The organism is Rhizobium redzepovicii, from assembly GCF_019793435.1.
GTDB classification, from domain to species: domain Bacteria; phylum Pseudomonadota; class Alphaproteobacteria; order Rhizobiales; family Rhizobiaceae; genus Rhizobium; species Rhizobium redzepovicii.
In genome coordinates this window covers 170,374-228,044 of record NZ_JAILYH010000002.1, presented here as the reverse complement: position 1 = coordinate 228,044, position 57,671 = coordinate 170,374, and the positions used below count along the sequence as shown (strand labels likewise).

The window sequence follows — 57,671 nt, the reverse complement described above, 5'->3', positions numbered from 1 at the left end:
CTTGGACTGATGGCGGGCATCGCCGGGCTCATGCAGGCGCATTACGCACAGGAGGTGGTGCCGAACGCACTTTATGGTCGCGAGCTCGATGTCCTGGCTGCCGTGGTGCTCGGCGGCGCGCGGCTGGGCGGCGGCAAGGGCTCCGTGCTCGGTTGCGTGCTGGGCGTGCTGCTCGTTTCGATCACCCAGAACGGCCTCAACCTGATGGGCGTCTCGCCCTTCGCCTTCAAGATGATCGTCGGGGCGATCATCCTCGTTGCGATCACGTTGTCGAGCGCCCGCATCGGCGCGCTGGCGCCAGTCTTTGGGGGCCGCATGTCGACCGACGGCCAACCTGCGGCAAGCGGAGAAAAGCGATGAACACCCTCGCAGCCCGCTTCAACGCCATCTTCGGGGCTGATATGGCCGGTCCGCTGGCCGCGCTGGCGACCGTGCTGATAGTCTTCGGTTTCGCCTCGCCACATTTCCTGACGGGCGCAACCTTCGGATCCGTCGCCTTTCAGCTTCCCGAGCTCGGCATCCTAACGCTTGCCATGCTGATGCCGATCCTCACCGGCGGCCTGAATCTGGCGATCACCTTCACTGCCAACATGGCGGGCCTGACGCTTGCCTGGACGCTGCAAGCCAAAGGCGGGATCGATGCCGGCCCGATCGCCTTCCTGCTCGGCTCGCTGCTGGCACTTGTCGTCGGCGCGGCAAGCGGCCTGGTCATGGGCCTCGTCATCGCCTTTACCCGCGCCCATCCGATCCTCGTTTCGCTTTCGATGATGATCTTCCTGCGTGGCCTCGGCGAGTTCCTGACGCGCGGCGGCGATATTTCGGGTTTCCCAACCTTCATCGCTCCCATCGGCCACGGCAGCATTCTCGGCATTCCTATACCGTTGTTGATCCTGATCGCCTGCGTGATCGCCAGCCACATCCTGCTCGCGCGATCCAAGCTCGGTTTTTCCACCTATATGATCGGCTCCAATATCGAGTCCGCCCGCTATTCAGGCATCAATACCCGCAAGGTCCTGGTGCTTGTCTACATGCTCTCCGGCGTGATGGCTGCCGTGGCCGGCATCATCATGCTTGCGCGCTTCAATTCGGTACGCGTCGGCCATGGAGAGTCCTATCTGCTGATCACCGTACTCGCCTGCTTCCTCGGCGGCATCAATCCGTTCGGCGGCTTCGGCCGCGTCCTGCCCGTCTTCGTGGCGCTCATCGTGCTGCAGCTTCTCTCTTCGGGGCTCAATTTGCTCGGCGCCAACCAGCATCTCACCACTGCCGTCTGGGGCATCCTGCTCATCGTCGTGATGGTGCTGCGATGGTTCTCGGCCAAGTTCATCACAATCGCGAAATAGGAGATATGACCATGCAGGGTTTCGGCGTCCACACTAGCATGTGGACCATGAACTGGGATCGCGCAGGCGCCGAGAAGGCAATTGCCGGAGCGGTGCAGTATAAAATGGACTTCATCGAGATTGCGCTGCTCAATGCGCCGGCTGTCGATGCCAGACACACCCGGGAGCTGCTTGGGAAGAGCAAGCTGCGCGCGGTCTGCTCGCTCGGCCTGCCGGAGCATGCCTGGGCATCCGTCCGCCCCGATGCGGCGATTGAGCACCTGAAGATTGCGATCGAAAAGACCGCTGAGATGAGCGCCGAGGCGCTGTCCGGCGTCATCTTCGGCGGCATTGGCGAGCGGACCGGCATACCGCCGACGCAAGGCGAATACGACAATATTGCCAAGGTGCTCGACGCTGCCGCAAAGCACGCGAAGAAGTACGGCATCCAACTCGGCGTCGAGGCCGTGAATCGTTATGAGAACCACCTGATCAATTCGGCCCAGCAGGCCGTCGACATGGTGGAGCGTGTCGGCGCCGATAACATCTTCGTTCACCTCGACACCTACCACATGAACATCGAGGAGAAGGGCGCAGCAAACGGCATCCTGGTTGCCCGCGATCACCTGAAATATATCCATCTTTCCGAAAGCGACCGCGGCACGCCAGGCTATGGCAACATTCCCTGGGATGCGATCTACGCCGCGCTCGCCGCAATCGGCTTCAACGGCGGACTTGCCATGGAAAGCTTCATCAACATGCCGCCGGAAGTGGCCTATGGCCTGGCCGTCTGGCGCCCCGTTGCACGCGATATGGAAGAGGTCATGGGAAGGGGGCTGCCGTTCCTGCGCAACAAGGCGGAACAATACGGCCTGATCTGACCCGGTTACCGCTATTGCTCATTGTTGCGGCCGAGCCCAGCTTCTCGGCCACTCCTTTTTTGTGCGCCGGCGTTGTTTCCTGCAACGCCATTGCCTTTCGGCCAACCTGCGGCTTACGGCTGTCTTTCAATTTCGCAGTAGACAACGCTCCGATTCGTGCCCGGCCAGACAGACACTTTCAGATCCGCCCCAGCCGCGCTTTCACTGGCGATCAAGCCCATTTCATGTTCCGAGCGCAACAGCAGCGCCCAGTTCATAAATGTCTCCATATAGCCGTCGACATCCGTGGCCGGGGAGAAGTTGGCGAACAGGAATGTGCCGCCAGGCTTAAGCATGCTGACACATTTCTTCGTCAGCTTTATAGCGACAGCGTCCGGGAGATAATCATAAAGACCGGCCGCATAAACAAAATCGAACATGCCCAGCGCATGCCTCCCAGCAAGCAGGGATTTGACCGACCCGTTGAGCGCCTCGACCGACGTGCCGGCGAAATCGCGGGCGACTGTTCCAACACTCATCGGGTCCTGATCCAAAGCGACCCAGCGTTTGATTGCGCCGGCGCCGAGCGCGTGCGACAAAGGCCCCTCACGAAGATGCCCCGACGCGATGGCCAGGACTTCGGTGGAACCGGGCCGCGCCGAAGCGATTTCGTCGACGCGCCGCGCCAGAATGTCTCGACGCTCTCTTACTGCGACGGATGACGAAGCATTTCGAGTGTAGGCGTAGATCGAACGTCCCAACGTGCTCGATGATGCGACATCGTCCTCGATCTCAGGCCTGCCGTAGATAAAGTCGAGAAGACGTGCGTCGCCGGAATAGCCGCGCGGCTTTTCAAACGACCAGCGGGTCAATGGATCCTGGTGCAGATAGTGAGCAACTGGATGAGATTGCGCGATCGGAACGATGACGTCCCACACCTCCGGATGAAAGCGGCGCCGTAATTGATGCAAGGCTTCGCTAAGCCGCTCGATGATCGCACGAGGCTCGACGCCGGATCTGAACTGACGGATCGACAGATCGAGGCTGACGGCAAGCTCGGCTTTCGCGACGATAACGTCGCTGGGATTTGTCGCAGCAAACCTCCTTGCTGCCCGCCGAATTTCACCCGGCGCAACAAGACTTTCACCGTCCAAGACAAGACTTCGTGCCATTTCGAGACTCCCTTGACATAGCGTTAAGCATAATCAACCTCGAAATGGGATGCGACTAGAATCTGCACGGGATAAGGGTAATTCTACTATTGCGGGTCGGAACCTGCGCCTCTACGAATGTTAAGTAATAAGACAAACCGGTTGCAGGTTGCCGAACGTAATTTTGGAGGGCGCCCGAAGCATGGCTTACTTTTTAACTTCTTTAGATTGTAGTCAGGCTGGTATCGTTGCATGAGCGCGGCTGACGCTCCTGTGCAGCGCGACGAATCAACCGACAGCTTTTCGTTCGCCGAGGCCCGCAAGTCTCTGGAAACTGAAAATGATGCTGTCCGGAGGCGAAGCTCACGGCACGGTCTTTGGATCGCAGTCGCCGTCTATGTGGCCTTCGCACTTCCCGACCGATGGCTTATCCCCGATGTTGCGCCTGCGACGATCGCCGCGCGATTCGTCGTCGCAACGATTGCGCTGCTGGCTTTCGAAGCCTTGCGACTGGCCAAAGCAAAAACCGTCTGGCTGGACATCACATGCGCCTCCGCACTGCTTGCCGGCTATTTGGGCTGGCTTTACCCGGCGATTGGCACCAGCGACGTCACCGCCATGTCGTACTACATGATATTTGGCGCCATCTTCATGATGGGCGCCAACCTGTTTTTCAGTTTCCCGTTTCGGCTTTCGGTGATCACTTCCAGCTTCGTGCTCGGCGCATTTTTCGTTACGATCGAGGCGTTTTTTCCTTCAAGCCAAACCTACAAGCTTGCCTTCGGGATGTTCTACATTTCGTGCTTCGTCTTCACGTCTTTCGTTAATTGGCGATTGAACGTGGAGCGTCGAAACGTGTTGCTGAATGCGGCGGAGGCCCGATATCAGCACTGGGAAGCGTCCGAGCGTGGACGATCACTGCTTGAGCTTTCAAACACCGACTACCTGACGGGCATAAGCAACCGGCGCGCCCTGGATCGGCGGCTCGACGAATGCTGGGCCGCCTGGAAAGACGAACGCCGCGACTTCGTCGTGTTGCTTATCGACGTCGATTTTTTCAAACGCTTCAATGATCGCTACGGGCATCAAGAAGGAGACCGATGCCTGACTGTCATCGCCAAAGTGCTGAAGGCCGTCGTAGAGTCGTCCGGTGGCATGATAGGCAGGTATGGTGGTGAAGAGTTTATCGTGGTCTTGCCGGTCGAAACTCCCAAGATCGCGATGAGCCTGGCCGAAAAGATCAGAATGGAAGTCGAGTTTCTTGCGATTGAGCACGACGGGCGACCGGATGACAGCCCAATCGTAACCGTCAGCATTGGCGTCGCCTTCACCCGCGACAAAGTTGGAGAGAAGGTCGAACGAATAGTGCGTGAGGCCGATCTTGCTCTCTACCATGCCAAAGCAAGCGGCCGAAACTGCATTCGCAGGTTTGATCCGCTGTTGCCTCGCCCGGACGATAATGCCGGTAAACTCGTCCCGCTGCTGACGGCCGCCATTGATCGCAAACTGGTCTCGCTCGTTTATCAACCGATCTTCGAGTTGACGAATGAGAAAGCAAGAGCTGTCGAGGCTTTGATGCGGCTTCGGATGCCGGACGGCACCGCGGTTTCGCCGAAAACATTCATTCCGGTTGCAGAGCGAACGGGTGCTATCCTCGAATTGGGCAAGTGGGCGATCGAGACGGCATGCCGTGACATTCTGATGACCGATCGCATGGCGACCGTCAGCGTCAACGTGTCGCCCATACAGCTGCGTTCCCCCGGCTTTGCTGCGAATGTCGCTGACATTCTTATTCGCTGCGGGGTCAGCGGATCGCGGCTGGCCTTGGAAGTCACCGAGGGCCTGGATATGGATATGCAGTCGGAGGTGCTTAAGTGCATTGCAGATCTGCGGACTCTCGGCGTCGAAATCTGGCTTGACGACTTCGGCTCCGGCTTCGCGGGCCTCTCCTGGCTGAGGGCGATCGAGTTTCAGACGGTGAAGGTCGATCGGACATTCCTGCACGACTGCTCCAACCCGCGCGGGTTGACGATGCTTCAGGACATGGTCGCTCTTATCCGCAATCGCGGGAATACGATCCTGGTGGAAGGCGTCGAAACGGCAGCACAATTGTCCCTGCTCAAGGATCTTCGCATCGACCGCGTCCAGGGCTATCATATGGGAATGCCGGTTAGCGCTGAACTTCTGAACGCGGCATAACCCGATCTCCAGGTTTCCAGAAGACCGTTCATCGCAGACGCGACGTTGTCCGCGATCTTTGGGTCCGAACCGGTCCAAGACGCTGAAGGACTTTCGTGCCCAACCCTGGGGACGTAAAGCCGGTGGGCAAAGGCGTGAGTGAACTCCGCGTCAACAATGGCCGCCGCTATCGGGTCCATTTTGTCTACGAAGCAGTAAGCGATCGCAGAAAAACTTTTGCGAGTTCAATAGCAAATCAGGCAAAGATTCGCATTCGTGCTTTAAGTTCTGGTACGTGGAACGATTAGGGTCGGATGGGGTTTCGTGATCACGGATCTGAGAGGTTCGCCACGAGAGGAAATTCCCATGAACAAGTTCATTCTAGCCGCAGCGCTTCTGGGCGCTTCGGCATTGTCAGCCATGGCCCAGACGGCACCCGCAACGACAAGTGACGGCAAGACTCCGGCCATTGCAACGCCTGGGTCGAACAATGCGACCGCCCCGGTCGAAGGTGCCAACAGCTTCACCGAAGGGCAGGCCAAGGACCGCATCGAAAAGGCCGGCTATACCGACGTCAAAGACCTCAAGAAGGATGACAAGGGCATCTGGATGGCATCGGGGATGAAGGACGGCAAGGCCGTCATGATCGCACTCGACTACCAGGGCAACATCGTCGCCAAGTGACCCCAACAAATCCTTCAGGAGAAATGACTATGAGAACCGTAACTGGACTTTTCGACGATTATACCGACGCAAGCTCCGCGGTCAGCGCGCTTGAATCCGCCGGTATCCCTTCCAGCGACATCAGCATCGTTTCCAACAATGCCGACAGTCGCCAAGGTGAACATTCGAATGCAGGTGAAGGCGCCGGTACAGGTGCCGGCATCGGTGCAGTCGTCGGCGGCGCCGGCGGCCTTCTCACAGGCCTCGGTCTGATGGCCATCCCGGGCGTCGGCCCTGTCGTCGCAGCCGGCTGGCTGGCCGCCACCGCCGCAGGCGCCGCCGCTGGGGCAGTCGCTGGCGGTGCGACAGGAGGCATTATCGGTGCGATGACGAGTTCCGGCGTCTCTGACGAGGACGCGAATGTATATGCCGAAGGCGTTCGCCGGGGTGGCTCGTTGGTCACAGCCAGGGTTCAAGACGCACTTGTCCCGGAGGCGGAAGCGATCCTCAAGCAATCCAACTGGGTCGACCCGGTCGAGCGCCGAGCCGCCTACACCAAAGAGGGATGGACCAGGTTCGATGACGCGCTCGACCCCTATAGTCCAGAACAGGTCGCAAAAGAACGCAGCCGTTATCGCCTCTAGTCGCTATGGATGCGCGCGCCAACCGATGGGCGCGCGTTTCATGCAATAGACCGGCGAAGTGCGACAGCGGCTTCCGATCTGGTTGCTGGCAAACGCCGCGGCGATGCAAGCGCGCAACGAAGCGATTTGGTCCCACCCGGCTGGGCAGACGCGCCCAGCCGGGGAGCCTGGGACTTTATTTGCCCATCATCTGCTTGGCGTTTTCGGGCGTGATGGCTGTAGTATCGACTGTTACTGTCGGCTCAACAGACGATGCGCAGTCCAGCAATATCGACTTTGCCATGTCGATCGCCTCCTTCGCGCCGGTAGGATAGGTAAAGGTCGCGGACCAATCGCCCTTTGCGACTGCTTCAATTCCCCCGGCAGGCCCAGGCAAGCCATCGGTGCCGATGATCTTCACGCTTTTGCCGGCACCTTTGGCGGCAAGCAGAGCACCCGCCGCCATCATGTCATTGCTGGCATAGACCATCTTGATATCCGGATGAGCCTGCAGCATGGCTGCGAACGCCGTTTGTGCTTTATCCGGCAGCCAGTCTGCCGCCTGTTCTGCGACGATCTGGATTTTCGAATTGGCCTTCACGCCGTCTTTGAAGCCGTTGAGCCGCTCGACTGCGGGCGTCGAACTCGGCAGGCCCTCCAGCACGGCGGCCTCGCCGCCATCTGGAAGAAGTGTCTTGCTGGTATATTCGCCGGCTGCCAGCGCAATCTTGTAATTATCGCCTCCGATGAAAGCTGTGTAATCCTTGCCTGCTTCACCGTTCGTCTTGCGATCGAGTTCGATGACCGGGATACCCGCGTCCATTGCCCGCTTGACGGCGGGCGTCAGCGGAGCCGCCTCGAAAGGCGAGATCAACAGAAGATCGACCTTTTGGGTAATGAAATTGTCGACCTGTGACGTCTGAGTGTTGACGTTGCCCGCCCCGTCGGCGATCTGCAGTGTGAACTGCGGGACCGCCTTGGCGGCGGCTTCCAGTTCATCGTTGACGTGCTGGCGGTAGGGCTCCGCGTTGTTTGCCTGCGAGAAGCCGACAACGAATTCGCCGTCTTTGGCGCAAGCCTTCACAAGCGGATCGGCAGCCTGGGCCACGCCGGCAATACAAAGGCACGAACCGGCGAGAAGTGCCATGCGCCCGGCATTCGAAAATCGAAGTGCATTCTGTGTCATTACTTTCTCCTCCACATTGGTTCCGGATCCACCTTCCGGGAGATGCCGCCACACTATCTGCCCAATCCTTCGCGGCGACGAACGAGGGATTGAAGGACTGCCGCCAGAACGATGATTGCCGCTGTGGCGAGCAACTGCATGGCTGGGGTGATATTGTTGAGCTGAAGAATATTGGCGAGGGCGCCAAGCATGATCGTGCCGGCGATCGTTCCGACCATGGAACCCGACCCGCCAAACAGGCTGGTTCCGCCAATGACGACAGCCGCGATGGCCGTCAATTCATAACCGGTGCCATCATTGGCGCTTCCGAAATTGAATTGCCCGGCATGGACGATGCCGGCCAGCGCGGATGCAAAACCGGTGATGGCGTAAACGGCGATCTTGATTGCCGAGACCGGAACACCGGAGATGCGAGCGGCGCGCTCGTTGCCGCCAACGGCATAGACGTAGCGGCCGAACCTCGTCGTGTTCAGCACCAGCGTTGCGATACAGGCAAAGATCAGGAAGACGATCGTGGCCACAGGAACGACGTTGCCGAACAATCGACCGCCGAGAACCGCAAAGATGGGAGGCGCCAGCCCGGGGCCATCGCCATAGGAAATATTGATGTACTGATTGCCCGAAACTACGAGCGCCAGCCCGCGAGCTGCCTGTAAACCGGCAAGAGTGACGATAAATGCTTCAAGCCGAAACTTGCTTGAGATCGCTCCCTGGATCAAGCCGAAACAGGTGCCCATCAGCAGCACCGCCAGCACCGTTGTAATCAGCCCAAAGCCGCCCGAGACCATCAATGTTGCTGTGACGACGCTCGCAAGACCAAGGGTCGCCCCAACCGAGAGATCGATCCCGGCGGTTATGATCACGAAGGTCATCCCGATCGCGATGATGCCGGTCTCGGACACCGCACGGACGATGTTGGCGATATTGTCGGGTTGAATGAACAGGATGACCCCATGCCGACGCGGCGAGAAGATGATGCCGCCGGCAAAGACCAGCACAAGGCCGATCAGGCTTTGGAAGCGGACGATGACCGCAAGCGGATCGATGCGCTTTGCGGGTTGAATCGGAGAACTCGACGTAATTTGTTGTTCGGACATCATCCCTCCCTCCCGTTGGCGGCGGCCAGAACGTCGTGTTCGCTCACCCCGCCGGAAAATTCGGCAACGCTGCAGCCATTGCGCAGAACCACTATTCGATCGCATAGGCCGATCAGCTCGGGCATCTCGCTTGAAGCGACAAGGATGCCCAATCCATCCGAGGCAAATTTGCGCAAGCGAGCGTAAATCTCCCCCTTGGCTCCGACGTCCACACCGCGGGTCGGCTCGTCGAGAAGCAACAGGCTCGGATTGCCCAGCACTTCCTTGGCAAGCACGACCTTTTGCTGGTTGCCGCCGGACAGGGCACCCACTGCGATCTCCGGATTCTTGGGACGGATGTCGAAATTCCCGAACGAGCTCTTGATCGCATCATCCTGTCGACGTGCAGACAACAAGCCGTTTGGGGAAATTCGGCGAATGATCGACATGACGAGATTGAGGCCAACGGACATACGCAGCATCAGTCCGGCGCCGCGCCGGTCGTCGGTGACGAATGCGAGACCAGCCCTGCGCGCGGCGGCGATGGATCGAAGCCTTGCCGGTTTGCCGCCAATGGTAACCTCACCCTGCCACCTGCCCGGCACGCCTGTCCCGTAAAGAGCGCTCAGAAGCTCGGTTCGCCCTGCACCCATCACGCCGGCCAAGCCGACAATTTCACCGCGGTGAACATCGAGGTCGATCTTTGATGGCGCCTGCCACCCGGGTGACGCACGGTGCGGCCGGAAGGAGGCCTGACGCATCCTCAGCAACACGTCTCCGACGCGATCCGATCGAGGCGGGTAAAGTTCGTTCAACGGACGACCGACAAGAAGCTGCACCAGTTGGGCTTGCGGCGCGTTCGGCTCGGTAACGCCGGCGACCTTGCCGTCGCGCATCACTGTCACGCGATGGGCAATCTGCGGCACTTCCTCGAGGCGATGCGAAATATAGACGATACCGACGCCTGACGATGCGAGCCCGCGCATAATATCGAACAATCGATCGACTTCGCCGACCGTCAATGCCGCTGTCGGCTCATCCATGATCAGAGCGCGGGATGCATAGGACAGCGCCTTGACAATGGCGACGACCTGGCGCTGGCCGATAGAAAGCTCGCCTACAAGCTGGGAGGGATCGATCGATCGGTCGATTGCCTCCAGTCTTTTGCGCGCTTCGCGCAGCATCGCCTTTCCGTCGAGCATGCCATGTGGATGGACAAGCTCACGCCCAAGAAAGAGATTGGCCGCGACGCTCAAACTCGAGACGAGATCCAATTCCTGGAAAATCGTTGCAATTCCTGCCGCTTGTGCATCCCGCGGGCTGTGAAATCGGGCGGGTTTGCCATCGATGAAGATCTCTCCCTGGTCCGGCGTGTGCACGCCGGACATCAGGTTCATCAACGTCGATTTGCCCGCACCATTCTCTCCAAGCAGGGCATGGATTTCACCCACTTTAAGATCGAAGTCCACGCCACGCAGCGCTTGAACGCCGCCGAAATGCTTGGTGATACCTTTCGCCGAAAGAACAACCTGGTTCATGCTGCTTCTCCACACGATTCACGCACCCGCAAAACCGGCGACAGTCGAACGGTCTCGCGCGGGCGGTGCTTGCTGCCGATCCGCGCAATCAGCAAGTCCGCCGCCTTCCTGCCGATCTCATCGCAAGGCTGGGCCATCAGCGTCAGGCGCGGTTCGAAGTAATCTGCCCATTCGAAATCATCGATTCCGAGCACTGAAATATCCGCGGGAACGCGTAGCCCCCGTTCCCGAATGGCTCTCATCGCGCCGATCATCGCAAGATTGTTTGAGGCAAGGATTGCTGTGGGTGGCTCCGTCAACTCCAGCAAGCGGTGTGTCGAAGCGGTGGCGTCAGCCGTGCTGCGGTTGCCATTGCTGATGAAGGCATGCGGGACCTCTATTCCCTTCTCCGCCATAGCCGCGCGGAAAGCCTCAGTGCGCTCGACGGTCGTTGAAAATCCCGGCTGGCCGAGGATGATCCCAACCCGTTGGTGATGGAGCGTGACGAGATGATCGACCAGCATGCGGATTGCCGCCGTGTTGTCGGTTCCGACCTGATCGAAACGATCATCGGAGAGCCTGTCGACGAGCACACAGGGAACATCGCATTCAAATAGATAGTCCAGCGACTTTTTAGGAGCGCCTGAAGCGGCAAGGATAATGCCGTCGACACGACGCTGATGCAGATGCCGGATGAGCTCCAGTTCCCGATCTGGATCGTCCTGTGTATCACATAGGAAGACGATCAAGCCTCGCTTGGAACACTCGGCTTCAATCGCGCAAATGATGTCGCTGAAGTAAGGGTTCGAAATGGCGGAAATGACCAGGCCGACCGTGCCCGTCGACGATAATTTGAGAGAGCGCGCAACCGCGTTCGGGATATATCCGATCTCGTCCACCGCCTCCATGACGAGCTTCGCCTTCTCGGGCGAAACGTAGCGCGTCTTGTTGAGAACATGGGAAACCGTGGAGACCGAAACTCCGGCCGCCTTTGCAACTTCGGAAATCGTCGTCATGAGCGCGCTCCGGCGTTTGCCGGCAGCACAACAACAAAGCGTCTCAAATTTTCCTCCCAGGCGGATTTCCAACCTTTAAACAGGCTCTCCAAGGATCCGCGAATTTGATCACGCTAACGCCATCGAAACGTTTGCGCAATCGTTTTTTTGCGGATACGATCCAACTGGTGATCATCTCTTGGGAGGGAAATGACATGCTGAAAGGCGTCCCGCAGTTCGTCACGGCCGACTTGTTGTGGGTTATGGCCTCCATGGGTCATGGCGACGAATTGGCCATCGTCGATCGAAACTTCTCAGGCTTTCGGGTGGCGACCCAAACCACAAGCGGAAAGCTTCTCATCTTGGAGGGGGTCGATGCACCGACTGCAGTTCGCGGGATCCTTAAAATGATGCCCTTGGACACATTCGGCGACACGCCGCTGATGCATATGGAGGCCGTCGACGCGCCAGGCGAGTTGCTCGAAGTGCACAGGGAGGTCATCGCCGTTTGCAGTGAGGCAGAAGTGCGTTCGATCGCCAGCCAACCTGTCGAGAGGTTCGCTTACTATCCGATCGCCATGCGATCGTTTGCGATCATTCAGACGGCTGAATCGCGCCCCTATGGAAACTTCATCTTGAGGAAGGGCGTGCTCTGAGGCCGGATGGTGAGGCATTCCTCGGGCGGCATGAAGGAACAGATCAGGCCTTAACGTAGACCCATGCTTTGGTTCGCGACGCCAACACCGTTTCGATACGCTTGTAGTCGGAGACTTCGTAGCATCGGCTGCCGCCAGTTCTTCGGCAGTGATCCGGAAAACCGTGCCTGCGATCGAATCCGCCGGATAGTTGGACGGCACGACGAGAACATTATGAAAATCAGCGCCCGCAATCGCCTGAAAGGCAAGATTATCGAGGTGACCAAAGGCGCGACGACCGCCCATGTCCGCATTGACATCGGCAATGGCGTCATCGTTAACGAAGCCGTGGACGAACTCGGTCTCACCGTCGGTGGAAATGCCTATGCCGTCGTCAAGGCTTCCGACGTGATGGTCGCAGTCGACTGATCCGTTGGAACGGTCATCTAAAATCGCTCTAGAGAACGCTCGCGGCGACATAGATTGCGGCGAGCGCCTCGAACCCGGCCTGATCCTCGGCATTGAAACGATGAGGCGTGGGGCTGTCGAGATCGAGCACGCCGACAATTCCGCCGTCCTTGACCAGCGGGATCACCAGCTCCGATCGGGAAGCGGCGTCACAGGCGATGTGTCCGGGAAATTCGTGGACATCCGGAACCAGCACGGAACGCGCTTCCGCAACCGCTGTACCGCAGACTCCCTTGCCGACGGCAATGCGCACACAAGCGACCCTGCCCTGGAACGGGCCGAGGACCAGCTCGTTTTCGGATCTCAGGAAATAGAAGCCCACCCAGTTCAGATCGGCAACGAGCTCGAAGACAAGCGCCGAGAGGTTTGCGGCATTGGCAACGGCGTCGCGTTCGCCTTTAAGCAGCCCCTGAAGTTGGCCTGCGAGTTCGCGATAGAAGGTGCGCTTGTCGCCCTGCCCTATGTTCCTCGTGGCGTACATCACAATTACCTCAGTGGTCGTTCGGGAGCTTCGGCGGCTATCCCTTTTTGCAAACACGCGCCGTTTCGCTTCCAACCTGAAAGTCTCCGGGCTGCGGCGGCGCGATCGGCTTGAACATGGTGCGATCGGGCTTGATGTCGAGGAGCGGCGTTCCAATACAGACCAGATTGATCCGGCCCTCTAAAGTGCATTCCTGATCGGAAACATGTCTTCGCCATAATGGTGCAGCCTCGTGTGGTGGCGTCGGCATAACCACCGCACCCTTAAGGGCTCGTCGTATTGATCATGATGGGCATCGACCGCTTCGACCCCGCAGACCTCGCAGGTTTGCTTTTCCAGCTCGCCTGCCTTGATTGCTCGCTGCACGGCGAGGTGAGCATCATATTTGCCTGGATTGGCACGGCGCCAATTCGCTTGGCGGGTATCGGTTTTCAGCATCGCTGCCTCCTTACCTGTATCACGACCACGCGTGCCTGGCTCCGGGGCGAAAATCCCGACACCTGCGAATCGACCTTGGCTGGCGCAAGATTATCACAATGATGATCTGTTCGGACTGTAGCCGGCTGGACGAGTTGAAGCATGGCCTACGATCAGCGCAGTTTCGCCAAAGGCATAAGCGCAGCCTTCACGGTGGCAACGCCGGCTCAGCTTCCCACCACATGGGCGAGCTTTTCCGGATTCCGCACGAGATAGACCGCCGCAACCCGCCCCTCGGTATCGAGGTCGATGGCCATCACCGTGTCAAGGCCGACCTCGGAACTGATCAGCATACCGGCGCCGCCATTCACCTGGGCGGGTCCGAAACGCCATCCGCCATCCGGCTGCTTGCGGGCGATGTGCATGAGGAAGTTTGCGACTTCCATGGGGCCATGAAGAACCCTGAGCGCCGCGATCACCTTGCCGCCGCCGTCCGAGATCAACTCGATATCCTCGGCCAGTGCGGCGGCAAGAGCGTCGACGGAATCGCTTTGCACAGCAGCGCTGATCGCCATCAACAGCCGCTCCACGTCGGCAGGTCGCGCCGCAAAGCGTGGCCGCCCCTCCTTCACTGCCTGCCGGGCCCGCGAGGCGAGCTTACGGACAGCGGCGGGCGAGCGGTCGAGCGTCTCGCCCACCGTGTCGAAATCCATGCCGAACAGGTCATGCAGGAAGAAGGCCGCGCGTTCGAGCGGCGACAATGTCTCGAGCGTGCGCATGACGGCGAAGGAAATGTCGAGCTCGCGATCGCTCGGGCTCTCCGTCTCGACCACCGGTTCCGGCAGCCAGGGCCCGATATAGGTCTCCCGCCGCGCCTTAAGCTGCCTCAGCCGATCAAGCGCGGCATTGGTGACGACGCGGGCAAGCCACGCCTCGCGGTCGCGGACACCTTCGCTGGCAAGGAGCTTGATGGAGGCTTCCTGTACGACGTCCTCAGCGTCGCTCACCGAACCGAGATAGCGATAGGCGAGCCGGACCAGCCGGCGGCGCAGCGCCTCCGGCATCGGCCCGACATCCCTCCCCATAGGCGCTCTCATGCGACCTCCCGAAACTCAGCCGGCAGCAAGTCGCAGCTCAGCGCCGCGCCGACGCCCCGCTTTAAGGTGGGGTAGAATTGGCCGGCGGCGACGGCTGAAGCAAGGCCCCAGAGGCCTTTTTCCCCGAAGCGGTACCGCGCCGTCTCAATCATGTCAGCAAGGTCGAACGAGTTCGCGAGAACGGCTGTCGCATAGTCGGCGGCAAGCCGCATGTCGGCATCCGCCGAACCCGGCCGGGCGATCGAGGCGAGCTGCTGTGCGCTGACGCCGGCTTCCTCCGCCATGCGAACCACCAGCATGGTGCAGGGCCCACATCCGGCCGTGCGCGCCGCGATGAATTTCGCAGCATAATAAGGTGCAGCCGGTACGCCGAAACGCTCCTGCGTGAAGGGTGTGAGCAAGGCGAGCTTGGCGAATCCGCCCGGGCTCAACTCGGCGAGATCTTCCATATAGCCGACATCATAATCATAGCGCGCGCCGAATTTGCGCGCGGCATTCCGAAAGAGCCGCCTAAACATGGGAGGTCCTCCGCTTGAACACGGCAAGCGGCATCAAGGCCGGCACGACGATCAGCGTGATATCCCGCATCGCATGGGCTGGACCGGTTCCATGCAGCCCCATTTCGGCGAGATGCAGCAGCGCATGGCCGAGCAGGAAGACGCTGGCAACAGCCACCAGAGGCCGTGCAATCGCCGCATACCAGCTCGCCATGCCCAGCGCGCAGCCGGCGCTCAGAAAGCCAAGGCCGATATCTCGAATGAAATGGGAATTGAACGGGCCAGTCTCCGTGACACCGGGTATGACGCTATACCAGAGCGGTGGTGCAGCCAGCATCAGCACCCCGTTGAAAAGCTGGAGGACGGAAAGGGCAAGAAGCAGCGGTCGCATTGAAATCTCCTTTCGCTCACAAGGACGAAGGGAGTGGAAAAATGTGACATGTCCGACGCCGGAAATTAGCCCTGCGCTCCTGCCGCAAGAGCGAGTTTTTACGGGTCACTCCACATCCAAGTGCCGACTTATAAACCACGTCAAACATTGAGCGCGTTGCGGTTCTCGGCTTGCTGCAACCGGCTCTTGTCTTGATCGAGGATAGTTCATATTGACTAGTGTGCCGGCCACTCAAAAAACGAGTTATCCATGGCTTTCATCTCTCGCCTGCGTTTGCTTGTTGCCCTCAGTGGTTGTCTTTTCCCAGCGGCCTCCCATGCGCAATCCTTTGATTGCGGCAAAGCGCAGTCCGCCATTGAAAAGGCGATTTGTGCCTCCCCTGCCTTGATTGCCCAGGACACCGCCTTGGCAGCCTCCTATCGGCAGGCATTGGCGGATCTCAACGGCGACCCGACAAGGCTGAACGATCTACGCCAGCAGCAGCGCCGCTGGTTGGCGGACCGCAACAAATCCTGCGTAGACACCGATCCGGGCCGGCTGACGGCATGCCTGGCAACAAGCTACCAGACGCGCCTTGAGGCGCTTGTGGCAGCGGGCGCTTCTCCCAGCCGCAAGCCGCCAGAATCTGCCGTCGAGCTTGCACCATCAACAGCACCGACGACACAGCCGGCGGCGGCACAAGATACATCGGCGCCGGCGGCCGTCGCAGCGCCTCAACCCGCGCCCTTAAAAGCGCCGCCCCGGCTCGTGTCGCAGCCGCATTTGGCCCCGGATCAACTGCCTGCGGATCAGGATGGCAGCACCTTGCTGACCGTCGACACTTCAGGCCATATCACCATCCGCACGCAGAGCACTTCCGGTGTGGCGCTGCAGCTTGTCGACATGATCGCCGGCCCCGGCGACCGCATGGGCGCAGCCGGAGTCAGCGACGGCCGGATCGATGCCCTGCTCGACAAAGGCACCTACAAGGTCCGTGTGTTCGGTGCCAAGGGAGCCGCCGGCGACGTCAAGCTCACCGCGCAAGCCTATCAGGAGCTTGAACAGCCCGACGCCGCCTTGACCTCGCTCACCCCCATCCATGCCGATCTCAGCGATCTGCAGCAAAGATCCTATTGGATCGACATTCCCGATTCCGGGCGCGTCGATATCGAGGCGGTCGGACGCTCGCTGCAGGATCTGCGCTTGTGGCGGAACGGCACCGATATTGCCGATCTCTCGCCGAAAATGTCGATCTTCGAATTGAAGCCGGGCCTCCCCATGAGCCGGGCGACGCTGACGGGAACGGTCGAGGCCGGCCGCTATCTCGTGACGGCCTATGGCGGTCAGAAGCTTGTCTGGACTAGCGCGGACGCCGCAGAGCCATTCCATATTCGCACCGGCGCGCAGCTTTCGCTGGCCGGAGGGATAGCCGAAAATGTCATCGGACCCTTCGGCTCGATCCGTTTCGAGGCGCCGGCAGATCTCGATACCTTCCGTCTGGAGCTGCCGCAATCGGCGCCGGCGGTGCTCCGGGCCGGTCGGACTTCCCAAACGGCGACGGCTTTTCAGAGTGCCGTGATCGATAAGGCCAGCCGCGAACCGACAGCCACGCTTTCGCTTTCAACAGACGGCCAGCCGAGCATTGTCGAAGTCTCGGGCTATGAAGGCCAGCCTTTCCAGCTTCGGGGGCTTCGATTCGGCACCGAGACCCAATTTAAAGGCTCAGTGGCCAATCTCATCAGTCTCGACATTGCCGGCGAAGGCGGCGATGAAATTCCGGCCACGGCCCTGCTGTTGCGCCAGGACCGTGGGGGCAAAGCCACGATCGTCGCGTCCGACCTGCCTCATCTCGGCCCGGGCCAGGCTTGGCGGCGGCGCTTCAATTTACGCGGGCCGACGTCGCTGCTGTTCGAGATGACGCAAGCTGGCCAGATCGCGGTCCGCACCTCAGGCGTTGCCCTGCATGCCGACATCAGCCCGGTTCTTGTCGGCAATGCTCCGCGCGTCGACGGCCGCAATCCTGATCGTTTCGATCTGGACGCCGGCTATTATCTGCTGCGCCTGCTGCCCGATAACAATGCCGTCGGCATCGTCGACCTCACCTTCGGCACGCCGGGCCTCGTCCCACCGGTCCAACCCGCCGCTCCGGCGCGCACCACCATTTCCTTTGGCATCCGGGAAGCCGAAAAGGCCACGCGCTACCAGATCATCGCCAATGCCGCGCCCGGTCTGCTGACGGGACCTCGTGCCGTGGCCTTGCCCGCCGATCTGCAGTTGCGGCCACTGGCGCTCTGGCAGCCCGCCGATGCGGCGGCACAGCCGCAACCTCTGCCGGATCAGCCAATGTCCAATATGCCGGCGCCCGTGCCGCAGGCCAAAGGTGCTGCGAATGACGATGCGAACGTCCTGTCGCGGCCGGCGTCACCAGCGGATCTGCAGATCGACGTCCACGTACCTCCAGGCGGGACCATCGCCGCTATCGACATGCACAATACATCGGTCGCATTTGCGACCAGCAACGAGCGCGTCGACACAAAAGGCCGGACCTTGACCCTGCGCTTCCCGGTTCCCTCCGCTGCCCGGTCGATCGTCGTCAGTTGGCAGCCTGATGCTGCCGCAGCGCGCCAGATCGCACCCCCGCCCCCCGCATCCCCATTGATTGCCGGCCAACCCCAGTTTCTCGATCTCGCCGAGAACGCGGAGAAATCCTACCGGCTCGAGGTGGCGGAAGGGGGGCTTTACCGCATCGAAACCCTTGGCCGTTTGCAGACATCGCTGCGCCTTGGCACGTCATTCCTGCCGGGGCTGGGGGAAGCGTCGGACAATGGCGATGGCCACAATGCGCTGCTGCAAACCTATCTGCGCGCGGGAACCTATCAGGTCGGCCTCTCCGTGCAGAATTCCTCCGGCCATCTTGGCGTCGCCGTTACGCCGGCCTCGCTTCCGACGGCGGCAACCCTGGTCGCCGATGGCACCAGCCGAGGCATTCTCTCCGGCGGGCGCGGCGCCGTCGTGCCGATCGAGATAACACGTGCGGGATCTTATCAGCTTGATCTCTACTCCCTCGGCGAAGACCTTACTGCTCGCCTCGAGGATGCCGAGGGATGGCCGCTCACAGTGCCGGGGCCACTTTCCAGTCTCAGTCAGGATTTCACGCCGGGGCATTACCGCCTCGTGATCCTGCCGCGCGACGTCGACACGCGGTTTGTCGCACGGCTAAGACCCGTCATCGACGCGCCGCAGCTGCAGGGCCACGGACCGCATCCGCTGGCCTTCAATCAGAGCCAGGCATTTCAGTGGCGCGAGCCTCAGGGCAAGGGCGACGCGCGTGTTGCCGACGGCTGGACGTTTGATCTCTTGGCCGATGCGGATATCAGCATCGATCTGACCGAAGGCATGATCGGCACGCTGTTTCGTGACGACAAGGAGCAGATCGCCCGATTTGTCGCCGCGCCCCAATTTACCGGCAAATTGAAGGCCGGGCACTATCGCATCGACCTCACGAGCCTCGCCCATGATGACCGGCTGGATTACCAGGTTACCCTGAACACCAGGGATCTGCAGCCGGGCGAGGCGCGCTTCGTCAACCTGCCGGCCGAGCTTTCCTTCAATGTCGAGACGGACCGTGTCGTCAGCCTCGGCACTTTCGGCCGCACCGAAATCAAGGGCGTGCTGAAGGACGAACATGGCGCCGTCCTCGAACGCCTGACGGGGCGCAGCGATGATTGGAACATCGCGCTGTCCACCCGCCTGCCGGCCGGATCCTATACACTGGCGCTTGATCAGGCGGCAGCATCCGGCACGGCCGGCAGCCAAGCGGATGATAATCCCGACGATCAAGAAGCCGACGGCGATGATCAGGGGGAAGGCGACGACCAGGCCGATCTCGGGGATATCGAGGTTCAGTTCGCCCTGCCGCAGGAGCAAGCGCAGCCGGCGCTTGCAGAGAGCGGCAGTGCCTCCGTCAACGGCGCCTCCGTCTTTATTTTCCCTCTGCCGGGTCCCTTGCCGGCCAATGTAAAGGATCGGCTCACGCTGGTTGCGGCGCAGTCCACCAGCGACCTGGTTCTCTCCGTCGAAAAACGAGATGCCGATGGCGGCTGGAAGCCGCAAACCCTTGCCCGTGGCCGCACACCCTTTATCGCTTGGCCCGCTTCCGAGGGGGATGCACAATGGCGCGCATCGGTCTGGACCCTCGACGGTGGGGCAGCACCCATCAAGATCGCCGCGCGCAGCATCGTTGGCGATATGCGGGAGCCCGGCGATATCGCCTCGGAGCCCGTGGCCATCGATGGCCTCGATCTCTCTCTCAACGTTGCTCTCGCGCATGCGCCGTCGGCCGGCCTCATGGACCTCGGCGCCAGCGCCGATCTGCTTGCGGGCGCAAGTGCCGATCGTCCGCTCACGGCAGCCGCATCGGGACTTTTTGCTCCGCAATCGGATCGTTTATGGCTGGTCTCCCGTGGCGCCGGCCATGTGCGGGTGAGCCCCGCGCAACCCGATGCAGAGATCGCGCTGACGCTTTCGCCGGGAGATCAGGCGGTTATTCCAGCCATCCCTGCCTTGCCGGGTAAGGTTCGATTGTGGCGTGCGGATTCGGCCTTCGGCCAGCCGGGCCTCACGGCCGGACGCGGCATGGGTGTCGGCCTCAACAGCGCGGTCGCCCTCTCCGATAATCAGGATCTGCACATCTGGAACGCCGCAAGCGATGAAAGCCTGCAGATGCGGCTGAGGCCGATCGATGCGGCCGAACTCGAGGCGGTGCAGCTGAACGGCCCCTTGACGACGACCGTTCCAGCCTTCAGCGCGCAGCCGGTAAAGCTGGCGACTGGGGTGAAACGGCTGACGCTCGACCTGGCGCCCGGGATCGCCGTCGTCTCCGCCACCTCAACCTCTCAGCTGTTGAACGTCTGGTCGGCCGCAGCTCCCCTGTCGCGCAGCATCGCGACGTCGACTGAGGAGATCTGGCTCGTCAATCTGACGGGTGATGCCGGCTCGGCGCGCGTCAGCCTGTCACCGGGACAAGCAATTGCGCTCGGCAACGATCAGATCAAGCGCCGGTTTTTCGGGACGGTCGGATCGGAAGAAATCGTGGTTGATGCCATGAAGGGAGATGTCCTGAACGTTTCCGGCGGCGCGGCGACGTTTATCGGGGCCGACGGTCGGGTCTTGCGCGGGGAAAGTATTTCCGTCTCCGGACCCGGTCAGCTGATCGTCGATCACGGCGCCGGCCTTGTGGCGCTGTGGCTGGAACGTGGCGGCCAGTCGCCCTGGCCGAAGCCCGAACCAAAATCGATGACGCTGCCGCAGAGCGTAAAGCTCGAGGGTGAAGCCATGGCTTTCCGTCTTAACCCGGCCCAGCCGATGGTGCTCGACGTCAGCACCGACGCACCTGTCATTGTCGGCCTGGAGCAGGATGGTCACCGCGACATGCAACTCTTTCCGACGGGAGCGGAGTTCCACCGCTGTCTTGCAGCAGGTGAGGCGGTCCTGACACTCTATTCCACGCATGAAGGCCCCTTGTCGGGCAGCCTGGACATGACGGCGACACCGGTCGTGCCGGTCAATGACGGCATCGGAGCCCCGGTCGTGCTTGCACCGGGCGCGACCGCCCTGTTCGGCTTCGAGGTTAGGAATAGCGGCAATATCGGCGTCGGCCTGCGTTCCGATCCTGACCTTGCCATCGGCCGGCTACTGGATGCCAAGGGCCAGGCGCTCGGCGAAGGCGTCAATCAGCTCAAGCAACTTGCGGCAGGCTATTACCTCCTGGAAGCACGCGCACCGGCCAACGCGCCGACACTCATCGTCAGGCCTTCGGTGGTTGGATTGTCGCCACCGCCGGCGGGCCCGCCGCCCGAAATTATCAATGATTATCTGCAGCGTGCCGGTCTGAAGCCCATGGGATCGAAGTGAAACCAATGAAAAAGATCGCATTTCTCATTGCCCTCGCCCTTGCGTCTTCAACGCTGATCTCAAGCGGTCACGCGCAGCAAGGCGCTCCCTCGCCGGCACTGGATGTTCTGCAGCGCGCCGACGGCGTCAAAATCGTGCCGGAGAGGTTTTTGCGCGCCTATGATCCCGTGACGATTTTCTTTGCCACGGATACCGGCCCCGCAACCGGCGGCGCGGAAGATTCGCCCGAGCGTTTCGTGACGATGGAACCGGCTGTTTCAGGTGCCTGGCAGTGGCTCGGCCCGCGCGCTCTGCAATTCAGGCCCGCCGACAAGTGGCAGCCCCTTGCCCGCGTCAAGGTCAAGATGCTGGATCATGACAAGGGCGCCGGCGGTGAGACGGAACTGATACCGCTGCTGCCGGTGCCGGTATCGACGGCTCCGGCTGCAACCGATGATCCCGTCAGCGAGCTTGACCAGATCACCTTGACCTTTGCCGAACCCGTCGATGTCGCGGCGCTGAGCCGGCTGCTGTCGATCGAGCTGCGTCCGGCGCCCGGCATTGGCGACGAAGGCGGTCTGATGTTGGGGGCGCAAGATTTCGATATCCAGCCGCTTGAACGCAACAGCCGCGGCGATCAGCAATCCTACGTGGTGAAGTTGCATCAGAGCGTACCCGATGGCCGCGTCGCCATCCTGCGGCTGAAGCTTGCCGATACGCCGGATTTCAGCGATCAGACCTTTGAATTGCGCGTGCGCACCGCCGTGCCCTTCACCATGACCAGTTCCGATTGCGGGCGGGGCTTCGACGCCACCACGAGCGATGGCATCATGCGCTGCACCTCCAACGCGACCGTCAGCGATTACAGCGCCGCGGTCGATGATGACGGCAACGCCGCCGACAATGCCGATGCAGCGCCGGCCACTCGCCAGGGTCGCGGCATGATCTTCCGGTTTTCGAGCAATCCGGTGGTTGGGGAACAGTTCTCGGTCCGGGACGCCTTGCGCATTTCTCCGCCGGTGGACGATCTGACGGCGGAAGCAAGCGATGGGCGTCTCTATGTCAATGGCCGCTTTCTCACCGACAAGGTCTACACGCTCGATGTCGCTGCCGGCGCCTTGACGGATGACCGCGGCAGACCGCTGGCTGACGGCTTCGGCCAGAAATTCGCCTTCGCGCCGGAACAGTCTTCGCTCATCTGGGATGCGTCGCAGGGTGTGGTCGAGCGTTTTGGCCCACAACTCGTGCCGTTGCGCGGGCGCGGTTATGACAGGGCCGATGTGCGCATCCACGCGATCGATCCGCTGTCGCGCGATTTTTGGCCTTTCCCGCAATCCGACCTCGATACGGATGACGACGAAGCACCGCCTCTGCCCGGCAAGGAGCCGCAGAAATGGGCCGACAACGACGAGATTTCAGCCGATGCGATCCAGGCGCGCGTCAAGGCCCTGGGTTCGCCCGCCATATCCCAGTTCGTCGACCTGCCGATTCACAAGGGCGGCGTCGACACCAAATTCGGCCTGGACCTGAAATCGCTTTTTGCCCGGATTGCCGGTGCCGACCAGCCCGGCAGCTATCTCGTCGGCCTGCGCGCGGTGGACAGCCAAACCCGGCGTTGGCTTCGTGTACAGGTCACCGACCTGACCTTGAGCGCGGTGGAGGAGCCGGACCGGGTCCGCTTTGCCGTCACCTCGCTTGCCAGCGGCAAGCCGATGGATGGGGCGCAAATTCGCCTCGACGGTTTGCGCGACGGCAAATTCGTCACGCTTGCGGCAGGAACGACAGACGCGCAGGGCTTCTTTTCCTGGGAGCTGCAGAAGCGCGCCGACGCGAAGATCCGGCGCGTCATCGTGACGAAGGGGCTGGATACTCTGGTCGTCGATCCCGATCATGCCCCGGCCCAATATGCTGAAGACAACTGGACCAAACCCTCCGCCGCCTGGCTGGATTGGACCACCAATCCCGCGGAAAGCCGCACCGAGCAGAGCCGCACCCTCTGCCACGTCTTCACCGAGCGGCCGATCTATCGCCCGGAGGAGCCGGTGCATATCAAGGGATATGTCCGAAGCTACCTCGGAGGCCACCTGACGCTGCCGGCGCAAGGCGGCCAGATCGTCATCACCGGCCCCGATCAGCAGGAGTGGCGCGTACCGGTGCGGCTGGACGCGTTCGGCGGCTTTTATCACAAATTCGACTCGGAGACGCCGGCGACCGGCGATTACGAAGTTCACTTCGAGCCGGGCGACACCGCGCAGGCTACGGACCAGACTCAACCGGCGCAGACCTCCGGTGAGGACGAGAACGCCGACGGTCCGAGCGACGGCAATACCGATGAGGCGCAGCCAGGCGACAGCCAGGCCGATACTGCCGAGACCGCCGAGAGCGACGGCAGTCAAAGCAGCGCGGCCGACAACAGGGTCCAATGCGGCAGCATCTCCTTCAAGAAGGAGGCTTATCGCCTGCCGACTTTCGAAGTGGTCCTCAACAATCCGCAGACCGTGCCTCTCGATTCCTCCTTCAACGTGGACCTGGTCGCGCGCTATTTCGCCGGCGGCCTGCTGGCGGATCGTCCCATTCGCTGGCGCGCCGTGCAGTATCCCTACAATTGGACGCCGCCTGGCCACGAAGGCTTCCTTTTTTCGACGGATTCCCGGTACTCCGGCGGCAACGAGTTCAAATCCTCGCCCGCGCTGGAACGAGACGGCAGCACCGACGCCGGCGGCGCCTCGCGCATCAGCTTCGACACGACGATCGAGCCGACGGCGCAACCCCGCCGCTACATGGTCGAGGCGACCGTTACCGGCGACGACGATCTGCAGGTGCGCAGCATTACTACCGTCTATGCCGTCCCGCCTTTCGTGCTTGGCCTGAAGGTGCCGCGCTACGTGCCGACGCCCGGCGCCATCGAGCCTGAGATCCTGGCTGTCGACGGCAATGGCGATCCCGTCGCCGGGCTGGAGATGACGGCGCGGCTGATCCATCGCAACTGGACGTCGACGCTGCAGGCGAGCGACTTCAGCCAGGGTTCGGCGAAGTACGTCACGCAGGTCATGGACGAGACCGTTCTGGAGCGCAAGATTACCAGCACCAGCGATATCCAGACCCTGGCGCTCGAGGCAAAGGATGCGGGCGTCTACGTCATTCAACTCGAGGCCAGCGACCGGATCGGCCGCCGACAGCAGGTGAGCGTCGACTTCTTCGTCGGCGGCACCACGCCGGTCACCTGGGCACAGCCGCCCGCTCGCACCGCGGTCGTGACCACGGACAAGGACAGCTACATCCCCGGAGAAACCGCCAATCTGCTGATCCAATCGCCCTTCCAGACAGCCCGTGCGCTGGCCGTCGTCGAAGAGCCCGAGGGAACGTTCCGTTATGATTGGGTCGATATCGCCGATGGATACGGTCATTATGCTGTGCCGGTCCGCAAGGAGTATACGCCTGAAATTCCCGTGCACTTCCTCATCATGCGCGGCCGGCTGGAGACCAGCATCCCCTCGCCGAACGCGCCCTTCGACCAGGGCAAGCCTGTCACGATCGCCGCGACGAAGACGGTGACGGTAAAACCGGTGAAGAACATCGTCGCCGTTGCCTTGGATTACCCGAAGAAGGCCCGCCCCGGCGATGAAGTGGAGGTCACGCTGCATCTCGCCGACGATACCGGTCAGCCGATCGCGGGCGAGGCCACCTTCTGGATGATCGACCAGGCCGTGCTGTCGCTCGCAACGGAACAGCCGCTGGATCCGCTGCCGAATTTTATCGTCAAGCGCCAATCCACCATGGCGCTGCGCGACACCCGCAACATGGCCTTCGGCATCATTCCTCTGGACGAGGTGCCGGGTGGCGACGAGCGGGAGGAATGGGGCACGGACAACAATATCTCCGTCCGCAAGAATTTCACGCCGGTGCCGATCTATCTTCCCGACGTCAAGGTCGGCGCCGACGGCATTGCCAAGATCAAGGTGAAGCTTCCGGACTCGCTGACCGTCTTCAAGCTGCGTGCCAAGGCCGTCAGCGGTCCTGACCGCTTCGGCTACGGCACCGGCGAAATGCTGATCCGACAGGAAATCGTCGCTCAACCCGCCCTGCCTCGCTTCCTGCGTTTTGGCGACCAATTCGAGGCCGGCATCATTGCCCGTGTCGTTGAGGGTGGCGCCGGCGCCGGCGCTGCATCCATTGCTTCCGACGGATTGACGCTGGAGGGCAGCAAGGATCTTTCCTTTGCCTGGGAAGAGAACAAGCCGGCTCATATCGGCATTCTCGCCCAGGTGCCCGAGCCAAAGCCCGGCAAGGACGACGTGCGGCTGCGTTTCGGGGTCGAGCGCCTGGCCGACCACGCCAGCGACGCCGTGGAAATCACGCTGCCGTTGAAACCAGACCGCATCCCGACCAAACATTACCAGATCGTCGAAATCCCGGCGGGCGGCTCGAAAACGCTGCCCGCAACTGAGGGAGATGTGCGCCCCGGATCGTTCCAGCGTGCGATGACGCTGACCTCCGATCCGACATTGGTGAAGCTCGTTGCCGGCCTCAACACTTTGGTGGAATCTCCCTACGGCTCCACCGAGCAGCGGATATCGCTGGCCTCCTCCGGCGTCGCGTTCAAGAGTTTCGCTCCCATCCTGGCAGCGGCGAAGCTTGAAAAGCGCATAGACGGCGATGTGCACAACACCGTGCTGGCAATCGGCCAGGCGGTCGATGCCGACGGCCTTGTCGGCTTCTGGCCGCACAGCAAGGGCAATGTCTCGCTGACGGCCTGGGCCTATTCTTTCCTGGTCGCGGCCGGCAAAGCGGGCGAACCCACCGACAAGGCTTTGACGGATCGTCTTGCGAGCGTGCTGAAACTGTCGCTACGCTCGGATTATCCGCATCTGCTCAGTGGTGACGAGGTTCGCGAACGGGTCGAGGCTCTGACGGCGCTGGCCGAAGGCGGCGGGCTCGACCCCGCCTATATGGCCGAACTCGCCCGTTCGGCTGCCTTGATGCCGAATGTCAGCGTTGCCAGAATGACGGCGGCCGCAGCTGGTGCGCCTGATGCCGACCAACGTCTTGTCGGTGGTCTCGCCGACACGATGTGGTCGCGCGTGCGCATCCTCTCTCGCAATGGCCAGCTGGTTTATGACGGCCAGGCTGAGGATGGAGGCAGCCCGATCATCCTGCCTTCGGAAGCCCGCAGCCTTGCCGAAATGGTGCGCGCGGCGGCTCTGACCTCTGAAACGGATCCGCGTTATCCCGCCTTGACAAACGCCTTGCTGCAGCTCGGCGACAGCGATGGCTGGGGCTCGACCAATGCGACGTCGGCTGCGATCCGTGCGCTTGCGGTCGCCTGGCAGAGGCCGACGACGCCCTTGCCGCTGACGCTGACCCAGAGCGGCAATGTTCAAAATCTGGCGCTCGACGCCAATGACCCTGTTTTGCGACAGGTCACTCTGGATCCGAGCGCCGTTACCATCCAAAATACGGGAACGGCGCCCGCCCTCGCGCTGGTGGAGACCTCCTATCTCTCTGCTGAAGCCGGCTATAGCGCGCAAGCTGAGAGCCGGGGGTTTGCCCTGACCCGCACGCTCTACCGCGTCCCCGCCGGCAATGCGCCGCTGGAGAAACTGATCCCCGATGCCAAAGGTGCTATCCAGCTCAAGGTGGGCGATGTGTCAGAGGAAAGGGTCGAACTGGTCGTGTCCGAAGATCGGACCCATGTGGCGCTTACCCTGCCGCTGGCCGCGGGGCTGGATCCTCTCAACCCCAACATCGCCACCGCCCCGGCCGAGGCTACACCGGCAATCGCGCCGAGCCTGCCGACCGATTGGGTGTCCTACGGGGACGATCAGGTGTTTTGCGCGTCCGAGAGGCTTCCGAAGGGCAACTACACCTTCGCCTACCGGACGCGCGCCTTGATCCCCGGTTCGTATACACAGCCGCAGGCCTTCGCCGAAACCATGTACCAGAAGGGCGTGCAGGGAACGAGCGCTGCCGTGCAAATCGTCGTGGCCAAGTAGTCCACGCAGCCAGGGAAGATATCAGGCGAGGAGCCAGCCAGCCGAGCAATGACACTCTTGGGACGCCGCCGATCGAAGCTCGTTCTTTTCTCCTCGCTGGTTCTTGCAGCGGGCGCCTTGGTCTATGCCTATCTCATCCATCAGCGTGCGCAGCTGATCGCGCCGGCACCGACGCCGATCCTCTATGATCGCAGCGGCGCTTTCCTCGCGCAGATCGGCCATGCCGACGGCGCCGGCGGGCGCATCGATTACGGCTATTGGCCGCTGGAGCAATTGCCGGATCGCGTTGTGAAGGCAACGCTTGCCCTCGAAGACAGGCGGTTCTACGACCATATCGGCGTCGATCCCTATGCCATCGGCCGCGCGGCCTGGCAAAATTTCGGTGCCGTCAAGCGCCGCTCGGGCGCCTCGACCATTGCGATGCAAGTGGCGCGGATGCAGCAGCCGGAATCGCGCACCTTCGTGCACAAGATGCTCGAGGCCGGCACCGGCGTCTTGCTGACCCTGCGTTACGGGCGCGACGCCACACTGGCGCAATATTTGCGGCTGGCGCCTTACGGCAATGGCAGCCACGGCATCGCCCATGCGGCGCGCCTCTATTTCGACAAGCCGGTGGCGGATTTGTCCTGGGCCGAGATCGCGCTGCTGTCAGCCATCCCGCAATCGCCGACCCGGATGAACCCGCTGCGGCCGGAGGGCTTGCGCCGGGCCGTTCAGCGCGGTCATCACATCCTCGACGCGCTGGCAAAACAGAAGATCATTCAAGCTGACGAGGCGGAGATCGCCCACCGCCAGCTCGATGACATGCGGATGCCCGCCCTGCCCCGCCGCCCGGACGCCCTGCACCTGATATTGCGCTATCACGATCTCATCGAGAACGGCGAGATAGCGCCTGCCTCCGCGGTTGCGCCGCTGATCCACACGACGATCGACCTTGGCCTGCAGGCCGACGTGACCGCTCTCGCGCGAGACTATCTCGATGGCTGGCGCTCTGCGGGCGCGCAGCAAGTCGGGGTCATGGTGGTGTCGCGGCAAACCGGCGAGGTCCTCGCCCAGGTCGGTTCGAGCAATTATTACGGCAGGCATGCCGGCGCCTTCGACTATACGCGGACGCAGCGTTCGCCGGGCTCGACACTCAAACCTTTCATTTATGCGCTGGGGTTCGAGCGCGGCGTGCTGAAGCCGACCGACATGCTGCTCGATCTGCCGGAAGGCGCCTCAGGCATCGGCGACGCGGACCGCGAATTCCTCGGGCCCATGTTGCCCCGCCAGGCGCTGGCGAATTCGCGCAATGTGCCCGCGACCAATCTGCTGCGTAGCATCGGTCTTGAGACGACGTTCCGCTTCTTGCGCGATCTCGGTCTGCACGACCTCGAAACCCCGGCCGACTATTTCGGTCTGTCGATGGCGATCGGCTCATTGCCCACACGCCTGGACAGGCTGATGCGGGCCTATGGGGCGCTCGCCAACGACGGCCAATTGCAGGATCTGCGCTGGGCGCGCGAACAGCCGCAGCCGCAGCCCGTGCGGGTCATTTCGCTCGATACGGCCCGGTTGATTACATCATTCCTGTCTGATCCGCAGGCGCGGCTGCCAAGCTTCCACCGCTACGGGACGCTGGAATATCCATTCCCGGTCGCCATCAAGACCGGCACCTCGCAAGGTTACCGGGATGCCTGGGCCGTGGCCTATTCGGAAAAGGTCATCGTCGGCGTCTGGATCGGGAGGGGCGATGACGGCACCATGAGCCGGATGACCGGCGCCGGCACTGCCGCCCGACTTGTGCACGCCGTTATCGACCGGGTCCACGGCAACAAGCCTGGAGACATCGCCGATGCGCGTTTTCCGACGCCGCCGGACCGCAAACCGATGGAGGTATGCGTCGTCAACGGGCAGACGAATGACAATAGCTGCAGCCAGACGCTGGTGGAATGGCTGAAGCCCGATGAGATGCCGAAGGCGGCTGCGCTATCGCTTCGTTCGGACGCCAGCCTCAACCCTTTGCCGATCAGTGCAACAGCGGGGCGGAGCCAGAGCTATTCGCTCGCCAGTACCGACGCGTCCGATCCCAAGATCCATCTTGCCATCTCGACGCCGGCGCGCAACAGTCAGATCTGGCGCAATCCGGAACAGCCGGCCGCATTAGACCGGCTGCCTCTGAAGGCCGATGTCCACCCGCATGTGCCGCAAATCGTCTGGTATGTCGACGGCCAGCCCTTCGCCGTCACCGACCCCGACCGACCCGTCTTTTGGCCGATCCAGAGCGGTGAGCACCGCTTCCAAATCCGCCTGCCCTACCGCGACGAAACCTCCGCGATGGTACCGGTCTATGTGCAATGACAGCTTTCGACTGCGGAAAGCCTAGCCCACCGCATCAACGTGCGAGCGTTAGCCAATCGCCGATCGTTGTCCCAGAACGCCGCATGAAACGTGTCGCCGGGATGGCCGGGCGCTCCGTTGCTATGGTCTTTCTGACTTCACGCGGGCTGAGCCCGAATTCATGGCTGAACGCGCGCGTAAAATTAGCTGCAACGTCGAAGCCGGCGGTCTCGGCAATCTCCGAGATCGGCCTGTTGTCGGACGGGTTGGTTAGATCCGCATAGGCCTGTAGCAATCGACGTTTGCGAATGTAGTTGAAGACGCCCCCGCTCGTTTCGAACAATTGGTAGAGCCGCGTCCGCGAGATGCCCAGCGCCCGGCACATGACGTCAGGCGTCAAGCTGTCTGAATGAAGATTGAGGTGAATATAACGATGCGCCCGCTCCATCAGCCCCGTATTGGTCTGTTCCTGACCGCGGTCCAAACTTGCGGACGATGCAGCACATGCAACGACCATATCGCCGATCGTCCTGATGATCCGCGGCGCCTCCTCCACCGTCAAATTGCTGAGGTTCGCTTCCAGGCCGTCGATATAGCTGACGAGCAATTCGGCGAGGCTACCGGAGAGGGCGATGTTGTGGGCGTTCTGCAGAAGAGGCGCATCACGGGTCAGTAGTTCATAGGGTAGGAAGACGAGCACGGCGGCCCGCGGTACGGGTAACCAAGAGACCTGAAAAATATCTCGCCCGGGCCGGTCTCCGTGACATGGCGATTGGCCTCGGTCCAGGCCCGGCCGCTGCGAAGTACGCCGACATTCCAGTGATCGATTGGGCTCGACCGCAGCATGGCCTGATCGCGAATATAGCTGCATGCCTGCACGCGCTGCTGGACGATGAGGATATCGCCGAGATGCCAGCCGGTCTGTTCCGCGAGAAAACCGTCGTCCTCAGATTGTCCGTTCTGCAGGTGAACATCCACAAGCGGCGCCATATGTGATCGCCAGGACTGGAATTGTTCTTTCGGCGGCAGGTCTCGCGTCGAAAACCGCAACGGCACCAATGCAGGCGGAACGTCCACCCGATGTTCTTTCTGCGGGGACGGTTCGCGCGGCCAGCGCCGCCGCTCCAGGTGGGCCGGCCATTCCTTCCCAGCAGCGGGGTCATCCCCAGACTCCGTAACCATCGAATTTCTCCAGCGCATAAGCCGGCTGAAACGTCCGCGCAGCCCATCCGACAAACCGAATCGACTGAAGTCCTACGTGCATAAGCTACTTATCATATTCCTATACGAGCAGAAATGGACGGACCGATAATTTTCGGGATGCGGCGATAACGACAATTGCGTCCTGTTCCGGTATTTAAATGAGCACGGGCTAGTTCCGAAGGACGGTTGGAAAGCCCAAATACTCACTTGCCAGTGCAATGCAGTTTCAAAGCACTCTCAACGTGATCGACACTAAATCACAACAAAATATGCAAGCAGAGGAGGATAGGTCGTGAACTATCGGGGCAATATTCGTGCGCGCTTTGCGCGAGCAATGGCTTACGACAGCAATTCCTATTCGCATAACTGTCAGGCGCCAGGAAAAACTCCTATCGCCAATCGTGCGGGTTTCCTCTGCTCACCTTCTTGCGAGACGCTCCTGAGGCCGGACATCGGCAAATAAGGAGGCGAAGGGGTTGCGCGCAGGCTGAGGCCGTCTGTGTCGATGCGTAATAAGGCCGAGGCTTGCACGCAACCCTTACCCTATCCACCCATTGGCGAATTTTGTGACGCTGCCCATTGGCAGAATGGAGGCTAAGATGACGACCGCATGTGATGAGAAACAAATCGAATTGAAGCCGATTTCGAGCTGCAGACGAGAGGTCGAAGTCGCAATGGTGGAAATGCTCGTCAGTTTGCAGAAACATGGATGGTCGGCTGCGGAATTGGCATTGGAGCTCGCAGATGCCTCCGAAGATCTCGTCATGCTGATCGCGACCAAAAAACTTCGACCGAATTAGAAAAACGATCGCGTGGAATTATTCTGTTTTTGTCTTGATGAGGTGGCAGCATTGTCAGGCGCGGCGCAGTGATTTCCAATCACGTCAGTCGCCGCGCCTGAGATCGCTTGACCATTCCCTGCGCCAATCGACACGATGCCAGGCCTATGCCGGCGGCATTTGGTCCAGAGCCGAACTGTTTCTGCTGCAGGCTTGCGACCATCACTTGTCTAAAAATTTCAATGCGCTAAATTATGCAAGAATGGGTTGCATCCGGACCAGCTCGATTGGGACGGATGGCTGCAGAAGCGATACCTTCGGATGCCAACATGATCTGGAATCATCGCATCACACGCATCGTTGTCGGCCTGCTGCTGCTGACACTCGTGACCGTCGTTTCATTGCCGACGATTACCGGCTTTACGAGCCTTGATGGCACGGTCAATGCGCGGTTTGCTGTCGTTAATGCCCCAATCGACGGCACGATTGCGGAAGAACCCCTCAAGGTCGGCAGCCCGGTCAAAGCGGGACAAACCCTCGCAGAAATTAGAAATACGCGCGTCAATCGTGCAATCCTCGCCTCGCTCGAGGCAGATCGCAACACGGCGCTCGACCGCGTCGCGGCACTTAAAAAGGAACGCGAGGAGCTCTCCGCGCTTCGCGAGGAATTGTCTGGCAGATTGGAAGTCTACAAGCAGACCACCATTGCCAATCTCGAACGCGAAGTCGAAATCCTGCGGAAGAAAGTCGAGGTGTCGCAAGCTCAGGATCTGGTCGCCCAGGTCGATCTGAGCCGCCGGATGCAGCTCGAGTCAAAAGGCATTCTGACGCAGAAGCTGGTTGAGGCTGCGCGTGCGGCCGGTGCTGCGACCGGCGGCGAGGTCGAAATCAGCAATCTGACTGTCGATCAATTGCAACAAAGGCTCAATGCGGTCCGCCAGGGTATCTTTGTCTTCGGCGACGGACAGAATGACGTGCCTTATTCGCGACAGCGTGAAGACGAGGTTGTCGTTCGCATCAACGACTTGAACTCGCGCATTGCGGAAAACGAGACGCGAGCGACCGAAGTTCAAAAGCAGCTGGTTAAAGAGGCGAACCGCGTCAGCAGCCTTGAATCCGCAACCGCAATAGCGCCGTTCGACGGCGTTGTCTGGACCAGGAGTATCGTCAACGGTTCCAACGTCGTGCTGAACGACGAGTTGATGCGCCTCCTCGACTGTCGAGAGCTGTTTGTGGATATCCTTGTTCCCGAGGTCAACTATGACGAGATCTACCCGGAACTTGTTGCGCAGGTGCGCTTGTTCGGCCGCAGCGATGTCTTCAAGGGTACTGTCATTTCTGTCAGAGGCAGCTCGGCTTCGGTCGAGACCGATTCCTTTGCCGCCAGTTTGCCGCCGTCGACACAACGCAACGCCCGCATTCGGGTTCGCCTCGATCCATCCTTCATGAACGATGACTTTGCGAACTCCTGCCAGGTAGGGCGCACAGTGCAGGTACGGTTTTCCAAACACGGCATCGACGTGTCCAACTGGGTCAAAAGCCTGTGGTTCAGTATCTTCTAGCGCTGGTTCCGACCTTTCTCGTTATGGCCTTCTTTTTCCTGGGGCCGTTCAATTGGTCACGCCGTCACACCTGGACACGGGTGGTGACCTGCGCGTTTGTCGGTGCATTCGCATTGCGATACATGTTCTGGCGCTTGACGGAGACAGTGCTTCCCTATCCCGACGGCGGTCCGAGTTTCTACTGGGTCTGGATCCTCTTCATCGTCGAGATTCTGGCCTGCGTCGAAGTCATCCTCTTTCTGGTATTGATGAGCCGCTACGTCGACCGCAGCGCGGAAGCGGACAGGCTGGCACGCGTTTTCTTTGCGCGGGAGCAGCGTGAGCTGCCGACTGTCGATGTTTTCATTCCGACCTATAACGAGCCGCTCGACGTCCTCGAGCGAACCATCATCGGCGCCCGCTCGCTGGATTATCCTGCCGACAAATTGAATGTGTATGTGCTTGACGATCAACGCCGGGATTGGCTGAAGGCCTATTGCGAAGAAAAGAACGTCATCCACGTCACGCGCGGTGACAACAGCCATGCCAAAGCAGGCAACATGAACAACGGGCTGAAGGTCAGCTCGGGCGAGTTTATTGCGATCTTCGACGCCGATTTTGTGCCCTATCGGCATTTCCTTCGCCGGACGCTGCCCTTCTTTTCAGATGACAGCATCGGCATCGTCCAGACACCGCAACACTTCTTCAATGTCGATCCGGTGCAATCAAACCTTGGTCTGGAGAATATCTGGCCGGACGAGCAGCGCTTGTTCTTCGACGAGATCGCGCCCAGCCGAGACGCCTGGGATGTCAGTTTCTGCTGCGGGTCATGCTCGATTGCCCGCCGCGAGGCCGTCGACGCAATAGGCGGATTTCCGACGGAGTCGATCACCGAAGACCTGCTGACAACGCTTTCGATGCTCAACAAAGGCTACAAGACGCGCTATCTGAACGAGCGGCTATCGATGGGGCTGGCCGCCGAAAACCTGACCGGTTATTTCGTGCAGCGCGAACGGTGGTGTCAGGGGGGTATTCAAACCCTTTACCTCTATAATGGCCCGCTGCGCGGTCCGGGATTGACGCTCTTTCAACGGATCATGTTCCTGCCGGCGTCATGGCTGGTGCAGTATCTGGTCCGCTTCACGATATTGCTGGTCCCGATCGTCTATCTCTGGTTCGGCCTGCTCCCGCTCTATTTCACCGATATAGCCGATTATGTCTCTCATCAGGTGCCGCTGCTGGCGGCCTATTTTCTGCTGATGCTGTGGATCACGCCGACGCGCTATCTGCCTGTGATATCAAGCGCCGTCGGGACCTTTTCGACATTCCGCATGTTGCCGACCGTGGTCTCCAGCCTGGTGAGACCATTTGGCAAGCCGTTCAGGGTGACGCCAAAGGGCAGCGGCAACGAGGCGAACCAGTTTGACCGCTACAGCTTCGCCTGGATCGCAATCATGATCACGGTCACCGTCCTTGGACTTCTGGTCAACGTCGTACCGGAAACGTCGCATGTACAAGGCCAGTTTTCACCGGTCGCGGCGTGGTGGTCAGGCATCAATATCGTCGTCCTGCTCATCGCGTCGCTGATCTGCTTTGAGAAACCCCGGCGTTTGTTTCATGCGTTCAAGCTCGATGAACCCGCTGTCGTCGACGACGTCCCCGGCCAAATCGTCAGTCTGGCACTGGACAAAGCGGTCGTTGCGGTCCCCAGCATGGCCCGATTTCAATCCAAATCGGTCATGCTGAAACTCCCCGGCTTCGCCCCGTTCAAAGCGGAGCTCGGACAGGTCACTCAACGACGAAGCAGCATAAGTCGCGGCGGCGACAAGCAAGCCTATTACCTGCACCTGTATTTCGAACTCAGCGGCGCTGCGCGTGACAACATGATTGTCAAACTCTATACCGGTCAATATTCCCGCGATATTCGCGACATCGACAAGGTTGCCGTCTCCCTTAATCTGTTGCTGCGGTCATTCGGGCGAACGCGCACTTTGTAGCCGGGCTCATGCGAGAGTTCGCCGCATCTCTGACGACGTTGGCCTCGCTTGACCGCCTTGTGGAGTCGAACCGAGGGCACCTAAAATTACATGATATTTATGGAATCCAGGGGTTGATCACTTTCAACCCAGCGGCCTCAAAAGGGCTTGTGTCGCGAGTTGCGACGGCAAGGCCGTTCGCTACTGCAGTGGCTGCAATATATCCATCCGCCTTGCTGATCGCCTTCCCGGCTACTCGAGCGCGCGCCATCAGTTCCGAGTAGAATTGACTGGCGGCAAAATCGAAAGGCAGGATGCGTTCGGCAAAATGCGGAAGCACGTCGTCCTCCAGGCGATCGCGAAGGATAGTTTGCCGTTTGCCTGAGGGCATAGCGGCGATCCCGAAACGAAGTTCGGCAATTGTTATTGCGGAAAGGAAGAGAGTCTCGATGGTTTGGGCGTCCAACCAAGCGACCACTGCTGCATCAGGAACCGGTTTCCATGGCTCCGATATCACGTTGGTGTCCAACAAGATCATTCGAAAGTCATGGGTTCAGCGGGCGCCTTATCGCGATTTTGCTGCAGGGCTTCAACGTCGCTATTGGAAAGCTCAGCGTCACGACCAATGGCCGCGAGTAAAGAGCCGAGCTTCACGCGTTCAGATGGGCGAACGGCGGCCTCGATAATGTCCCGGATTTCGGCCTCTGTGCTTCGGCCATGATGAGCCGCTCGCACCCGCAGTGCGCGATGTGTTTCATCAGAAAGATTGCGAATGGTGACAGCCGGCATTGATATCAATCTAGCAAAAACGATGGCATTGATATCAATATATGCGCCCTGACGCCAGGTTTCAAGGAAATTGATGCGCGGACGAAATCGTATCTGCATAGTTCCCTCGCCTTGAAGGGATCCGAACCGGCGGCCTGTTGTTACGAAAGCCTTGTGTGCGCAAGAGCGCCGACAAGAGATATTGCGGTACAAATTTCGGCTGAACAGCAATCGACGAATGTCGGGAACTCTCGATCCCGATGCGTGGCCCGTTCCTCTTGATCCATTTCCCAACGCCGAGAAATCTGCCTCCAGGGAGTCAGCCGCGGCTGGCGGCGATCAGGGCGTGCGCCGCATCACGAAGCAAACCGGTGGCCTCGCCGGGCTCGAACACCTGCATGCTGACAAAGGCGCCGTTGATCAGCACCGCGAGTTGCCCGGCAAGCCGGTCGGGTGCCGCGACCGCCAGTCTCCCGGCGATGGTCCTCAGGCGCCGCCGCATCTCCCGCATGTGGGCTTCGGCGACTTTGCGCGCGGGGTGACCGGTCTCCGGAAACTCGGCCGCGGTGTTGATCTGCGGGCAGCCCCGGTAATTGTCCCGGCCGACCCGTTCGCCGATCCACTCGAAATGGGCGTCGAGTTCAGCCCCGGCGTCATCCGCGTGCTGTTCGGTTACCTGGTCCCAGGTGTTCCAGAAGTCCAGGTCCTCGCGTTTCAGGAAGGCCGCGATCAAATCGTCCTTCGTGCCGAAATGGCGGTAAAGGCTGGTTTTGGCGACACCGGATTTTTCAACCACCAGATCGACGCCGACGGCACGCACGCCGCGGCGGTAGAAGAGTTCCGATGCCATCTCGAGAATTCTGTCCCGCACGTCGTTCACGGCTGGGGCGGGTGCGTTCACTGTGCTTTTCGTCATTCGCGTATCTCCAATTCAGTCACCCTAGCAGAAAGTTGATTGACGCGCTACAGACCTGTATGTTTTATTGAGTACAGACAGGTCTGTAGCGATGGAGAGAGCAATGACCACGACCCAACAAGCCGACATCACCAGAACATCATCCGAGGCCGTGGCGGTCCTTGGCGCGAATGGCCATACCGGCCGTTTTGTCGTCGCCGAACTGTTGCGGCGCGGGCTCAAGCCGATCGCGATCGGACGGAGCGCCGAACGATTGGCGGAGGCGGGCTTTGCGGAACGCGGCGTCGAATGCCGCGAAGCAGCGATAGAGGATGACGCGGCGCTCGACCGGGCGCTTGCGGGAGCGGCGGCGGTCATCAACTGCGCCGGCCCGTTCATGGACACGGCCGACGCAGCCGTGCGTGCCGCGTTGCGGGCCGGCATCCATTATCTCGACGTCACGGCCGAACAGCCGAGCGTACAGGCGACGTTCGACCGGCATGAGGCTGCGGCCCGGAAAGCCGGCGTAGTCGTCATCCCGGCGATGGGATTTTACGGCGGACTGGCCGACCTGCTGGTGGCAGCCCTGATGGACGAATGGCAGCACGCCGACACCGTTGAAATCCGGGTTGCGCTCGACAGCTGGCTGCCCACGAAAGGCACGCGCGTGACAGGCGAGAAGAACAGGGCGCAGCGCCTGGCGGTCAGCGGTGGCCAGCTTGGCCCCGTGCACCAGACGCCGGCAGAGAAGGTGGCCGTCTTGCCGGCCCCGTTCGGCCGCCAGACATTCGTCGAGCTTCCATTTTCGGAGGTACCGCTGATCGCTGGCCACATCAGGACCAACGAGCTGCATACCTTTCTCAGCACGACAGCCCTGCGCGATGTTCGCGACCCCTCGACGCCCTCGCCCCAGGCCATCGACGAAACCGGGCGTTCGGCGCAGCGCTTCGCCGTCGAGGTGATCGTCACGCAAGGCGAGCTGTGCCGCCGGAGTCTCGCCCAGGGACAGGACATCTATGCTGTCACGGCGCCGATCATTTGCGAAGCGGTCCAGCGTATCCTGTCCGGGGAGATCCGCGAGACCGGCGCAAAGCCGCCGGCTGCCATTTTCCATGCCGCGAGTTTCCTGAGCGCGCTCGGCTCCGATCTGTCGGTTGAGGCATTAGAAACCTCAGATGTTCAGAAGGTCCATCCATAAATGGCATAACCAAAGCAGTCCCTCGCAAAAACTGGGCATTTTGCGAGGGGACTCTACGACACTCACAATCGGCGTGCCGGTCAAAACGCCCCATCTTAATTCAGGCGATTGCCGCCTGTTCCAAACAAATGCACCTTCGACAGGTCAGGGGCGATCGAGATTTGTTGTCCCGGCTCAAAGTCGACCCGTTCGCGCAGAAGCAGCGTGATATCTGCATTTCCGAGCCTGGCGTTGATGAGAGTTTCCGATCCGGTCGGCTCGACGACGACGATGGTGGCCCGCACCCCGTCCTCGCGGATCGACAGATGCTCGGGGCGGATGCCATAGGTGACGGCGTCCGCCGGTTGCCGGCCGGGCGGCAGAGGCAGGCTGGTTCTGTCCAAAACGAAGCTGCCGCCGCTGACCTTGCCTTCGAACAGGTTCATGGCGGGCGAGCCGATGAAAGAGGCGACGAAGGTGTTTGCCGGCCGGTCGAAGAGTTCGAGCGGCTTGCCGATCTGCTCCACGCGGCCGCTGCGCATCACGACGATTTTGTCGGCCATGGTCATGGCTTCGACCTGATCATGGGTGACATAGACGGTGGTGGTCTTCAGCCGCTGGTGAAGCTCCTTGATTTCCGCCCGCATCGTCACACGCAGCTTGGCGTCGAGGTTCGAGAGCGGCTCGTCGAAGAGAAACACCTGCGGGTGACGAATGATCGCCCGGCCCATGGCGACGCGCTGGCGCTGGCCGCCCGACAGCTGTTTGGGCAATCTGTCGAGGAGAGGCCCAAGCGCCAGAATGTCGGCCGCCTCCTTCACCTGCTTTTCGATCGTCGATTTGTTCCGCCCCTGAAGCTTCAGAGCGAAGCCCATATTCTCCGCGACGGTCATGTGCGGATAGAGCGCGTAACTCTGGAACACCATGGCGATATCCCGCTCTTTCGGCGCCACGTCGTTCACGATCCGGCCGCCGATGCGGATTTCGCCGTCGCTGATCTCCTCCAGCCCTGCGAGCATTCTGAGCAGGGTAGACTTGCCGCAGCCCGAGGGGCCGACGAGCGTGACGAATTCGCCGTCCTCAATATCGACGGAGACGCCGTGGATCACCGGAACGGCACCATAATGCTTGCGGGCTTCGTCTATTGTAACCGATGCCATGTCGTTTCATCCTCCAGCGATTAAAGACTGAGCTGCCAGATTTCGGCGGCGAGCACATTGCCCTCGGGCGCGGTCAGACGCACCGAGCTTACGCCCTTGAAGCCGGGCAACCGCTTGGTTCCCGTCCAGCGGCCATCGTCGGCAAAGACCTCGAGCGAGCCCGCATCGAGGAAGATCCGGATGGTCGACGGGCGTGCGCCGGCGGCGATATAGCGCGGTAATGCCTTGGCATTTGTCACTGAAAAGGGAATGCTCAGCCCATCCTCGTTCAACTGAACCGCAACAGTTGCTTCGGAATGATCGAATTCCAAACGGAAGGCGTTGCCGGCTTCCTTCAAGGTGAGCAGGATTTCGACGGAGCCGTTGCCGAGAGCGACGGTTTGGCCTTCCAGAAGGCCTCCGACATCCAGTCGGTGCCGCCGCAGGCTTTCCACAGCGGCGACCGGCGGCGTAATCAGCGCCCCGCTCTGCAATGCCAGCCGGCGCGGCAGGGTCATCGCCGTCGGCATGTCGATTTCTCTTGATATATCCGTCCAGTTCGCAAGCCATGCGATGCCGATCGGGCCGGCATGGTCGACGAAGGCCTGGAACGCGTAGGCATCGGTGCCGAAATCCAGTTCCTGTTCAAATTGCATGGAGAACTTTTGGCCGTCGAAACGGCCGACGCTCGCAAGCGTGATGTTGCGCCGGCCCGTTGTCGGGTCGCGGCTGGTCAGCAGACCGAAGATCATGGCCCAGCGCGTCATCGGGTCGTTGGCGGGACCGTCGAGGGGCACCATGCAGGGGCACTCCGCCGCCGTCATCCCGAAGCGGTTCTCGCGGTGAAGCATGCCGAGGAAGGTCCATCCCGTCGCCGCAGCCGGATCATCCGTTTCGTAGAGCAGGATGACGCCACCCTCGCGGTCCCGTGTGCCCACCAACATCTTCCATTTGCCGTCGGGCCCCGAAAAGACGTAAGGATCGCGGAAGTCGGTTGTCAGGCCGAGCCCGGCGGGACGCGCTGGCAGGATCAGGTTCGCCGGCTCGACATTGACAAGATCGGGGCTGGTGGCGGTGAACTGAACCTGTTCCTCCGGTTGCCGATCTTTCATGTGCTCGGTGAAGAAAATGCGAAGGCCGGCTTCATCGCCGGGAAGAGCGATCGCGGAGCCGGAAAATGCCCCGCCCCGCCCGTCGGCCTGCTGAGCGAGTTCATCGGAAGGGAAAAGAAAGATCGGGAGATGCTTCCAGTGAAGATAGTCCTCCGAAACCGCATGACCCCAATGCATGTTGTTCCATCGAGGGCTATGCGGATAATGCTGGTAGAACAGGTGCAGCTTGCCGCCGAACCTTCCGAACCCGTTGGGATCGTTCATCCAACCAGACAGCGGACGGAAGTGATAGCTGCCCGGGACCTCAGGTGTGGCGGCGCATTGTCGGACATGCAGCAGCCGGATGCCTTCTTCCAGGACGCGGGGCGGGAGAAAAGCATAGAGGACCGATATTTCGGTTGTAACCGGATTGTAGGAGAAAGCCGCCTCTCCGCCTCTTTCCAGCGTCAGCCGCCGAAACTCGAATTCATGCGGATTTGATGTTTCGACAGCACCGGCCGGCTCCCCGTCGACATATGCCGTCAGCCTGCCCGTGGCGCCGGCATGCGGCGCCCTGATCCAGGCGTGGATCGTGGCCCCCTCGGGCAGGACGGCGCTGATCGTCTCCGGCCCCACTTGATCGGACGGAGAAATCGCTTGGCTTGTCATCAATTCAACCTTTCACGGCGGAGCCAATAAAGGAGCTCACGAACCAGCGCTGGAACGCGAGGTAGAGCCCAAGGATCGGGATCATCATCAAAACGGAGGCAGCCATCGCACGATCCCAGTAGATGCTGTCCTGTCCGAAGAAGGTCGCGATGGCCACCGCGATCGGCCGGGCATAGTCGGTCTGCGTCACCAGGATCGGCCAGAGATACTGGTTCCAGGTCTCGATCCCCATGAGGATCGACACGGTGGCGAGTGCCGGCAGGCTGAGCGGCAGGAAGATGGAGCGATACGCCCGGAAAAAGGACGCGCCGTCGATCTCGGCGGCCTCCAGCAATTCCTTCGGCAGTTGCGCGAAGAATTGGTAGAACAGGAAGATATAAAGGGGGCTGGCGACCCAGGGAACGATCTGTACCGCGAAGGTGTCGGTCATTCCCGCCCGAGAAACCATGATCACGAGCGGCATGATGATGCTTTCCTGCGGGATCACATAGAGCGCGATCACGATCGACAGGATGACGGCGCGGCCCTTGAACGATCCCCAGGCCAGGACAAAGGCGGCCATCGAATTCACGATCAGGCCGGAACAGACCGTCGTGACCAGGATGATCAGCGAGTTGATGAGGTAGCGTCCGAAGGCGAGTTCACCCGAGAGGTGGCCGACCTCGGCATAGTTGGAAAGCGTCGGGTTCGAAACCCAGAAGGCGCGGAAGCTGCCCATATCGGCCAGAATCTGGAACCGGTCATCCTTGAGGCTTGCCACGACCAGGAGCAGCAATGGAGACACGATCACCAATGCGATGATGAAAATGCATGTCGTCTGGATGATGCGAAGAACCGTTGCGGGGGAACGGGGCCGCGCCGTGCGGGCCTGCGGGATCGAGAGTGCGATATCAGACATCGAAGCGCCTCAGGAGCTGGCGCTGGATCAGCGCGATGATGAGAACGATCACGAACAAGATGACCGAAACGGCAGAGGCGTAGCCCATCTTCTGCTCTTCGAAGCCGGAACGGACCATGTAGTGCACCACCGTTTCGGTGCTGCTCTTTGGACCGCCCTGCGTGAGGATGGCCACCTGGGTATACAGCTTGAACGCCTGGATGGTCGTGATCACCAGCACGAAGACATGGGTCGGCCGCAGGCCGGGCATGGTCACATGCCAGAAGCGCCGGAAAGCGTTCGCACCGTCGATCTTGGCGGCATCGTAGAGTTCGTCCGGAATTCCCTGAAGGCCGGCGAGGTAGACGATCATCTGGAAGCCGTAGGCCTGCCAGGCTGAGAGCAGGACGAGCGAGAACATCGCCCATTGCGGATCGCCGAGCCAATCGATCGGCTGGATCGCTCCGCCGGAGAGAAAGCCCAGGATCTGGTTGAACGGTCCCGTGGGATACTGGAACAGCGTGCCCCAGATGACGCAGACCACGACCATCGAGGTGATCGCCGGCAGGAAGAACATGCCGCGCAGCAGATTGCGGAACGGCAGCTTCTGATGCAGGAGCAGCGCCGTCGCGAAGGCGAGGCCGCACTGCGCCGGAATGATCCAGAAGGTGAAGCGCGAGACGTTCCAAAGGGCGGTCCAGAAAAGATCGTCCTGGAAGATACGGATGAAATTGTTGAACCAGACGAAGCGGACGGGCGTCGGCCGCGGCACCAGCGGCTGGTTGGTCATTGCCGTCCAGAAGGACAGGAGGAACGGCAGGATGAGAAAGAAGGTCAACAGGATCACCGCCGGCGCGAGCATGGCCGCTTCCTGCATCAGCCGTCCCCTGTCATGCCGGCGCGCCGGAGCCTTTCGGACGGATGTCGACGATATCGATTGTTGCATGACCATGTAGCTCCTCCTCTCCAACCCTTAATCCCGGTCCACCCTGCGATGCCTGCCGGAGACAACGCAGGGCTTCGACCTGTCGGCGGCGATGCTCTTATTGCCCGTCGCCGAACGGCGGATACCCGTCATTGTCCTCGATATCCTCGTCGATCTTCTTGGCGGCTGACGTCAGCGCCTCCTTGGGATCGCCGCCGTTGAACGCCTCATCGACGGCCTGCATGAAGGCCGAGGTGATTGTCGGATAGGCAGGATGCGGCGGGCGCGAGACGGCCGTCTTTGACGCCTGTTCGAAGGCGATCGCCATCGGGCCGCCGTTTGCATAGAGCGGAGATTCGGCCGCAAAGCTCTTCAGGCCGGGATAACCCGACTGGCTTGCGACGTAGGCCCGATACTCCTTGTCCTTCAGAAGGAAGCTGATGAACTTGGCGGCGATATCGGGATGTTTCGACGTCTTGGTGATCGCCCAGATCCAGGTGCCATTGGGGCTCGCACCCTTGGCGCCGAACTTCGGAAGCGGCAGGACGACGATGTTGTCCTTCATGGTCGCGGCGGCCTCGGCATAAACCCAGTGTCCGCCGAGCGCCAGCGCTGCCGGATTGCCTTCGGCGAAGAACTGGTTGGTTCCGGCCGATTGCGGCACGACCCAGCCGTTCTTGACCCACTTCTGCATCATGGCGAGAGCATCGACGCAGGCATCGCTGTCCAGCGTTCCCTCGGATTTCCAGGCCTTGCGGTCGATGAGATCGCAGCCGGCCGATTGCAGGATCGGACCATAGGCATAGGTGATCCATTCGGTCTTGATGCCGTAGCCGCGGAAAGTGTCGATCGGCCACTTCACCCCGTCGAGCTTAGACAGCTTCTCGAGATAGGTTTCGAACTCCTCCCTGGTCCAGGCATCGTCGACGGATTTCGGAATGCGGGCGCCGATTGCTTCCAGATATTTCTTGTTGCCGTAAAGAACCACCGACGAGTCGGTGAGGCCGATTGCATAGAGGTCCTTGTCGATCGGGTATGTGCCCTGGGCGACGTTGGACTCCGTCATGTCGTCGAGGAGGTCCTTGTCGATCAGCGGCTTGATCGGCTGAAGATAACCCGACCAGACGTAGTTGGCGAGGAACGGCGCATCGAGTTCCATGACGTCGGGCAGTTGCTTGGCCATGACGGCGGCGCTGAACTTCTCGTTATAGGCATCGTGCGGCGCATAGATGAACTGTATGTCGACATCGGGATTGGCGGCCTCGAACCGTTCGGCGACTTTGCCGTAGGCGGCGACAAAACCGGGATCGCCCTGATGCATGACCTGGATTGCGGTTTTCTCGGCTGCCTGCGCCCATGATGCTGATAGCACCGAGGACAGGACCAGAGACCAAAGTAATCGTTTACCCATTTGAATTCCTCCTCAATTGAATGGGACTTTCTCAATTTATACGGATGCCCGCTCCACCAGTTGGAACGGCAGTTTCTGCACTCCGACCGGAGCCCGGTCTTCGGCAAGCAGGATTTGTGCGGCCTGGCGGCCCATGGCGCGATGGGGCAGCGCCATGGTGGTCAGCGGCGGGTCGAGACGCGAGGCGATCTCGACCTGATTGTCGAAACTCGCAACGGCGACGTCATCGGGGATGGTTGCGCCTGTCCGGCGTAGCGCCGCATAGGCCTCCATCGCCACGCGGTCATTGCCGCATAGGATGGCATCGGGACGCCGTGGGCCGTTCATCAGCGCATGGACATGCGTGCCCACGAGGCTGTGCGCCCGGTCATTGTAGATCGCCTTGCTGACGGCAGGCAGGACGATGGCGCCGGCTCCGTCGATGCCGGCATGATCGAGCGCCTGCCGGAAACCGAGTTCGCGGAGGTCGCCAGCAAGCAGCCCCGGCAGATTGATGAAGGCAATGTTGCGCCGGCCGGCGTCGATCAGGTAGTTGGTAATCTCCAGCGCCGCCCCTGCTTCATCGGGCACCAGCGAGGTCACGCGGTCGTTGGCATCGCGGCAGTTGATCATGACGCCGACCGCATCGGCAAATTCGGGCGGCAGGTCGACGCTCTTGTGATACATGGCGGCATAGGCAATCGCCCGCGGGCGAAACCGCCGCATCTCGTCGAGGATCGACGCCACGCTGCGATGGCCGCCGAGTGTCATGGCGAAAACGGCCATGTCAGCGGCGCGCACAGCGCCGTCGAGCCCCCTGATAATCTCCGTCGCGAAAGGCGACGTGATCAAGTCGTCCGCGACCAGGCCGACGAGCGGCATCCACCCCTGCCGCATGCTGCGTGCGGCGAAGTTAGTGACATAGCCGAGCTCCTCGGCGATCTCCTTGATCCGCTGCCGGGTATCCTCCGACATGCGCGCCGACCCGCCATGCAAGGCGCCTGACACGGTCTTGACGGAAACGCCTGCACGGGCAGCTATGTCGTTGAGTGAAGTGGTCACGGGCGATGCTTTGGGTTATCGATTACCCAACTTGATACCAATCGCCTGTCGATGAGTCAAGGCTGGCTCGGGGATGCCGCCGATAAGGGCTGTGAGATGAGGCAAAAACCCCGCCGAAGCGGGGTTTTTGCCTGGGGAAGCCGATCAGTTGTTATGGGCTGCGCAGGCTTCGTCCATCGGCGTGGCATTGCTGGTGCCGCCCTGGGTCTGAAGTTTGGCCGAGTTGTTGACCGGGTTCGGGCACTTGGTCTTGTCCATTTTCATCGTGCCGCTGGTCGTGGAATTGGTCGTGGTGGAATCGGTCGCCATCGGCTTTTTGGTCTTCATGTCGCTGGCCGCGCCGCCACCCTGATCGGCCTGGTTCTTGTCAATCGTGGCGCCGGCCGGCGCTGGGTTGGACTGCGCGAAGGCCGATGTGGCCATGCCGATTGCGAAAAGCGAAGCTGCTACGAGTTTCATACGCATTTTCATATCCTCCTTGGGATTTTTGCCTGACGGGCCTATCCAAAACCTCGCCGGCACATCATTGTTCCCAAGCAGTCGCTAAACAAAAGCTCCCTACTTCGCGTAAAGCGCTCGCGAGCGTTCGAGGTGTTTGAGCAGCGCGGTTTCCGAGCCGTCGATGTCGTTGGCTTCCAGGCGGTCGACGATTTCGTCGTGTTCGGCGAGCGTGAACTTTTCCTTGCCGGTCCAGATCAGCATCTCGGTATGATATTCCTTCAGCCAGGCAAGCATGGCTTCGCTGACGGCAACATAGATCGGATTGCCGGAGATCTGGGCGATGCGGGTGTGGAATTCCATGTCGGCGTCAATGAACGCTTCGGCGCGCCCGAGCGACATGCGCTGACGCTCGATGATATCCCTGAGATCGGCGATGTCGGTTGCCGAGGCGCGCTGGGCGGCCTCGCGGGCCATGCCGCGCTCGAAGAAGATGCGGGCGCTCTTCAGATGTTCGAGCGAATCCGCCGATTGCGACAGCATGATCTTGGCGGTGAGATCGACCTGGCGGAAGATCGACTTTGCCGTCAGCCTGAGCACCTTGGCTCGTTCGCCGTGTGAAATGCTGACGAGGCCCTTGTTGGCGAGCGACTGCATGGCTTCGCGGATTGCCGGGCGGCCGACGCCGAAGCGCTCCATCAGCACCCGTTCGGAGGGCATTTCATCGCCGGGCTGGAGCTCGCCTGATGTGATCAATCGCTCAAGTCGATCAAACACTTCGTCGGATAGTTTGCGGCGGACGATCTGTTCGAGGGGCTGGGTCATGAGATCTCGCTGGCTCAAATGTCTCCTCCTAACAGTTTTCGAACCAAGGACAAAGCGCGCAACGAAAATTTGCGCGGCCGAAGATTCCGCTTTGCATCGATTGGAATACTCATTATACCAGATCACAAGTTGACGCCATGACAATCTGCGTAGGCCGAGAGGAGCAGCCGTCCGTTCATGATGATTACCCTGACCTACCGCATCGAAACGCCCGGCAGCGTCGAGGCGATGGCGGAGAAGATCGCCAGCGACCAGTCGACCGGGACCTTCGTGCCGGTTCCGGGCGAGACCGAGGAGCTGAAGGCGCGTGTCGCCGCCCGGGTGCTGGCGATCCGCCCGCTCGAGGACGGGCGTCATCCGACCTGGCCGGAGGCGGCTCCCGGCACGCGGCTGCACCGCGCCGATGTCGACATCGGCTTTCCGCTTGAGGCGATCGGCATCGATCTCTCCGCTCTGATGACCATCGCGATCGGCGGCGTCTATTCGATCAAGGGCATGACCGGCATCCGCATCGTCGACATGACGCTGCCGGAGGCTTTCAAGAGCGCCCATCCCGGGCCGCAATTCGGCATACCGGGCAGTCGGCGCCTCACCGGCGTCGAAGACCGGCCGATTATCGGCACGATCGTCAAGCCGGCACTTGGGCTGAGACCGCACGAGACGGCCGAGCTCGTCGGCGAGTTGATCGCATCGGGCGTCGACTTCATCAAGGACGATGAGAAACTGATGAGCCCGGCCTATTCGCCGCTCAAGGACCGCGTCGCGGCGATCATGCCGCGCATTCTCGATCATGAGCAGAAGACCGGCAAGAAGGTGATGTATGCCTTCGGCATCTCGCATGCCGACCCCGACCAGATGATGCGCAACCACGACATCGTCGCTGCGGCCGGCGGCAATTGTGCTGTCGTCAACATCAACTCGATCGGTTTCGGCGGCATGAGCTTTCTGCGCAAGCGCTCCAGCCTGGTGCTGCACGCGCATCGAAACGGCTGGGACGTGCTGACGCGCGATCCGGGCGCCGGCATGGACTTCAAGGTCTACCAGCAGTTCTGGCGGCTCTTGGGCGTCGACCAGTTCCAGATCAACGGCATCAGGGTGAAATATTGGGAGCCCGATGACAGCTTCGTCTCGTCTTTCAAGGCCATCAGCGCGCCGCTGTTCGACGCCGCCGACCGGCCGCTTCCGGTCGCAGGTTCCGGCCAGTGGGGCGGACAGGCGCCGGAGACCTATCAGCGCACCGGCCGCACCGTCGACCTCCTCTATCTCTGCGGCGGCGGCATCGTCAGTCATCCCGGCGGCCCGGCCGCCGGCGTTCGCGCCGTGCAGCAGGCCTGGCAGGCGGCGGTCGCCGACATTCCGCTGGAGGTCTACGCGAGAGATTATCCGGAGCTTGCCGCCTCGATTGCGAAATTCAGCGATGGCAAAGGCGCGTGAGCGATATGGACGGACGTCTCGTCAGCTATTACGGCGATGATTTTACCGGCTCGACCGACGTCATGGAGGCGCTTGCCTCGAACGGTGTCGAGACCGTGCTCTTCCTCGACCTTCCCTCGCCGGAATTCTTCGCCCGCTTCAAACACTGCCGCGCGATCGGCTTGGCGGGAACGAGCCGCAGCGAAACGCCGGCGTGGATGGAGGAACACCTTGCGCCGGCCTTCGACTGGCTGAGTTCGCTCGGTGCTTCGATCTGCCATTACAAGGTCTGCTCGACCTTCGATTCCAGCCCGGGGATCGGCAATATCGGCAAGGCGATCGAAGTCGGCCGCAGGCGTTTCGGACAGTCCATCGTGCCGGTTATCGTCGGCGCGCCGCAATTGAAGCGCTATACGGCCTTCGGCAATCTCTTCGCCGCCTATCAGGGCCGCGTCTTCCGCATCGACCGCCATCCTGTCATGAGCCGCCATCCCGTCACGCCAATGGACGAGGCGGATCTTGCGCTCCATCTGTCGAAGCAGACCTCCCTCCCCGTCCTGCTTGCCGATCTCGTTGCGATCACCGCGGCGGACGCCGACCAACGGATCGACGCGCTGACATCGAATGGCGAAGGGATACTGCTCCTCGATGTCGACTGCGCAGCAACACAGGCGGCCGCCGGCCGGCAGATGCTGCGGGTCACAGGCCGTTCGGGAGGTTTCGTCGCCGGCTCCTCTGGTGTCGAATATGCCCTGCTCAGCGCCTGGCGGCAGGCCGGCCTGATCTGTGAGATCGGCGCCGAATTTGCCGATATCGGCCCGGTCGATCGCCTCGCCGTCGTCTCCGGCAGCGTCTCGCCGACCACCGAGCGGCAGATTCGCACGGCTGCCGAGAACGGTTTCGAGAGCATTGCGCTCGACCCGCTCGCGCTGGTTTCCAATGGCGAAGCCGCCGTGGAAGCGGCCGTGCAGGCGGGTGTCAGCAAGCTGAAAGACGGCAAGAGCGTCATCCTCTATACGGCGCTCGGCCCATCCGCGGACCGCGGCGCCGATATCGACCGGCTGCCGGGCGCCCGCCACCGGCTCGGCAGTACCCTCGGCACGATCCTGCGACGGCTGATCGAAGCGGAAGGGCTGTCGCGCGCCGTCGTTGCCGGCGGCGACACGTCGAGCCATGCGCTCCGGCAATTGAAGATCGACGCGCTGACGACGCTTCTGCCGCTGCCCCAGACGCCGGGTTCGCCGCTATGCCTCGCCCATGGCGATTACCCGCCGACCAATGGCCTGCAGATCGCGCTGAAAGGCGGCCAGGTCGGAACGGACGGCTATTTCGCGCAGATCCGTCTGGGAAGGAAGAACTGATGGTCGTCTGGGTCGGCACCAGCTTCAAGATGAACAAGACGGTGGAGGACGCTCTGGCTTTCGCGCACCGCCTCGCAGCGACGGACGCGGAACGCGATACCCGCGTGCAGCGCTTCGTCATTCCCGCCTTTACCGCGGTGCGCGAGGTCAAGCGGCTGCTGGCCGAGACCTCGGTGAAGGTCGGCGCCCAGAACATGCACTGGGAGGATGCCGGCGCCTGGACCGGCGAGATTTCTCCTCTGATGCTGAAGGACTGCCAGCTCGACATCGTCGAGCTCGGCCATTCCGAGCGCCGCGAGCATTTCGGCGAGACCGACGAAACCGTCGGCCTCAAGGTTTCCGCCGCGATCCGCCATGGCTTGACGCCGCTGATCTGCATCGGCGAGACCCTGCAGGAGCGCCAGGAGGGCCGGGCCGATGCGGTTTTGCGGCGCCAGGTCGAGGCGGCGCTGCGCGGCGTCGACACGGAGGCCGACAAGGCTCCGATCCTGCTTGCCTATGAGCCTGTCTGGGCAATCGGCGCCAAGGGCATACCGGCGACCGCCGACTACGCGTCGGAGCGGCACGGCAAGATCGCCGAGGTGGCGAAATCCATTCTTGGCCGTGCGGTGCCGATTCTCTACGGCGGCAGCGTCAATCCGGAAAATTGTGAGGAACTGATCACCGAGGCGCATATCGACGGCCTGTTTATCGGCCGCTCCGCCTGGGGCGTCGACGGTTACCTCGACATTCTTCGTCGCGTCAGCGCGGCGATCGAAAGGTGATTTCCATGCCTGAGGGCGATGAAAGGAAACTGCTATGAAGATTGCAATTGGCGCCGACAGCGCCGGCAAACCGCTCCTCGATGTTATTGCCGCCCATCTCGCCGGCAAAGCGGATCTCGAAGTTCACGATCTCAGCCAGTCCGGCTTCTACGCCGATCTCTCCCAGCGCCTGGCGCAGACGATCGTCGACGGCGAACATCAGCGCGGCATCCTGTTCTGCGGCACCGGCATCGGTGTGTGCATTTCCGCAAACAAGGTGCCTGGTATTCGCGCCGCACTCACCCACGACACCTATTCGGCGGAACGCGCGGCGAAATCGAACAACGCCCAGATCATCACGATGGGCGCGCGCGTGATCGGCCCGGAACTGGCGAAGTCGATCGTAGACGTCTGGCTCGCTTCCGAATTCGATCCCGATGGCCCGTCGGCCGGCAACGTCGAGGCGATCGACCGGCTCGACGCCGAAAAACATGGGTCTTAAACGACCAAAGTAATGATATGGTGATTGACTCATCATACCAGTATATGATCCTATCCAGAACTGAAAAGGTGAGGAAAACATGACCAAGATTGCTCTCTTCGGCGCCGGCGGCAAAATGGGATACCGGCTTGCCAAAAATCTCAAAGGCTCGCGCTTTGAAGTGCACCATGTCGAGGTGAGCGACGCTGGCAAGGCGCGTTTGAAGAACGATCTCGGCCTTGATTGCGTGCCGGTCGATGCCGCGCTCGACGGCGCTGATGTGGTCATCCTCGCCGTGCCGGATACGGCGATCGGCAAGGTCGCGGCCGGCATCGTCGACAAGCTCACATCAGGCACGATGGTGGTGGCGCTGGATGCCGCCGCCCCATTCGCCGGCCATCTGCCGAAGCGCGACGACCTCACCTATTTCGTCACTCATCCCTGCCATCCGCCGATCTTCAACGATGAGACGGATATGCAGGCCAAGAAGGACCATTTCGGCGGTCTGTTTGCCAAACAGCATATCGTCTCGGCGCTGATGCAGGGGCCTGACAGCGCCTATACGCTCGGTGAGGAAATCGCCAAGCTCATCTGGGCGCCGGTCATGCGCTCGCACAGGGTTACGGTCGATCAGCTCGCCATGCTCGAACCCGGCCTTTCCGAAACGGTCTGCGCTTCGCTGCTCGTCGTCATGCGCCAGGCGATGGACGAATGCGTGGCGCGCGGCGTGCCGGCGGAGGCCGCCCGCGACTTTCTGCTCGGCCATATGAACGTGCTCGGCGCCGTCATCTTCAAGGAGGTCGACGGCGTGTTCTCGGATGCCTGCAACAAGGCAATCGAGTTCGGCATTCCGGCGCTGATGCGCGACGACTGGAAGAAAGTCTTCGAACCGCAGGAGATCGCCGAAAGCATCCGGCGCATCACCTGAACCGGCCCGGGGAGGCATGCCCTCCCCCTTAACCGCTCCGGGGAGACGGAGTAACCGCTCCGGAGACGGGGCTTCATTCACAACGGGAGGAAAAAATGAAACTGACGCGCAGACTGACACTTGCAGCCTTTGCCAGCGCGATGGCGCTCGGAACGGCCATGCCGGCCTTTGCGGCCGATCTCATCGCCATCATCACGCCGGCGCATGACAACCCCTTCTTCAAGGCCGAAGCCGTCGGCGCCGAAGCCAAGGCGAAGGAACTCGGCTACGAGACCCTCGTCATGACCCATGACGACGACGCCAACAAGCAGTCGGAAATGATCGATACGGCGATCGGGCGCGGCGCCAAGGCGATCATCCTCGACAATGCCGGCGCGGACGCTTCCGTCGCCGCCGTCAAGAAGGCCAAGGATGCCGGCATCCCCTCCTTCCTGATCGACCGCGAAATCAACGCCACCGGCGTTGCCGTCGCCCAGATCGTTTCGAACAACTATCAGGGCGCACAACTCGGGGCGCAGGAATTCGTCAAGTTGATGGGCGAGAAGGGCAATTACGTCGAGCTGGTAGGCAAGGAGTCCGACACCAATGCCGGCATCCGCTCGCAGGGCTATCACGACGTCATCGACGATTATCCGGAGCTGAAGTCCGTCGCCAAGCAGTCGGCCAACTGGAGCCAGACGGAAGCCTATTCGAAGATGGAAACCATCCTCCAGGCCAATCCCGATATCAAGGGCGTCATCTCAGGCAACGACACCATGGCCATGGGTGCGATCGCAGCCCTTCAGGCCGCCGGCCGCAAGGACGTGATCGTCGTCGGCTTTGACGGTTCCAATGACGTGCGCGACTCGATCAAGTCGGGCGGCATCAAAGCGACCGTGCTGCAGCCGGCCTATGCGCAGGCCCAGTTGGCGGTGGAACAGGCCGACGCCTACATCAAAAACAAGACGACGCCGAAGGAAGAGAAGCAGTTGATGGATTGCGTTCTCATCAACGCCGACAATTCGGGCAAGCTCGAGACCTTCGCCCTGACGAATTGATCAGCACCAATTGCGGAGGGTGCAGCGTTGCGCCCTCCGCAATGCATTTTGCAAGACGTCGAGGTTTACCCGCATGTTGAGAATGAAGGGCGCCCTGTTTGCCGCCGTCGTGGTGGCGGCCTTGCCCGGTTGCAAGATCATCAAGACGCCGACTGCGAAGGAGAAGGCGGCTGAAGCGGCCAAGACCGCTTTCGACCCGAATGCCAAGGTCGAGGCGATCTGGCAGCCTGAGGTCGTGCCCTATTTCGAAAAGCGCGCCGGCGAGCTGAAGGACGTCATGCAACTTGCCACCTCCAATCCGGATGCTGCCGGCGAGAAATACGGCAATCCGCGCAAGCAGAGCAGTTCGCCCTGGACCTATGCGGTGAAGATCACCGGCACGGTCGTCGCAGCCGATACGGCCTCGCGCGCGGCAACGCTCGATGTCGACGCCGATGGCGACGGCAAGGCCGATGCCAAGGTGCAGATCGGGCCGGCGCTGCGCGGCACCGCACTGCGCGATACGCTGGAATTTGTCAATTTCAACGAGTTCAAGAACCAGATCGAATGGGCGCAGTTCGGCAAGGCGTTCAACGAGAAGGCCAATACCGCTTTTCTCTCCGCCGTTCCGCGCGATGGTCTGACCGGCAAGACGGTGACGGTGATCGGCGCCTTTCCGTTGCCGAAAAGCGGGGAGCTTCCGTTCGTCACACCCTCGGAACTGAAGGTCGGCTCATGACGGCGGCAGAGGCACGAGAGGACGACATCATCCTGCGCCTCGACGACGTGTCGAAGGTCTATTCCGGTATCGTCGCCGTTAAGCGCGCCAATCTGGAGCTGCGCCGCGGCGCAGTGAACGTTCTGGTCGGCGAGAACGGCGCCGGCAAATCGACGCTGATGAAGATCATCGCCGGCGTCGAGCGCCCAACGCTCGGCCGCATCGTCCTGGACGGCAAACCTGTCTCCTTCGACAGTCCGGCCGACGCGCAGGCCAACGGCATCGGCATGATCTTCCAGGAGCTCAATCTCTTCGCCAACATGTCGGTGGCCGAAAACATTTTCGCGAGGCGAGAGATCACTCGCGGCCTGCTCGGCATCGATCACAAGGCGCAGGTCGAGAAAGCCAATGAATTTCTGCGGCGCCTCGATGCCGGCATCGAGGCCGATACGATGGTCGAGGATCTGCCGATCGGCCAGCAGCAGCTCGTCGAGATCGCCAAGGCGATGTCGCTTAATGCTCGCATCCTGATCATGGACGAGCCGACCTCCGCGCTGTCGGCGGCCGAAGTCGAGATCCTGTTCAAGGTGATCGCCGAGCTGAAGGCGCAGGGTGTGGCCATCGTCTATATCTCGCACCGGCTGGAAGAGCTGATGCGGATCGGCGACTACATCACGGTGCTGCGCGACGGCCAGATCACCGGGCACGCCATGGTCCGCGACATCGATACACGCTGGATAGTGCGCTCGATGATTGGCTCGGATGCCAAGGATTTTGCGAAATCCGTTACCCATTCCATCGGCAGCGAGATGTTCCGGGCCGAAAATATCAGCCTTCCCAGACCGACCGGCGGGCTTGCCGTCAACGATGTTTCCCTGTCGGTCAAGGCAGGCGAAATCCTCGGCATTTACGGCCTGATGGGTGCCGGGCGCAGCGAATTCTTCGAATGCGTGATCGGGCGCCATATGCATTCGAGTGGCAAGATCTTCATCGACGGCAGGGAAGTGCGGGCACGCGACACGACGCGGCGCATCCGCCGCGGCCTTGCGCTCATCCCGGAAGACCGGCAGCGGGAAGGACTGGTGCAGGTGCTTTCCATTGCCTCCAATCTGACGCTCGCAAGCCTTTCGCGTTTCACCCGGCTTTTCCATATCGACAGCGGCGCGGAGAAAAACGCCATTCAGGAGGCGATCCGCGATCTCTCGATCAAGGCGCCCAACCCGGATTTCGAGGTCACCTCCATGTCCGGCGGCAACCAGCAGAAGGTCGTCATCGGTAAGGCGCTGATGACCAATCCGAAGGTGCTGCTGATGGACGAGCCGAGCCGCGGCATCGATGTCGGCGCCAAGGCCGACGTCTTCCGCACCATGCGGCGGCTGGCGGCAAACGGGCTCGCCATTCTGTTTTCGACCTCCGACCTCGAAGAGGTCATGGCGCTATCCGATCGCATCGCGGTCTTGAGCAACGGCCAGTTGGTCGCTGTCTTCGACCGGGACGAGGCGACTGAGGAAGCGATCATCGCGGCTTCGGCCAAGGGACACGGACATCAAGGGAAACTCGCGTCATGATGGCGGCTACGTCTACCACTCTTGCGCCGAAAGGCGCCAACGGCTCCGCGCTTCTGACGCTGATGAAGCTCAGAACCTTCATCGCGCTTTTCGCCGTCATCATCTTCTTTGCGATCTTCGCGCCGAACTTCACCTCGACGGCGAACATGATCCTGATGTCGAAACATGTGGCGCTGAACGCCTTCCTGGCGATGGGCATGACCTTCGTCATCATCACTGGCGGTATCGACCTCTCCGTCGGTTCGATCGTCGGCCTGTGCGGCATGGTTGCCGGCGGGCTGATCCTCTACGGCATCGAACTGCCGATCGGCTACACCATCTATTTCAACCTCTTCGAGATCGTGCTGATCACGCTGTCGATCGGCCTTATCATCGGCCTCATCAACGGTCTGTTGATCACGAAGCTGAACGTCGCGCCGTTCATCGCCACGCTCGGCACGCTGTATGTCGCTCGTGGCCTGGCGCTGCTGTCGTCCGATGGCCAGACCTTTCCCAACCTCGTCGGCCGGCCGGAATATGCCACGACCGGCTTCGACTTCTTCGGCGCTGGCCGCATCCTCGGCCTGCCGGTGTCGATCTGGATCCTGATCGTGCTGGCGCTGGCGGCCGCTTATGTCGCCCGCTCGACGCCGATCGGACGCCACATCTTCGCCGTCGGCGGCAATGAACGGGCGGCGCGCATGTCCGGCATCCGCGTCGATGTCGTGAAGATCTTCGTCTACATGTTCTCCGGCCTTTGCGCAGCAATCGTCGGCGTCGTCATCTCCTCGGAACTGATGGCCGCCCATCCGGCCACCGGCGAAAGCTTCGAGCTCAATGCGATCGCGGCAGCCGTTCTCGGCGGCACCTCGATGTCGGGCGGCCGCGGCACGATCGGCGGCACGATCATCGGCGCCTTCGTCATCGGCATTCTCTCCGACGGGCTTGTCATGATGGGCGTCTCCTCCTTCTGGCAGATGGTCATCAAGGGCCTCGTCATCATCATCGCCGTGGTCGTCGACCAGGCGCAGCGCCGCCTGCAGCAGCGCGTCACCCTCATGCAGATGGCAAAGGCAGGTTGACATGACCGAATTGAGAGGTGCGTTGATCGGCTGCGGCTTCTTTGCGATCAACCAGATGCATGCCTGGAACAATGTTGAGGGCGCCAGGATCGTCGCGATCTGCGACCGCGACCCGGAGCGGCTTGACATCGTCGGCGGCCAGTTCGGCATCGAGCGTCGCTACAGCGATGCCGAGGCCTTGTTCGCTGATGGCGGCTTCGATTTCGTCGATATCGCCACCACCGTCCAGAGCCATCGCGCGCTGGTGGAAATGGCCGCTCGGAATAAGGTGCCGGCCATCTGCCAGAAGCCCTTCGCCAAGACGCTATCGGATGCGAAGGCGATGGTCGAGGCCTGTCGCGAGGCCGGCGTCGCCCTGATGGTGCACGAGAATTTTCGCTGGCAGACGCCGATCCAGGCGCTGCGCACCGCGCTCGATACCGGCGCCATCGGCACGCCCTTCTGGGGCCGCTTTTCCTTCCGCTCGGGCTACGACGTCTTCTCCGGCCAGCCCTATCTCGCCGAAGGCGAGCGCTTCATTATCGAAGATCTCGGCATCCATACGCTCGATATCGCCCGCTATATCCTCGGCGACGTCAGCTCGCTCACGGCCCGCACCAGGCGGGTCAATCCAAACATCAAGGGCGAGGATGTCGCGACCATTTTGCTCGATCACGAGAACGGCGCCACCTCGGTCGTCGACGTCAGCTACGCCACCAAGCTTTCCAAAGAGCCGTTCCCGGAGACCCTGATCGAGCTCGACGGCGCCGAAGGCACGATCCGCCTGAGGCAGGAGTATGGCCTCGAAATCACCAACGCCAAGGGCACTACGATAACGGATGTTTCGCCGAAGCTGCTGTCCTGGGCCTCGCGGCCCTGGCACAATATCCAGGAGAGCGTCTATGCGATCCAGCAGCATTGGGTCGATCAGCTCAAGCGCGGCGCGGAGCATTCGACCTCGGGCGCCGACAATCTGAAGACCTTCGCCCTCGTCGAAGCCGCCTATGACAGTGCTTCCAGGGGGCAGACGATCGATGTCGGGGCGATGCTGCGATGACGGCCGATGCCTTCCAGCTTTGCGGCACCCATGCTGTGGAAACGCCGCCGGTTCGCCTGACGGCCGGAAAGCTGACGGCCGATCTCGCCGATGGCAACCTTCGCTCCATCCGCTACCAGGGGATCGAGGTGCTGCGGGCGATTTCCTACCTCGTCCGCGACCGGGACTGGGGCACTTACAGTCCTGACATCGCCGATCTCAGGATCGAGCAGGGTGACGACCGTTTCGGCATCGCTTATCGGGCGCGTTGCGAGAGGCCGGATGGAACGAAGCTCGTCATCGACGTCCGCATCCGGGGATATCCGGACCGGCTCGATTTCGAGGCCGAAGCCACGAGCGACACCGGCTTTGAGACCAATCGCTGCGGCTTCTGCATCCTGCATCCGATCGTCGGCGTGGCCGGCTCATCGGCAACGGTTGAACATGTCGACGGCCGGATCGTCCAGACACGATTTCCCGATATCATCGAGCCCTGGCAGCCGTTCAAGGATATGCGCGCCATTTCCCATGAGGTCATGCCTGAGGTGACGGCGGAATGCCGGATGGAAGGCGACACCTTCGAAATGGAGGATCAGAGGAACTGGTCCGATGCCTCCTACAAGACCTATGTCAGGCCGCTTGCCCTGCCCTGGCCCTACAAAATTCCCGCCAACCAACCGGTTCGGCAGAAGACGTCGCTCACGATCAGGGACACCAGCCGCTCCGCAGCGCTTTCAGCCGCGACGTCGAGCGGTGTCATAAAGCTCGAACTCGGAACACGGGCCGGCACCATGCCCGATATCGGCGTGGTCGTTACGCCGGAGCAGGCCGATGCAACGCTCTCGGCCCGCTCTCTCCTGTCGGAGATCGCG

At 61.3% G+C, this 57,671-nt stretch carries 47 protein-coding genes and 2 pseudogenes (2 of these 49 only partly in view); 26 read left to right on the top strand and 23 right to left on the bottom strand.

The features are described 5' to 3' along the window. The 3 genes in view from K6N12_RS03435 to K6N12_RS03425 are tightly spaced (at most 11 nt apart) and all read left to right on the top strand, a layout consistent with a single transcriptional unit that may run on beyond the window. Positions 1 to 360, top strand: the end of a protein-coding gene (locus K6N12_RS03435) for an ABC transporter permease (RefSeq protein ID WP_131710548.1). 672 nt of this gene lie to the left of the window's left edge; only the last 360 of its 1,032 coding nucleotides appear in the window; the start codon falls outside the window, past its left edge; it ends in the stop codon at positions 358 to 360. Further along, a complete protein-coding gene (locus K6N12_RS03430; RefSeq protein WP_131710549.1) occupies positions 357 to 1,343 on the top strand; it encodes an ABC transporter permease in 987 nt (328 codons plus the stop codon). Before K6N12_RS03435 ends, K6N12_RS03430 begins: the two co-directional genes overlap by 4 nt. Before the next feature lie 11 nt (positions 1,344 to 1,354). After that, complete coding sequence (locus K6N12_RS03425; RefSeq protein ID WP_097629457.1) at positions 1,355 to 2,203, top strand: sugar phosphate isomerase/epimerase family protein; 849 nt, start codon at positions 1,355 to 1,357, stop codon at positions 2,201 to 2,203. 113 nt (positions 2,204 to 2,316) lie between these two features. On the opposite strand, the gene K6N12_RS03420 is transcribed toward K6N12_RS03425, so the two are convergent. Then, a complete protein-coding gene (locus tag K6N12_RS03420) occupies positions 2,317 to 3,354 on the bottom strand; it encodes a class I SAM-dependent methyltransferase (RefSeq protein ID WP_131710550.1) in 1,038 nt (345 codons plus the stop codon). Between the two features lie 231 nt (positions 3,355 to 3,585). Here K6N12_RS03420 and K6N12_RS03415 point away from each other — a divergent pair, with 231 nt between their 5' ends. The 3 genes from K6N12_RS03415 (at position 3,586) to K6N12_RS03405 (ending at position 6,818) form a co-directional block, all read left to right on the top strand. After that, positions 3,586 to 5,532, top strand: coding sequence for a putative bifunctional diguanylate cyclase/phosphodiesterase (locus tag K6N12_RS03415; RefSeq protein ID WP_131710551.1), 1,947 nt, complete (start codon positions 3,586 to 3,588; stop codon positions 5,530 to 5,532). Positions 5,533 to 5,877: 345 nt separating this feature from the next. Next, positions 5,878 to 6,195 (top strand): hypothetical protein, encoded by a 318-nt coding sequence (locus K6N12_RS03410; RefSeq protein ID WP_003591967.1) that lies wholly within the window; start codon positions 5,878 to 5,880, stop codon positions 6,193 to 6,195. A gap of 29 nt (positions 6,196 to 6,224) precedes the next feature. Next, complete coding sequence (locus K6N12_RS03405) at positions 6,225 to 6,818, top strand: general stress protein (protein WP_131710553.1); 594 nt, start codon at positions 6,225 to 6,227, stop codon at positions 6,816 to 6,818. A gap of 175 nt (positions 6,819 to 6,993) precedes the next feature. On the opposite strand, the gene K6N12_RS03400 is transcribed toward K6N12_RS03405, so the two are convergent. Genes K6N12_RS03400 through K6N12_RS03385 form a run of 4 tightly spaced genes read right to left on the bottom strand, consistent with a single transcriptional unit; the run spans position 6,994 to position 11,592 of the window. Next, positions 6,994 to 7,983, bottom strand: coding sequence for a substrate-binding domain-containing protein (locus K6N12_RS03400; protein WP_054185432.1), 990 nt, complete (start codon positions 7,981 to 7,983; stop codon positions 6,994 to 6,996). 53 nt (positions 7,984 to 8,036) lie between these two features. After that, a complete protein-coding gene (locus tag K6N12_RS03395) occupies positions 8,037 to 9,080 on the bottom strand; it encodes an ABC transporter permease (RefSeq protein WP_054185452.1) in 1,044 nt (347 codons plus the stop codon). Further along, positions 9,080 to 10,597, bottom strand: a complete 1,518-nt coding sequence (locus K6N12_RS03390; RefSeq protein ID WP_183854177.1) for a sugar ABC transporter ATP-binding protein — start codon at positions 10,595 to 10,597, stop codon at positions 9,080 to 9,082. The genes K6N12_RS03395 and K6N12_RS03390 overlap by 1 nt, the downstream gene beginning before the upstream one ends. Continuing rightward, on the bottom strand, positions 10,594 to 11,592 hold the full coding sequence (locus K6N12_RS03385; protein ID WP_097629442.1) for a LacI family DNA-binding transcriptional regulator: 999 nt from the start codon (positions 11,590 to 11,592) through the stop codon (positions 10,594 to 10,596). Before K6N12_RS03385 ends, K6N12_RS03390 begins: the two co-directional genes overlap by 4 nt. A 194-nt stretch (positions 11,593 to 11,786) precedes the next feature. Here K6N12_RS03385 and K6N12_RS03380 point away from each other — a divergent pair, with 194 nt between their 5' ends. Both K6N12_RS03380 and K6N12_RS03375 read left to right on the top strand, forming a co-directional pair. Beyond that, a complete protein-coding gene (locus K6N12_RS03380; protein ID WP_131710671.1) occupies positions 11,787 to 12,227 on the top strand; it encodes an RbsD/FucU family protein in 441 nt (146 codons plus the stop codon). Positions 12,228 to 12,440: 213 nt separating this feature from the next. Next, a complete protein-coding gene (locus tag K6N12_RS03375) occupies positions 12,441 to 12,635 on the top strand; it encodes a TOBE domain-containing protein (protein WP_131710555.1) in 195 nt (64 codons plus the stop codon). A gap of 28 nt (positions 12,636 to 12,663) precedes the next feature. Here the strand turns inward: K6N12_RS03375 and K6N12_RS03370 are convergent, their stop codons facing one another. From K6N12_RS03370 to K6N12_RS03350, 6 genes and pseudogenes are all read right to left on the bottom strand, one after another. Next, positions 12,664 to 13,155 (bottom strand): GAF domain-containing protein, encoded by a 492-nt coding sequence (locus tag K6N12_RS03370; RefSeq protein ID WP_131710556.1) that lies wholly within the window; start codon positions 13,153 to 13,155, stop codon positions 12,664 to 12,666. A 37-nt stretch (positions 13,156 to 13,192) separates the two neighbouring features. After that, positions 13,193 to 13,309 (bottom strand): annotated as a pseudogene (locus K6N12_RS33980) (tRNA (N6-threonylcarbamoyladenosine(37)-N6)-methyltransferase TrmO); the annotation flags it as partial. A 26-nt stretch (positions 13,310 to 13,335) separates the two neighbouring features. After that, on the bottom strand, positions 13,336 to 13,593 hold the full coding sequence (locus K6N12_RS03365; RefSeq protein WP_097629445.1) for a hypothetical protein: 258 nt from the start codon (positions 13,591 to 13,593) through the stop codon (positions 13,336 to 13,338). Between the two features lie 206 nt (positions 13,594 to 13,799). Further along, positions 13,800 to 14,669, bottom strand: coding sequence for an RNA polymerase sigma factor SigJ (gene sigJ / locus K6N12_RS03360; protein WP_206099922.1), 870 nt, complete (start codon positions 14,667 to 14,669; stop codon positions 13,800 to 13,802). Then, positions 14,666 to 15,187, bottom strand: coding sequence for a carboxymuconolactone decarboxylase family protein (locus K6N12_RS03355; protein WP_131710557.1), 522 nt, complete (start codon positions 15,185 to 15,187; stop codon positions 14,666 to 14,668). The genes sigJ and K6N12_RS03355 overlap by 4 nt, the downstream gene beginning before the upstream one ends. Next, positions 15,180 to 15,557: a hypothetical protein gene (locus K6N12_RS03350; protein WP_131710558.1), complete on the bottom strand. Its 378-nt coding sequence runs from the start codon at positions 15,555 to 15,557 to the stop codon at positions 15,180 to 15,182. Before K6N12_RS03350 ends, K6N12_RS03355 begins: the two co-directional genes overlap by 8 nt. 249 nt (positions 15,558 to 15,806) lie before the next feature. Between K6N12_RS03350 and K6N12_RS03345 the strand changes: the two genes are divergently transcribed. Genes K6N12_RS03345 through K6N12_RS03335 form a run of 3 tightly spaced genes read left to right on the top strand, consistent with a single transcriptional unit; the run spans position 15,807 to position 29,761 of the window. Next, on the top strand, positions 15,807 to 21,449 hold the full coding sequence (locus K6N12_RS03345; RefSeq protein WP_222148738.1) for a lysozyme inhibitor LprI family protein: 5,643 nt from the start codon (positions 15,807 to 15,809) through the stop codon (positions 21,447 to 21,449). A 5-nt stretch (positions 21,450 to 21,454) separates the two neighbouring features. Next, on the top strand, positions 21,455 to 27,421 hold the full coding sequence (locus K6N12_RS03340; protein ID WP_222148737.1) for an alpha-2-macroglobulin: 5,967 nt from the start codon (positions 21,455 to 21,457) through the stop codon (positions 27,419 to 27,421). Positions 27,422 to 27,469: 48 nt separating this feature from the next. Continuing rightward, positions 27,470 to 29,761, top strand: a complete 2,292-nt coding sequence (locus tag K6N12_RS03335; protein WP_245426886.1) for a transglycosylase domain-containing protein — start codon at positions 27,470 to 27,472, stop codon at positions 29,759 to 29,761. A 34-nt stretch (positions 29,762 to 29,795) separates the two neighbouring features. On the opposite strand, the pseudogene K6N12_RS03330 reads toward K6N12_RS03335, so the two are convergent. Further along, a pseudogene (locus K6N12_RS03330) lies at positions 29,796 to 30,922 on the bottom strand (helix-turn-helix transcriptional regulator). Positions 30,923 to 31,542: 620 nt separating this feature from the next. On the opposite strand from K6N12_RS03330, the gene K6N12_RS03325 reads away from it, so the two are divergent. From K6N12_RS03325 to K6N12_RS03315, 3 genes are all read left to right on the top strand, one after another. After that, the gene (locus K6N12_RS03325) at positions 31,543 to 31,743 is read left to right on the top strand and encodes a hypothetical protein (RefSeq protein ID WP_003591985.1); all 201 of its coding nucleotides are present in this window, start codon (positions 31,543 to 31,545) and stop codon (positions 31,741 to 31,743) included. A gap of 308 nt (positions 31,744 to 32,051) precedes the next feature. Then, on the top strand, positions 32,052 to 33,284 hold the full coding sequence (locus K6N12_RS03320) for an HlyD family secretion protein (protein ID WP_131710562.1): 1,233 nt from the start codon (positions 32,052 to 32,054) through the stop codon (positions 33,282 to 33,284). Then, positions 33,266 to 35,260, top strand: coding sequence for a glycosyltransferase (locus tag K6N12_RS03315; RefSeq protein ID WP_131710563.1), 1,995 nt, complete (start codon positions 33,266 to 33,268; stop codon positions 35,258 to 35,260). The genes K6N12_RS03320 and K6N12_RS03315 overlap by 19 nt, the downstream gene beginning before the upstream one ends. A 97-nt stretch (positions 35,261 to 35,357) precedes the next feature. Here the strand turns inward: K6N12_RS03315 and K6N12_RS03310 are convergent, their stop codons facing one another. From K6N12_RS03310 to K6N12_RS03300, 3 genes are all read right to left on the bottom strand, one after another. Then, positions 35,358 to 35,777, bottom strand: coding sequence for a type II toxin-antitoxin system VapC family toxin (locus K6N12_RS03310; protein WP_131710564.1), 420 nt, complete (start codon positions 35,775 to 35,777; stop codon positions 35,358 to 35,360). Next, positions 35,774 to 36,028 (bottom strand): FitA-like ribbon-helix-helix domain-containing protein, encoded by a 255-nt coding sequence (locus K6N12_RS03305; protein WP_003550301.1) that lies wholly within the window; start codon positions 36,026 to 36,028, stop codon positions 35,774 to 35,776. The genes K6N12_RS03310 and K6N12_RS03305 overlap by 4 nt, the downstream gene beginning before the upstream one ends. 298 nt (positions 36,029 to 36,326) lie before the next feature. Beyond that, positions 36,327 to 36,923, bottom strand: a complete 597-nt coding sequence (locus tag K6N12_RS03300; protein ID WP_131710565.1) for a TetR/AcrR family transcriptional regulator — start codon at positions 36,921 to 36,923, stop codon at positions 36,327 to 36,329. A 103-nt stretch (positions 36,924 to 37,026) separates the two neighbouring features. On the opposite strand from K6N12_RS03300, the gene K6N12_RS03295 reads away from it, so the two are divergent. Then, a complete protein-coding gene (locus K6N12_RS03295) occupies positions 37,027 to 38,100 on the top strand; it encodes a saccharopine dehydrogenase family protein (RefSeq protein ID WP_131710566.1) in 1,074 nt (357 codons plus the stop codon). A gap of 95 nt (positions 38,101 to 38,195) precedes the next feature. On the opposite strand, the gene K6N12_RS03290 is transcribed toward K6N12_RS03295, so the two are convergent. The 8 genes from K6N12_RS03290 to K6N12_RS03255 all read right to left on the bottom strand — a co-directional run bounded on the left by K6N12_RS03290 (position 38,196) and on the right by K6N12_RS03255 (position 46,495). Continuing rightward, the gene (locus K6N12_RS03290; protein ID WP_131710567.1) at positions 38,196 to 39,239 is read right to left on the bottom strand and encodes an ABC transporter ATP-binding protein; all 1,044 of its coding nucleotides are present in this window, start codon (positions 39,237 to 39,239) and stop codon (positions 38,196 to 38,198) included. A 20-nt stretch (positions 39,240 to 39,259) separates the two neighbouring features. After that, a complete protein-coding gene (locus tag K6N12_RS03285; RefSeq protein WP_222148736.1) occupies positions 39,260 to 40,978 on the bottom strand; it encodes a GH32 C-terminal domain-containing protein in 1,719 nt (572 codons plus the stop codon). A gap of 4 nt (positions 40,979 to 40,982) precedes the next feature. Beyond that, positions 40,983 to 41,876 carry a carbohydrate ABC transporter permease gene (locus K6N12_RS03280; RefSeq protein WP_097624228.1) on the bottom strand — a complete coding sequence of 298 codons (894 nt, stop codon included), beginning with the start codon at positions 41,874 to 41,876 and terminating at the stop codon, positions 40,983 to 40,985. After that, entirely contained in the window at positions 41,869 to 42,807 is a 939-nt protein-coding gene (locus K6N12_RS03275) for a carbohydrate ABC transporter permease (RefSeq protein WP_097624229.1), read from the bottom strand. The genes K6N12_RS03280 and K6N12_RS03275 overlap by 8 nt, the downstream gene beginning before the upstream one ends. Before the next feature lie 91 nt (positions 42,808 to 42,898). Then, positions 42,899 to 44,191 carry an ABC transporter substrate-binding protein gene (locus K6N12_RS03270; RefSeq protein ID WP_131710570.1) on the bottom strand — a complete coding sequence of 431 codons (1,293 nt, stop codon included), beginning with the start codon at positions 44,189 to 44,191 and terminating at the stop codon, positions 42,899 to 42,901. A gap of 36 nt (positions 44,192 to 44,227) precedes the next feature. Further along, positions 44,228 to 45,232 (bottom strand): LacI family DNA-binding transcriptional regulator, encoded by a 1,005-nt coding sequence (locus K6N12_RS03265; protein ID WP_222148735.1) that lies wholly within the window; start codon positions 45,230 to 45,232, stop codon positions 44,228 to 44,230. A 144-nt stretch (positions 45,233 to 45,376) separates the two neighbouring features. Next, complete coding sequence (locus tag K6N12_RS03260; protein WP_097624232.1) at positions 45,377 to 45,697, bottom strand: hypothetical protein; 321 nt, start codon at positions 45,695 to 45,697, stop codon at positions 45,377 to 45,379. 93 nt (positions 45,698 to 45,790) lie between these two features. Further along, a complete protein-coding gene (locus tag K6N12_RS03255; protein ID WP_097624233.1) occupies positions 45,791 to 46,495 on the bottom strand; it encodes a transcriptional regulator NanR in 705 nt (234 codons plus the stop codon). A 177-nt stretch (positions 46,496 to 46,672) separates the two neighbouring features. Here K6N12_RS03255 and oiaX point away from each other — a divergent pair, with 177 nt between their 5' ends. From oiaX to apnL, 11 genes are all read left to right on the top strand, one after another. Then, complete coding sequence (oiaX, locus tag K6N12_RS03250) at positions 46,673 to 47,929, top strand: 3-oxo-isoapionate-4-phosphate decarboxylase OiaX (RefSeq protein ID WP_222148734.1); 1,257 nt, start codon at positions 46,673 to 46,675, stop codon at positions 47,927 to 47,929. Positions 47,930 to 47,934: 5 nt separating this feature from the next. After that, a complete protein-coding gene (locus tag K6N12_RS03245) occupies positions 47,935 to 49,269 on the top strand; it encodes a four-carbon acid sugar kinase family protein (protein WP_222148776.1) in 1,335 nt (444 codons plus the stop codon). After that, the gene (locus K6N12_RS03240; protein ID WP_131710575.1) at positions 49,269 to 50,033 is read left to right on the top strand and encodes a triose-phosphate isomerase; all 765 of its coding nucleotides are present in this window, start codon (positions 49,269 to 49,271) and stop codon (positions 50,031 to 50,033) included. Before K6N12_RS03245 ends, K6N12_RS03240 begins: the two co-directional genes overlap by 1 nt. A 34-nt stretch (positions 50,034 to 50,067) precedes the next feature. Next, complete coding sequence (gene derI / locus K6N12_RS03235; protein WP_003592019.1) at positions 50,068 to 50,514, top strand: D-erythrulose-4-phosphate isomerase; 447 nt, start codon at positions 50,068 to 50,070, stop codon at positions 50,512 to 50,514. Between the two features lie 79 nt (positions 50,515 to 50,593). After that, a complete protein-coding gene (locus tag K6N12_RS03230; protein WP_131710576.1) occupies positions 50,594 to 51,421 on the top strand; it encodes a phosphogluconate dehydrogenase C-terminal domain-containing protein in 828 nt (275 codons plus the stop codon). Positions 51,422 to 51,516: 95 nt separating this feature from the next. Next, positions 51,517 to 52,458: a D-ribose ABC transporter substrate-binding protein gene (locus K6N12_RS03225; protein WP_097624237.1), complete on the top strand. Its 942-nt coding sequence runs from the start codon at positions 51,517 to 51,519 to the stop codon at positions 52,456 to 52,458. A 73-nt stretch (positions 52,459 to 52,531) separates the two neighbouring features. Next, a complete protein-coding gene (locus K6N12_RS03220) occupies positions 52,532 to 53,176 on the top strand; it encodes a DUF2291 family protein (protein WP_222148733.1) in 645 nt (214 codons plus the stop codon). Further along, the gene (locus K6N12_RS03215) at positions 53,173 to 54,723 is read left to right on the top strand and encodes a sugar ABC transporter ATP-binding protein (protein ID WP_222148732.1); all 1,551 of its coding nucleotides are present in this window, start codon (positions 53,173 to 53,175) and stop codon (positions 54,721 to 54,723) included. The genes K6N12_RS03220 and K6N12_RS03215 overlap by 4 nt, the downstream gene beginning before the upstream one ends. Then, complete coding sequence (locus tag K6N12_RS03210) at positions 54,720 to 55,784, top strand: ABC transporter permease (protein WP_054185406.1); 1,065 nt, start codon at positions 54,720 to 54,722, stop codon at positions 55,782 to 55,784. Before K6N12_RS03215 ends, K6N12_RS03210 begins: the two co-directional genes overlap by 4 nt. 1 nt (position 55,785) lies before the next feature. After that, a complete protein-coding gene (locus K6N12_RS03205; RefSeq protein ID WP_222148731.1) occupies positions 55,786 to 56,820 on the top strand; it encodes a Gfo/Idh/MocA family protein in 1,035 nt (344 codons plus the stop codon). Further along, positions 56,817 to 57,671 carry the beginning of a D-apionate lactonase gene (apnL, locus tag K6N12_RS03200; protein ID WP_097624241.1) on the top strand. The gene runs 990 nt beyond the window's last position, so the window shows 855 of its 1,845 coding nt (coding positions 1-855); its start codon is at positions 56,817 to 56,819; its stop codon lies beyond the right edge, outside the window. The genes K6N12_RS03205 and apnL overlap by 4 nt, the downstream gene beginning before the upstream one ends.

What these genes read in the sequence shown, in the direction of transcription:
- K6N12_RS03430 (WP_131710549.1), top strand. Translation starts at nt 357, where the DNA reads ATGAACACCCTCGCAGCCCGCTTCAACGCCATCTTCGGGGCTGATATG.
- K6N12_RS03425 (WP_097629457.1), top strand. Translation starts at nt 1,355, where the DNA reads ATGCAGGGTTTCGGCGTCCACACTAGCATGTGGACCATGAACTGGGAT.
- K6N12_RS03420 (WP_131710550.1), bottom strand. Translation starts at nt 3,354, where the DNA reads ATGGCACGAAGTCTTGTCTTGGACGGTGAAAGTCTTGTTGCGCCGGGT.
- K6N12_RS03415 (WP_131710551.1), top strand. Translation starts at nt 3,586, where the DNA reads ATGAGCGCGGCTGACGCTCCTGTGCAGCGCGACGAATCAACCGACAGC.
- K6N12_RS03410 (WP_003591967.1), top strand. Translation starts at nt 5,878, where the DNA reads ATGAACAAGTTCATTCTAGCCGCAGCGCTTCTGGGCGCTTCGGCATTG.
- K6N12_RS03405 (WP_131710553.1), top strand. Translation starts at nt 6,225, where the DNA reads ATGAGAACCGTAACTGGACTTTTCGACGATTATACCGACGCAAGCTCC.
- K6N12_RS03400 (WP_054185432.1), bottom strand. Translation starts at nt 7,983, where the DNA reads ATGACACAGAATGCACTTCGATTTTCGAATGCCGGGCGCATGGCACTT.
- K6N12_RS03395 (WP_054185452.1), bottom strand. Translation starts at nt 9,080, where the DNA reads ATGTCCGAACAACAAATTACGTCGAGTTCTCCGATTCAACCCGCAAAG.
- K6N12_RS03390 (WP_183854177.1), bottom strand. Translation starts at nt 10,597, where the DNA reads ATGAACCAGGTTGTTCTTTCGGCGAAAGGTATCACCAAGCATTTCGGC.
- K6N12_RS03385 (WP_097629442.1), bottom strand. Translation starts at nt 11,592, where the DNA reads ATGACGACGATTTCCGAAGTTGCAAAGGCGGCCGGAGTTTCGGTCTCC.
- K6N12_RS03380 (WP_131710671.1), top strand. Translation starts at nt 11,787, where the DNA reads ATGCTGAAAGGCGTCCCGCAGTTCGTCACGGCCGACTTGTTGTGGGTT.
- K6N12_RS03375 (WP_131710555.1), top strand. Translation starts at nt 12,441, where the DNA reads ATGAAAATCAGCGCCCGCAATCGCCTGAAAGGCAAGATTATCGAGGTG.
- K6N12_RS03370 (WP_131710556.1), bottom strand. Translation starts at nt 13,155, where the DNA reads ATGTACGCCACGAGGAACATAGGGCAGGGCGACAAGCGCACCTTCTAT.
- K6N12_RS03365 (WP_097629445.1), bottom strand. Translation starts at nt 13,593, where the DNA reads ATGCTGAAAACCGATACCCGCCAAGCGAATTGGCGCCGTGCCAATCCA.
- sigJ (WP_206099922.1), bottom strand. Translation starts at nt 14,669, where the DNA reads ATGAGAGCGCCTATGGGGAGGGATGTCGGGCCGATGCCGGAGGCGCTG.
- K6N12_RS03355 (WP_131710557.1), bottom strand. Translation starts at nt 15,187, where the DNA reads ATGTTTAGGCGGCTCTTTCGGAATGCCGCGCGCAAATTCGGCGCGCGC.
- K6N12_RS03350 (WP_131710558.1), bottom strand. Translation starts at nt 15,557, where the DNA reads ATGCGACCGCTGCTTCTTGCCCTTTCCGTCCTCCAGCTTTTCAACGGG.
- K6N12_RS03345 (WP_222148738.1), top strand. Translation starts at nt 15,807, where the DNA reads ATGGCTTTCATCTCTCGCCTGCGTTTGCTTGTTGCCCTCAGTGGTTGT.
- K6N12_RS03340 (WP_222148737.1), top strand. Translation starts at nt 21,455, where the DNA reads ATGAAAAAGATCGCATTTCTCATTGCCCTCGCCCTTGCGTCTTCAACG.
- K6N12_RS03335 (WP_245426886.1), top strand. Translation starts at nt 27,470, where the DNA reads ATGACACTCTTGGGACGCCGCCGATCGAAGCTCGTTCTTTTCTCCTCG.
- K6N12_RS03325 (WP_003591985.1), top strand. Translation starts at nt 31,543, where the DNA reads ATGACGACCGCATGTGATGAGAAACAAATCGAATTGAAGCCGATTTCG.
- K6N12_RS03320 (WP_131710562.1), top strand. Translation starts at nt 32,052, where the DNA reads ATGATCTGGAATCATCGCATCACACGCATCGTTGTCGGCCTGCTGCTG.
- K6N12_RS03310 (WP_131710564.1), bottom strand. Translation starts at nt 35,777, where the DNA reads ATGATCTTGTTGGACACCAACGTGATATCGGAGCCATGGAAACCGGTT.
- K6N12_RS03305 (WP_003550301.1), bottom strand. Translation starts at nt 36,028, where the DNA reads ATGCCGGCTGTCACCATTCGCAATCTTTCTGATGAAACACATCGCGCA.
- K6N12_RS03300 (WP_131710565.1), bottom strand. Translation starts at nt 36,923, where the DNA reads ATGACGAAAAGCACAGTGAACGCACCCGCCCCAGCCGTGAACGACGTG.
- K6N12_RS03295 (WP_131710566.1), top strand. Translation starts at nt 37,027, where the DNA reads ATGACCACGACCCAACAAGCCGACATCACCAGAACATCATCCGAGGCC.
- K6N12_RS03290 (WP_131710567.1), bottom strand. Translation starts at nt 39,239, where the DNA reads ATGGCATCGGTTACAATAGACGAAGCCCGCAAGCATTATGGTGCCGTT.
- K6N12_RS03285 (WP_222148736.1), bottom strand. Translation starts at nt 40,978, where the DNA reads ATGACAAGCCAAGCGATTTCTCCGTCCGATCAAGTGGGGCCGGAGACG.
- K6N12_RS03280 (WP_097624228.1), bottom strand. Translation starts at nt 41,876, where the DNA reads ATGTCTGATATCGCACTCTCGATCCCGCAGGCCCGCACGGCGCGGCCC.
- K6N12_RS03275 (WP_097624229.1), bottom strand. Translation starts at nt 42,807, where the DNA reads ATGGTCATGCAACAATCGATATCGTCGACATCCGTCCGAAAGGCTCCG.
- K6N12_RS03270 (WP_131710570.1), bottom strand. Translation starts at nt 44,191, where the DNA reads ATGGGTAAACGATTACTTTGGTCTCTGGTCCTGTCCTCGGTGCTATCA.
- K6N12_RS03260 (WP_097624232.1), bottom strand. Translation starts at nt 45,697, where the DNA reads ATGCGTATGAAACTCGTAGCAGCTTCGCTTTTCGCAATCGGCATGGCC.
- K6N12_RS03255 (WP_097624233.1), bottom strand. Translation starts at nt 46,495, where the DNA reads ATGACCCAGCCCCTCGAACAGATCGTCCGCCGCAAACTATCCGACGAA.
- oiaX (WP_222148734.1), top strand. Translation starts at nt 46,673, where the DNA reads ATGATGATTACCCTGACCTACCGCATCGAAACGCCCGGCAGCGTCGAG.
- K6N12_RS03245 (WP_222148776.1), top strand. Translation starts at nt 47,935, where the DNA reads ATGGACGGACGTCTCGTCAGCTATTACGGCGATGATTTTACCGGCTCG.
- K6N12_RS03240 (WP_131710575.1), top strand. Translation starts at nt 49,269, where the DNA reads ATGGTCGTCTGGGTCGGCACCAGCTTCAAGATGAACAAGACGGTGGAG.
- derI (WP_003592019.1), top strand. Translation starts at nt 50,068, where the DNA reads ATGAAGATTGCAATTGGCGCCGACAGCGCCGGCAAACCGCTCCTCGAT.
- K6N12_RS03230 (WP_131710576.1), top strand. Translation starts at nt 50,594, where the DNA reads ATGACCAAGATTGCTCTCTTCGGCGCCGGCGGCAAAATGGGATACCGG.
- K6N12_RS03225 (WP_097624237.1), top strand. Translation starts at nt 51,517, where the DNA reads ATGAAACTGACGCGCAGACTGACACTTGCAGCCTTTGCCAGCGCGATG.
- K6N12_RS03220 (WP_222148733.1), top strand. Translation starts at nt 52,532, where the DNA reads ATGTTGAGAATGAAGGGCGCCCTGTTTGCCGCCGTCGTGGTGGCGGCC.
- K6N12_RS03215 (WP_222148732.1), top strand. Translation starts at nt 53,173, where the DNA reads ATGACGGCGGCAGAGGCACGAGAGGACGACATCATCCTGCGCCTCGAC.
- K6N12_RS03210 (WP_054185406.1), top strand. Translation starts at nt 54,720, where the DNA reads ATGATGGCGGCTACGTCTACCACTCTTGCGCCGAAAGGCGCCAACGGC.
- K6N12_RS03205 (WP_222148731.1), top strand. Translation starts at nt 55,786, where the DNA reads ATGACCGAATTGAGAGGTGCGTTGATCGGCTGCGGCTTCTTTGCGATC.